At 68.3% G+C, this 55,571-nt stretch carries 56 protein-coding genes and 1 riboswitch (2 of these 57 only partly in view); of the genes, 10 read left to right on the top strand and 46 right to left on the bottom strand.

What is annotated here, in order from left to right; translation table 11 throughout:
• On the bottom strand, positions 1-975 hold the 5' portion of the coding sequence (locus ACFFGN_RS14920; protein ID WP_380047711.1) for a metallophosphoesterase family protein. The gene continues 156 nt to the left of window position 1, outside the view; only the first 975 of its 1,131 coding nucleotides appear in the window; the start codon lies at positions 973-975; its stop codon lies off the left edge, out of view.
• A gap of 128 nt (positions 976-1,103) precedes the next feature.
• On the opposite strand from ACFFGN_RS14920, the gene ACFFGN_RS14915 reads away from it, so the two are divergent.
• Positions 1,104-1,664 carry a GNAT family N-acetyltransferase gene (locus ACFFGN_RS14915; protein ID WP_380047709.1) on the top strand — a complete coding sequence of 187 codons (561 nt, stop codon included), beginning with the start codon at positions 1,104-1,106 and terminating at the stop codon, positions 1,662-1,664.
• Between the two features lie 175 nt (positions 1,665-1,839).
• On the opposite strand, the gene ACFFGN_RS14910 is transcribed toward ACFFGN_RS14915, so the two are convergent.
• Positions 1,840-2,322, bottom strand: a complete 483-nt coding sequence (locus ACFFGN_RS14910) for an NUDIX hydrolase (RefSeq protein WP_380047707.1) — start codon at positions 2,320-2,322, stop codon at positions 1,840-1,842.
• Positions 2,323-2,430: 108 nt separating this feature from the next.
• On the opposite strand from ACFFGN_RS14910, the gene ACFFGN_RS14905 reads away from it, so the two are divergent.
• Positions 2,431-2,931 carry an HAD family acid phosphatase gene (locus tag ACFFGN_RS14905; protein ID WP_380047705.1) on the top strand — a complete coding sequence of 167 codons (501 nt, stop codon included), beginning with the start codon at positions 2,431-2,433 and terminating at the stop codon, positions 2,929-2,931.
• Between the two features lie 44 nt (positions 2,932-2,975).
• Here the strand turns inward: ACFFGN_RS14905 and ACFFGN_RS14900 are convergent, their stop codons facing one another.
• The 4 genes from ACFFGN_RS14900 to ACFFGN_RS14885 form a co-directional block, all read right to left on the bottom strand.
• Complete coding sequence (locus tag ACFFGN_RS14900) at positions 2,976-3,647, bottom strand: hypothetical protein (RefSeq protein ID WP_380047703.1); 672 nt, start codon at positions 3,645-3,647, stop codon at positions 2,976-2,978.
• 244 nt (positions 3,648-3,891) lie between these two features.
• Complete coding sequence (locus tag ACFFGN_RS14895; RefSeq protein WP_380047701.1) at positions 3,892-4,362, bottom strand: NUDIX hydrolase; 471 nt, start codon at positions 4,360-4,362, stop codon at positions 3,892-3,894.
• 21 nt (positions 4,363-4,383) lie between these two features.
• Positions 4,384-5,085 (bottom strand): hypothetical protein, encoded by a 702-nt coding sequence (locus ACFFGN_RS14890; RefSeq protein WP_380047699.1) that lies wholly within the window; start codon positions 5,083-5,085, stop codon positions 4,384-4,386.
• Positions 5,063-5,626, bottom strand: a complete 564-nt coding sequence (locus ACFFGN_RS14885; RefSeq protein ID WP_380047697.1) for an RNA polymerase sigma factor — start codon at positions 5,624-5,626, stop codon at positions 5,063-5,065. Before ACFFGN_RS14885 ends, ACFFGN_RS14890 begins: the two co-directional genes overlap by 23 nt.
• Positions 5,627-5,769: 143 nt before the next feature.
• Between ACFFGN_RS14885 and ACFFGN_RS14880 the strand changes: the two genes are divergently transcribed.
• Both ACFFGN_RS14880 and ACFFGN_RS14875 read left to right on the top strand, forming a co-directional pair.
• Positions 5,770-7,287 carry a TldD/PmbA family protein gene (locus ACFFGN_RS14880; protein WP_380047695.1) on the top strand — a complete coding sequence of 506 codons (1,518 nt, stop codon included), beginning with the start codon at positions 5,770-5,772 and terminating at the stop codon, positions 7,285-7,287.
• Positions 7,284-8,687, top strand: a complete 1,404-nt coding sequence (locus ACFFGN_RS14875) for a metallopeptidase TldD-related protein (RefSeq protein WP_380047693.1) — start codon at positions 7,284-7,286, stop codon at positions 8,685-8,687. Before ACFFGN_RS14880 ends, ACFFGN_RS14875 begins: the two co-directional genes overlap by 4 nt.
• Before the next feature lie 49 nt (positions 8,688-8,736).
• On the opposite strand, the gene ACFFGN_RS14870 is transcribed toward ACFFGN_RS14875, so the two are convergent.
• Both ACFFGN_RS14870 and ACFFGN_RS14865 read right to left on the bottom strand, forming a co-directional pair.
• On the bottom strand, positions 8,737-11,061 hold the full coding sequence (locus ACFFGN_RS14870) for a carbohydrate-binding protein (protein ID WP_380047691.1): 2,325 nt from the start codon (positions 11,059-11,061) through the stop codon (positions 8,737-8,739).
• Between the two features lie 881 nt (positions 11,062-11,942).
• Positions 11,943-12,440, bottom strand: coding sequence for a MarR family winged helix-turn-helix transcriptional regulator (locus ACFFGN_RS14865; protein WP_380047689.1), 498 nt, complete (start codon positions 12,438-12,440; stop codon positions 11,943-11,945).
• A gap of 156 nt (positions 12,441-12,596) precedes the next feature.
• Between ACFFGN_RS14865 and ACFFGN_RS14860 the strand changes: the two genes are divergently transcribed.
• Positions 12,597-13,454 carry an LLM class flavin-dependent oxidoreductase gene (locus ACFFGN_RS14860; protein WP_380047687.1) on the top strand — a complete coding sequence of 286 codons (858 nt, stop codon included), beginning with the start codon at positions 12,597-12,599 and terminating at the stop codon, positions 13,452-13,454.
• A gap of 223 nt (positions 13,455-13,677) precedes the next feature.
• Here the strand turns inward: ACFFGN_RS14860 and ACFFGN_RS14855 are convergent, their stop codons facing one another.
• The 7 genes from ACFFGN_RS14855 to ACFFGN_RS14825 form a co-directional block, all read right to left on the bottom strand.
• Entirely contained in the window at positions 13,678-14,100 is a 423-nt protein-coding gene (locus ACFFGN_RS14855) for a DUF805 domain-containing protein (RefSeq protein WP_380047685.1), read from the bottom strand.
• Between the two features lie 169 nt (positions 14,101-14,269).
• Positions 14,270-14,935 (bottom strand): class I SAM-dependent methyltransferase, encoded by a 666-nt coding sequence (locus ACFFGN_RS14850; protein WP_380047683.1) that lies wholly within the window; start codon positions 14,933-14,935, stop codon positions 14,270-14,272.
• 77 nt (positions 14,936-15,012) lie between these two features.
• The gene (locus tag ACFFGN_RS14845; RefSeq protein ID WP_380047681.1) at positions 15,013-16,812 is read right to left on the bottom strand and encodes an IucA/IucC family protein; all 1,800 of its coding nucleotides are present in this window, start codon (positions 16,810-16,812) and stop codon (positions 15,013-15,015) included.
• Complete coding sequence (locus ACFFGN_RS14840) at positions 16,809-18,113, bottom strand: lysine N(6)-hydroxylase/L-ornithine N(5)-oxygenase family protein (protein WP_380047679.1); 1,305 nt, start codon at positions 18,111-18,113, stop codon at positions 16,809-16,811. Before ACFFGN_RS14840 ends, ACFFGN_RS14845 begins: the two co-directional genes overlap by 4 nt.
• Positions 18,114-18,149: 36 nt before the next feature.
• Positions 18,150-18,698 (bottom strand): GNAT family N-acetyltransferase, encoded by a 549-nt coding sequence (locus ACFFGN_RS14835; protein WP_380047677.1) that lies wholly within the window; start codon positions 18,696-18,698, stop codon positions 18,150-18,152.
• Between the two features lie 2 nt (positions 18,699-18,700).
• Entirely contained in the window at positions 18,701-20,413 is a 1,713-nt protein-coding gene (locus ACFFGN_RS14830; protein ID WP_380047675.1) for an IucA/IucC family protein, read from the bottom strand.
• Positions 20,410-21,909 (bottom strand): pyridoxal phosphate-dependent decarboxylase family protein, encoded by a 1,500-nt coding sequence (locus ACFFGN_RS14825; protein ID WP_380047673.1) that lies wholly within the window; start codon positions 21,907-21,909, stop codon positions 20,410-20,412. The genes ACFFGN_RS14830 and ACFFGN_RS14825 overlap by 4 nt, the downstream gene beginning before the upstream one ends.
• 304 nt (positions 21,910-22,213) lie before the next feature.
• Between ACFFGN_RS14825 and ACFFGN_RS14820 the strand changes: the two genes are divergently transcribed.
• Positions 22,214-23,299: a hypothetical protein gene (locus ACFFGN_RS14820; RefSeq protein WP_380047671.1), complete on the top strand. Its 1,086-nt coding sequence runs from the start codon at positions 22,214-22,216 to the stop codon at positions 23,297-23,299.
• A 3-nt stretch (positions 23,300-23,302) separates the two neighbouring features.
• Here ACFFGN_RS14820 and ACFFGN_RS14815 read toward each other — a convergent pair whose 3' ends face one another.
• The 11 genes from ACFFGN_RS14815 to clsA form a co-directional block, all read right to left on the bottom strand.
• Positions 23,303-24,598 (bottom strand): serine hydrolase domain-containing protein, encoded by a 1,296-nt coding sequence (locus ACFFGN_RS14815; RefSeq protein WP_380047669.1) that lies wholly within the window; start codon positions 24,596-24,598, stop codon positions 23,303-23,305.
• Positions 24,595-27,444 carry an aminomethyl-transferring glycine dehydrogenase gene (gene gcvP, locus ACFFGN_RS14810; RefSeq protein ID WP_380047667.1) on the bottom strand — a complete coding sequence of 950 codons (2,850 nt, stop codon included), beginning with the start codon at positions 27,442-27,444 and terminating at the stop codon, positions 24,595-24,597. The genes ACFFGN_RS14815 and gcvP overlap by 4 nt, the downstream gene beginning before the upstream one ends.
• A 92-nt stretch (positions 27,445-27,536) precedes the next feature.
• Positions 27,537-27,633, bottom strand: a riboswitch (glycine riboswitch).
• A 120-nt stretch (positions 27,634-27,753) separates the two neighbouring features.
• Positions 27,754-28,377, bottom strand: a complete 624-nt coding sequence (locus ACFFGN_RS14805) for a MerR family transcriptional regulator (RefSeq protein WP_380047665.1) — start codon at positions 28,375-28,377, stop codon at positions 27,754-27,756.
• 736 nt (positions 28,378-29,113) lie between these two features.
• Positions 29,114-29,605, bottom strand: a complete 492-nt coding sequence (locus ACFFGN_RS14800; protein WP_380047663.1) for a bifunctional nuclease family protein — start codon at positions 29,603-29,605, stop codon at positions 29,114-29,116.
• A 172-nt stretch (positions 29,606-29,777) separates the two neighbouring features.
• Entirely contained in the window at positions 29,778-30,515 is a 738-nt protein-coding gene (ftsR, locus tag ACFFGN_RS14795) for a transcriptional regulator FtsR (protein ID WP_380047661.1), read from the bottom strand.
• 1 nt (position 30,516) lies between these two features.
• Entirely contained in the window at positions 30,517-31,035 is a 519-nt protein-coding gene (locus tag ACFFGN_RS14790; RefSeq protein WP_380047659.1) for a zinc-ribbon and FHA domain-containing protein, read from the bottom strand.
• Positions 31,036-31,159: 124 nt separating this feature from the next.
• Positions 31,160-31,540, bottom strand: coding sequence for a glycine cleavage system protein GcvH (gene gcvH, locus ACFFGN_RS14785; protein ID WP_380047657.1), 381 nt, complete (start codon positions 31,538-31,540; stop codon positions 31,160-31,162).
• A 77-nt stretch (positions 31,541-31,617) separates the two neighbouring features.
• Positions 31,618-32,769 carry a DUF881 domain-containing protein gene (locus ACFFGN_RS14780; protein ID WP_380047655.1) on the bottom strand — a complete coding sequence of 384 codons (1,152 nt, stop codon included), beginning with the start codon at positions 32,767-32,769 and terminating at the stop codon, positions 31,618-31,620.
• A 13-nt stretch (positions 32,770-32,782) separates the two neighbouring features.
• Complete coding sequence (locus ACFFGN_RS14775) at positions 32,783-33,115, bottom strand: small basic family protein (RefSeq protein ID WP_328994590.1); 333 nt, start codon at positions 33,113-33,115, stop codon at positions 32,783-32,785.
• The gene (locus tag ACFFGN_RS14770) at positions 33,112-33,978 is read right to left on the bottom strand and encodes a DUF881 domain-containing protein (RefSeq protein WP_380047652.1); all 867 of its coding nucleotides are present in this window, start codon (positions 33,976-33,978) and stop codon (positions 33,112-33,114) included. Before ACFFGN_RS14770 ends, ACFFGN_RS14775 begins: the two co-directional genes overlap by 4 nt.
• Before the next feature lie 35 nt (positions 33,979-34,013).
• Complete coding sequence (gene clsA, locus ACFFGN_RS14765) at positions 34,014-34,628, bottom strand: cardiolipin synthase ClsA (protein WP_380047650.1); 615 nt, start codon at positions 34,626-34,628, stop codon at positions 34,014-34,016.
• A gap of 265 nt (positions 34,629-34,893) precedes the next feature.
• Between clsA and ACFFGN_RS14760 the strand changes: the two genes are divergently transcribed.
• Complete coding sequence (locus ACFFGN_RS14760; protein ID WP_380047648.1) at positions 34,894-35,121, top strand: hypothetical protein; 228 nt, start codon at positions 34,894-34,896, stop codon at positions 35,119-35,121.
• Between the two features lie 36 nt (positions 35,122-35,157).
• On the opposite strand, the gene ACFFGN_RS14755 is transcribed toward ACFFGN_RS14760, so the two are convergent.
• The 3 genes from ACFFGN_RS14755 to ACFFGN_RS14745 form a co-directional block, all read right to left on the bottom strand.
• Complete coding sequence (locus tag ACFFGN_RS14755) at positions 35,158-35,766, bottom strand: NADPH-dependent FMN reductase (RefSeq protein WP_380047646.1); 609 nt, start codon at positions 35,764-35,766, stop codon at positions 35,158-35,160.
• 86 nt (positions 35,767-35,852) lie between these two features.
• Positions 35,853-36,506 (bottom strand): methyltransferase, encoded by a 654-nt coding sequence (locus ACFFGN_RS14750; RefSeq protein WP_380047644.1) that lies wholly within the window; start codon positions 36,504-36,506, stop codon positions 35,853-35,855.
• Positions 36,503-37,630 carry a carboxylate-amine ligase gene (locus tag ACFFGN_RS14745; RefSeq protein ID WP_380047642.1) on the bottom strand — a complete coding sequence of 376 codons (1,128 nt, stop codon included), beginning with the start codon at positions 37,628-37,630 and terminating at the stop codon, positions 36,503-36,505. Before ACFFGN_RS14745 ends, ACFFGN_RS14750 begins: the two co-directional genes overlap by 4 nt.
• A gap of 176 nt (positions 37,631-37,806) precedes the next feature.
• On the opposite strand from ACFFGN_RS14745, the gene ACFFGN_RS14740 reads away from it, so the two are divergent.
• Both ACFFGN_RS14740 and ACFFGN_RS14735 read left to right on the top strand, forming a co-directional pair.
• Complete coding sequence (locus ACFFGN_RS14740; RefSeq protein ID WP_380047640.1) at positions 37,807-38,412, top strand: TetR/AcrR family transcriptional regulator; 606 nt, start codon at positions 37,807-37,809, stop codon at positions 38,410-38,412.
• 337 nt (positions 38,413-38,749) lie between these two features.
• Positions 38,750-39,499: a TNT domain-containing protein gene (locus ACFFGN_RS14735; protein WP_380047638.1), complete on the top strand. Its 750-nt coding sequence runs from the start codon at positions 38,750-38,752 to the stop codon at positions 39,497-39,499.
• A gap of 88 nt (positions 39,500-39,587) precedes the next feature.
• On the opposite strand, the gene ACFFGN_RS14730 is transcribed toward ACFFGN_RS14735, so the two are convergent.
• From ACFFGN_RS14730 to ACFFGN_RS14720, 3 genes are all read right to left on the bottom strand, one after another.
• Positions 39,588-40,037: a hypothetical protein gene (locus ACFFGN_RS14730; RefSeq protein WP_380047636.1), complete on the bottom strand. Its 450-nt coding sequence runs from the start codon at positions 40,035-40,037 to the stop codon at positions 39,588-39,590.
• A 106-nt stretch (positions 40,038-40,143) separates the two neighbouring features.
• Positions 40,144-40,392: a hypothetical protein gene (locus ACFFGN_RS14725; RefSeq protein WP_380047634.1), complete on the bottom strand. Its 249-nt coding sequence runs from the start codon at positions 40,390-40,392 to the stop codon at positions 40,144-40,146.
• Between the two features lie 24 nt (positions 40,393-40,416).
• Positions 40,417-40,557 (bottom strand): hypothetical protein, encoded by a 141-nt coding sequence (locus ACFFGN_RS14720; protein ID WP_380047632.1) that lies wholly within the window; start codon positions 40,555-40,557, stop codon positions 40,417-40,419.
• A 208-nt stretch (positions 40,558-40,765) separates the two neighbouring features.
• Between ACFFGN_RS14720 and ACFFGN_RS14715 the strand changes: the two genes are divergently transcribed.
• On the top strand, positions 40,766-41,659 hold the full coding sequence (locus ACFFGN_RS14715; protein WP_380047630.1) for a hypothetical protein: 894 nt from the start codon (positions 40,766-40,768) through the stop codon (positions 41,657-41,659).
• Positions 41,660-41,948: 289 nt separating this feature from the next.
• Here ACFFGN_RS14715 and ACFFGN_RS14710 read toward each other — a convergent pair whose 3' ends face one another.
• The 14 genes from ACFFGN_RS14710 to ACFFGN_RS14645 form a co-directional block, all read right to left on the bottom strand.
• Positions 41,949-42,452, bottom strand: a complete 504-nt coding sequence (locus ACFFGN_RS14710; protein WP_380047628.1) for a peptidase inhibitor family I36 protein — start codon at positions 42,450-42,452, stop codon at positions 41,949-41,951.
• A gap of 410 nt (positions 42,453-42,862) precedes the next feature.
• A complete protein-coding gene (locus ACFFGN_RS14705) occupies positions 42,863-44,449 on the bottom strand; it encodes a DNA polymerase Y family protein (RefSeq protein ID WP_380047626.1) in 1,587 nt (528 codons plus the stop codon).
• Positions 44,446-45,366, bottom strand: a complete 921-nt coding sequence (gene imuA', locus ACFFGN_RS14700; RefSeq protein ID WP_380047624.1) for a DnaE2-dependent mutagenesis accessory factor ImuA' — start codon at positions 45,364-45,366, stop codon at positions 44,446-44,448. Before imuA' ends, ACFFGN_RS14705 begins: the two co-directional genes overlap by 4 nt.
• 51 nt (positions 45,367-45,417) lie before the next feature.
• Entirely contained in the window at positions 45,418-48,441 is a 3,024-nt protein-coding gene (locus ACFFGN_RS14695; RefSeq protein WP_380047622.1) for a hypothetical protein, read from the bottom strand.
• Between the two features lie 24 nt (positions 48,442-48,465).
• Positions 48,466-49,389: a hypothetical protein gene (locus tag ACFFGN_RS14690; RefSeq protein ID WP_380047620.1), complete on the bottom strand. Its 924-nt coding sequence runs from the start codon at positions 49,387-49,389 to the stop codon at positions 48,466-48,468.
• An 87-nt stretch (positions 49,390-49,476) separates the two neighbouring features.
• On the bottom strand, positions 49,477-50,133 hold the full coding sequence (locus ACFFGN_RS14685) for a hypothetical protein (RefSeq protein WP_380047618.1): 657 nt from the start codon (positions 50,131-50,133) through the stop codon (positions 49,477-49,479).
• 153 nt (positions 50,134-50,286) lie between these two features.
• Positions 50,287-50,973 (bottom strand): pilus assembly protein TadG-related protein, encoded by a 687-nt coding sequence (locus ACFFGN_RS14680; RefSeq protein ID WP_380047616.1) that lies wholly within the window; start codon positions 50,971-50,973, stop codon positions 50,287-50,289.
• On the bottom strand, positions 50,966-51,466 hold the full coding sequence (locus ACFFGN_RS14675) for a TadE/TadG family type IV pilus assembly protein (RefSeq protein ID WP_380047614.1): 501 nt from the start codon (positions 51,464-51,466) through the stop codon (positions 50,966-50,968). The genes ACFFGN_RS14680 and ACFFGN_RS14675 overlap by 8 nt, the downstream gene beginning before the upstream one ends.
• Complete coding sequence (locus ACFFGN_RS14670) at positions 51,466-51,879, bottom strand: TadE/TadG family type IV pilus assembly protein (RefSeq protein ID WP_380047612.1); 414 nt, start codon at positions 51,877-51,879, stop codon at positions 51,466-51,468. Before ACFFGN_RS14670 ends, ACFFGN_RS14675 begins: the two co-directional genes overlap by 1 nt.
• A 6-nt stretch (positions 51,880-51,885) precedes the next feature.
• Entirely contained in the window at positions 51,886-52,095 is a 210-nt protein-coding gene (locus tag ACFFGN_RS14665) for a hypothetical protein (RefSeq protein WP_380047610.1), read from the bottom strand.
• Positions 52,096-52,187: 92 nt separating this feature from the next.
• Positions 52,188-53,111 carry a type II secretion system F family protein gene (locus ACFFGN_RS14660; protein WP_380047607.1) on the bottom strand — a complete coding sequence of 308 codons (924 nt, stop codon included), beginning with the start codon at positions 53,109-53,111 and terminating at the stop codon, positions 52,188-52,190.
• Positions 53,108-54,007 (bottom strand): type II secretion system F family protein, encoded by a 900-nt coding sequence (locus ACFFGN_RS14655; protein WP_380047605.1) that lies wholly within the window; start codon positions 54,005-54,007, stop codon positions 53,108-53,110. The genes ACFFGN_RS14660 and ACFFGN_RS14655 overlap by 4 nt, the downstream gene beginning before the upstream one ends.
• 1 nt (position 54,008) lies before the next feature.
• Positions 54,009-55,316 (bottom strand): TadA family conjugal transfer-associated ATPase, encoded by a 1,308-nt coding sequence (locus tag ACFFGN_RS14650; protein WP_380047603.1) that lies wholly within the window; start codon positions 55,314-55,316, stop codon positions 54,009-54,011.
• Positions 55,313-55,571: the final stretch of a CpaE/TadZ family protein gene (locus tag ACFFGN_RS14645; RefSeq protein WP_380047601.1), read on the bottom strand. Its footprint extends 563 nt past the window's final position; only the last 259 of its 822 coding nucleotides appear in the window; its start codon lies beyond the right edge, outside the window; the stop codon is at positions 55,313-55,315. The genes ACFFGN_RS14650 and ACFFGN_RS14645 overlap by 4 nt, the downstream gene beginning before the upstream one ends.

Below are 55,571 nucleotides of genomic sequence, written 5' to 3'. Positions count from 1 at the left end.
CACGGTCCAGAACTTGACCCAGCGCTCGACACTGGCGAAAACCTCACCTTGGGCGTCGATCATCGCGTCGAGCCGGCTCAGCAGCGGCAGTGGCAACGATCCGCGCGCGGCGAGCCGTACATAGGTCCGTTCCTTGTCGGGCAGTTCGGCGAACCAGTCCTCCAGCGCCGTGAGCGAGTCCTCGTCGTCCAGCTCGGCGTGGTGCTCGACCATGTGCCAGGCACCGACGCGAATCGGCTCGACCGCGATGGTGTCGTTCGCCGGGTCCAGTGTCACCGCCAGCACGTTGCCTGGTTCGAGCTCTTCGGGTGCGGTGACCTCCTGCGTGCCCGAGTACCAGATTCGGTCGGTGACGCGAATCATCGAGTGGCGGTCGCCCAAGCCGACGTACCGCACCTTGCCCTCGGCGACCGCGGCCTCCAGCGCCGCCTGATTGATCGTCGGTACGTCGGACAGGCCGCCGCTGAGGCTGGCCAGCTGCCCGTGCGCCAGCAGGATGCGGGTCTTGCCGTCGGCGGCCAGCTCCTCGTAGCCCGGCGCGGCCGGATCGCTCACCGGGCGGCGCGAACGCCAGGGCGCTCCGACGATCTCGACCCCGGGTAGCACCTCGAACGGTTCCGTACCGGTCAGGACCGTGACGTGGTCCGGGGCGTGCCCGGTCCACTGCGCCGAAGTCCACAGCGAGCCAGGCTCGAGGGCGTCGTGATTGCCCGGCAGGAGGATCACCGGGACCTCGATCCGCTTCAGCGCCTCGCAGGCCCGCAGGATCGTCTGCCGCTCGACCTGGTTGTGCTCGAACACGTCTCCGGTGACCACCACAAAGGCCGCGCCAGTGGTTTTCGCCACCTCGCCGATCCGGACGATGGCGTCCAGGCGCGCCTGAGCGAACCGGGCCTGCCCGTCCGGGCCCAGGAACCGGCGCATCATGCCGAGCTGCCAGTCGGAGCTGTGCAGGAAGGTGATCGAGTCGTTCATCGCGGGACAGACGCTAACCCGAGCCACCGACAGAACCCGAGTTGGCACGCCCGGTAGCACCGGATCGACCGCACTCCGTACACAAAAACCCCTTGCCGGGCCGTCCGCGGACCCCGAGCATCAACCTCATGGAGTGGTACATGAAGACCGAACGCCTCGCGTTGCGCCAGTTCACCAGCGCCGACGTGGACCTGCTGGTGGACCTGGACTCCGACGTCGAGGTGATGCGATACCTGACGGGTAAGCCGACGCCGCGCGAGACCATCGCCGAAACGGTGCTGCCCACGCTGCTCGCCACGTACGACCGCCATCCGGGTCTCGGTACCTGGGCCGCGCACGAACGGGCCACCGGCCGGTTCGTCGGCTGGTTCGCCCTGGAGCCGGGCAAACCGGACGAAGCCGAGCTCGGCTACCGCCTGCGCCGCGACGCGTGGGGTCGCGGGTACGCCACCGAGGGCGCGCGGGCCTTGGTCGACAAGGGTTTGACCGACCTCGGCCTGACCCGGATCAACGCCATCACCATGGCGGTCAACGCCGGTTCCCGTCAGGTGATGCGCAACGCCGGGCTGCGTTTCGTCCGGCTGTGGCACGAGCACTTCGACGACCCCCTGCCCGGTACCGAACACGGCGAGGTCGAATACGCCATCACCCGGGCGGACGCTCTTGGGGAGGCCGACCGGTCAGGGTAGGCGTCAGCCGGAATCTGGTCGGCCTCCGATCAGCACGCGCGGCACGACGGAGTTCGTGCGCCTTCACTGGCCGATCGTGACGCGACTGCCCGCGAGTCCCGGCGTGTCCCCGCGAGCAGGGGGCAACCGCAGTTGTCATTCAGGTCGATTGCGGAGCTGCCCACCTCATCACTGCTCAGTCGAGCAGGGCGCGCCAGGTATGCAGGGCGGCGTGCAGCACGTCCGGGGTCTCCTCGCCGAGCCACGCCGGGTCCACCTCGTCGGCGGTGAAGAACGTCGCCTCGGGACCGACCTTGGCCGGATCCACCGCGCCCAGGTAGAGCACGGCGTACGACTCGTCGACCTTCGTACCGCGGATCGGCTTGGTCCGCCGGAACGCGAAGGCCAACGGCGAGACCAGCTCCGCGCCGGTGCCTTCGCGCACACCACGGACGGCTCGCTCGATCGCCGTCTCCCGCTTGCCCTTCGAGCCACCCGGAAGCTGCCAGGTCTCACCCGGCCCGCTGATCAGGACCAGCCGGGAGTCCCGGTCGAGCCCGAACGCGAACGCCTCGACAACCCTTTCCGCCAAGGGCATCTCGTCCGACACCACCGTCTCGATCTCGAACGAGGCCTTACCCGAGTCCCGGGTCTTCCGCTCCACGACAAGCTCAACCATGGCGCAGATTATGGAGTACGCCGAACACGCGGCGTAACCCGGCCATGACGGCATTGCCGTGGACACCCGGACCAGGGCGGCTCGGCGTGGGCGTGGCACGATTGGGCCGTGCCCGAAAGCGATGAGAAGCCGTTCGCCGTACTCGACATCGACGCGACGTTGTCGGATACCCGGCACCGGCTGCACTTCATCAAGCAGCGGCCGAAGGACTGGGACGGCTTCTTCGCCGCCGGTAAGAACGACGAGGTCCTGCCGGAGGGTCACGCCGTCGCCACTTCGCTGGCTCGCGGCCACGACATCATCTACCTGACCGGGCGGCCGGAGCGCATCCGCAAGGACACGCTCGACTGGCTGAAGAAGAACGGATTCCCGCCCGGCCGGTTGCTCATGCGCGGCAACGTCGACCGCCGTCCGTCAGTGGTGATGAAGCTGGAAAAGCTCGCCAGACTCGCCGCCGAGCGCAAGATCGCCGTACTGGTGGACGACGACGTGGCGGTCGTGCGCGGCGCGGAGAAGGCGGGTTACACCGTTCTGCACGCCGACTGGGCGCTCGACGAGGAAGTCCAGCCCACGCTGTTCGAGGCCCAGGAGACCGAAGGCCGCACCTGACCGGCTGGTCCCTTGGACCACGCCGACCAGGTGCCGGGAGTGAGTCAGTCCGCGTCGATCAGCTGAACCCGGTCTGCACGGGGGCGGCCTTCGCGTGAGCGGGTCAGGAGGTAGACGGCGCCGGCCGCGAGCAACGCGCCGACGAAGAAGCCGGGAATCCCCCAGCGCCAGCCGCTTCCTTGCTCGGCGGGCGACGCCACGGCCGCGGTCGGCTCGTCCTCAACCGCGGGCACCACGTCCTGCTCGGCCGGCGAATCCTCCACCACCCCACCGGGCGGCGCCACCGGACGCTCGAAGATGCCGAGGGATTTCAGCGCGTTGATCAACCCCTGGCCGCCGCCTTTATGCCAGCGAGCCGTCTCGGCCAACTCACCGGAGCTGTCCGTCTTGCGGGTCGCGACCCACGGGCCGCCGGGCGCGTCCGGATAGATCTCGTCGACCCGCCAGGCGTGCACATCGTGCAGGTACCAGACCACGCGGATCACCTCGCCGTGCTCATGCGAGGACTGCGGCCCGGACTGCGGAGCCGACTCGTACAACGCCTTCTCCAGATTGGTGTACGCGGGATCGGAATTAACGATCGCCGCCGCCGTTCCCCGATCATGAGCGACCACCATCACGCTCGTCGGCCCGCCCGCCACGGCCGGACTCGCGCCGAACACCACCACCGCCCCCAGCACCACCAGCCCCGCCACCACACGACGCAACACGGACATCAGGAACTCCCTCTCCCTCGACATACCCCCCATACACCGCCAACGCCCGAGGCGTTCCGCTTCGTCGAACAGAAGGAGCTAGTGTCCTGAGTCGGAAGTTCGTGCTTCAGCTCCGGTGTCCAGGTGCGTGCATCGCAAGGCGGAGAAGCGGTCGCGATGCTCTCTAGCATCGTGGCCGTTTCTCCAACGCCGCGAGGTGCGTGCCTGGGCGCCGGAGATGTGCACGAACTTCCGACTCAGGACACTAGTGCTGGATCAGCCCACCGACCGGCACCGAAGCGACGTGGCCGGTCGGCGGAAGCGTCTGCGCCAGTGTCAGACCGACGTCCACCAGGGCGGACCTGCGCAGGCGGGCTACCTCGGGAATGGGAATCCAAGCGGCCTCGGCGGTTTCGCCGTTCGGTTCCGGACGGAGTTCGCCGCCGGTGATTCGTACCTGGTAAAAGACACCGACGTTCTGGTGGTCCGCCCCTCCCAGCAATCGTTCTGCCGCTGGGATCAGGCGCGAGTCCACCCCCAGGAGACGTTCGACCACCGCGTCATGACCGGTCTCCTCGGCGACCTCCCGGATCACCGCGTCGAACGGATCTTCCCCATGGTCGACTCCCCCGCCTGGCAACGTCCAGGTCCGCTCGCCCTTCGGTGGTACGTACCGGGCGAGCAGTACCCGCGCGTCCACGATGCACACGGCGTACGCCGCCAGCCGGAAACTCATGCCCGTACCGTAGGGCCTCACTCAGCGGGTGGTGTCGGCGATGGTCAGGGCCTGGTTCTTGGTGAGGGCGCCTTCGAGGCGGAGGGTTCGGCCTGGAACGGTCCAGACCAGCGTGCGGCCCGCCGTACGGGCCGCCTCCGAGTGGGCCGAGCCGGACTCGTCGATGACGCGCAACTCGTGCGGCTGCTCGAACCAGAAGCCCTTGCGGGTCAGTTCGAACGTCCCGCCGAACTGCTTCTCGTAGTACGGGATGAGCCGGTCCTCCAGCTGGTCAAGGCGAATCGTGCCCGCGCCACTCCCCCAGCTCAGCGAGATCACGCGCCGGTCAGCCGACACCTCGACACCATCCGGAACTCCCAGCGCCGATGGCATGAGCGGCCTGAAACCGGCCAGCCGGGTCGCCTCCGCCACGGTGAGATTCGCCGCGGCCGTCGGTGGCGGCGGTGCTTCGGACGGGCCTGGACCCGGCAACGGGCGTACGACGACTCCCCCGATGCCGAACCACTCGGCCACCGTCGCACGCACAGGCGGAGCCGCCAGCAGCCCGGCCAGTACGACGAGCACGGCCGCCACCATCCGGCGCCGGTCCCGCCGCAACCCACGGCTCGGCTTTTCCTCGGCGACCCGGTTCATCACCGCGGCGGTCAGATCGGGCGCCGCGGCCGGGGTAGGAAGCGATCGCCCGAGCGCGCGTAGTTCCTCAGCCAGCAGGTCGTCGGCCATCGCGCACCTCCTTCCCAGCATCGACCACAGCATCGTCACCGAGGTGGTCCCGTAGTTTCGTCAGCGCGCGGGACAGCCGGGACTTCACCGTTCCCCGCGGCCAACCGAGCACCTCGGCGGTCTCCTGTTCATCCAGGTCGAGCAGATAGCGGCAGGTCACCACCAGCCGATGTGGTTCGGACAACCTCCGCAGTGCGACGAGCAGTTCGGCCCGCCGTTCCGCGGACAATGCGTGTACGGACGGATCCAGCTGATCCGGATCTGCCTCGGGCCAAGCGGCCTCGCGCCGGGTTCGCCGTACCCGGGAACGGTGCAGGTTCTTCGTCTCGTTCGCGACGATCCGCAGCAGCCAGGGCCGGAAGGCCGCGTCCGCGCGGAATCCGTCGAGCCCGCGATACGCCTTCACGAAGGCTTCTTGCACCACGTCGTCCGCGTCCGCGCCGGCGCCCAGCAGGAACGCCGTTCGCTTGGCGATCGGGGCATGCCGGCGGACCAGCTCCGCATACGCGCCGGTCTCCCCGGCTCGTACCCGTGCCAGCACCCCGCCTTCGTGCTCGACGGCCTCGATCCCACACCTCCTCGATCCAGCTCTCCCCCTCCTTACACCACGGGTCGCCGGAGGGTTCCCCTGAAATGCGGAAAACCTCAGTTGATTGCGTCGGCCGATGCCTTAGGGTCGGCCGTGTGCCTGAAGTCGATGCTTCCTTCCTAGCCCTGCCCCGTCGCGACCTCGCCGATGCCGCGCTGCATCGGGCCCGCGATCTCGGCGCAAGTTACGCCGAGTTCCGGCTCGAGCGGATCCGCACCGAGTCGATCGCCTTGCGCGACGGCGTGCTGGAGGGCGCCCGCGACGACGAGGATCTCGGCATCGCCGTCCGGGTGATTCACGACGGCACCTGGGGTTTCGCCGCCGGCGTCGCGCTGACGAACGACGAGGCCGTCCGGCTGGCCGAGGAAGCGGTGAACATCGCGCAGGTCTCGCGCGCGATCAACACCGAGCCGATCGAGCTCGCCGACGAACCGGTGTACGACGACGTCCAGTGGACCTCCGCCTACGAGATCGACCCGCTCACGCTGCCCCGGGCGGAGAAGATCGCGCTGCTCACGGACTACGGCAAGCGGCTGCTCGACGCGCCCGGCGTGACCCACGTCGACGCCCGTCTCACCTCGGTCAGCGAGTGCAAGTACTTCGCCAATTCCGAAGGCACTTCCACCACCCAGCAACGAGTCCGCGTCGGCCCGCAGTTCGAGGCGTTCGCGATCGACGCCGAGGCCGGGCGATTCGACTCGATGCGGACCTGCGCGCCGCCCGCCGGCCGCGGCTGGGAGTACCTCACCGGCACCGGCTGGAACTGGGACGAGGAGCTGGCGAACCTGCCCGGCTGGCTCGCCGAGAAGATGGCCGCGCCCTCGGTCGAGCCCGGGGACTATGACCTGGTCATCGATCCCACCAACCTGTGGCTCACCATCCACGAGTCGATCGGGCACGCCACCGAGCTCGATCGCGCCCTCGGCTACGAGGCCAACTACGCGGGCACGAGCTTCGCCACTCTCGACAAGCTCGGCACCTTGAAGTACGGCTCCCCGATCATGCACGTGACCGGCGACCGCACCGCCGAGCACGGCCTCGCCACCATTGGATACGACGATGAGGGTGTCGCCGGGCAGCAGTGGGACCTGGTTCGCGACGGCGTTCTCGTCGGCTACCAGGTCGATCGCCGAATGGCGAAGGTGAACGCCGGCAAGCTCGGCACGGACCGCTCCAACGGCTGCGCCTTCGCCGACTCGGCCGGGCACATCCCGATCCAGCGCATGGCCAACGTTTCGCTGCAGCCGGCGCCGGACGGCCCGACCACCGAGGAACTGATCAGCCGGGTGAAGAACGGCATCTACATCGTCGGCGACAAATCCTGGTCGATCGACATGCAGCGCTACAACTTCCAGTTCACCGGTCAGCGCTTCTTCAAGATCACCGACGGCAAGCTGGACGGCCAGGTCCGCGATGTCGCCTACCAGGCCACCACGACGGACTTCTGGGGTTCGATGGAGGCCGTCGGCGGTCCCGGTACCTATCTGCTCGCCGGAGCGCTCAACTGTGGCAAGGCCCAGCCCGGACAGGTCGGAGCGGTGAGCCACGGCGCGCCCTCGGCGTTGTTCCGCGGCGTCCGCATTCTCAACACCACGCAGGAGGCCGGCCGATGAGCGCCGCGCAGCTGACCCCGCAGGACACCGTCGACAACGTTCTCGCGCTCGCCGCGCAGGCCGGCGCCGACGGCTGCGTCGTACTGGTCGACGAAACCTCCAGCGCCAACCTGCGCTGGGCCAACAACACCCTGACCACGAACGGCGCCATGCGTGGTTCGCGCATCACCGTGATCGCCACCGTCGGCGCCGGCGAGGGTACGGCGGCGGGCGTCGTCGGCCGTTCCTCCACCACGGGCGACTCGCTGCCCGAGGTGGTCGCGGCAGCCGTCGCCGCGGCCCGCGAATCAAGCCCCGCGGAGGATGCCCGCCCGCTGGTCGACGGTTCGGTCGGCCCAGGCTGGGAGCAGGAGCCGGGCGAAACCTCGGTCCGGGTGTACGAATCGTTTGCCCCGGCCCTCGGCGAAGCCCTGGTGAAAGCCGGCAAGGAGAACCGCTGGCTCTACGGCTTCGCCGATCACGAGGTCACCACCACGTATGTCGGATCGTCCACCGGCCTCCGCCTTCGCCACGAACAACCCAGCGGATATGTATCCGTCACCGGTAAGTCCGGCGATCTCAGCCAGTCGGCCTGGGTCGGTTCGGCCACGCGCGACTTCGCCGACATCGACGCCACCGCCCTCGACGCCGAGCTGACCCGCCGCCTCGGCTGGGCCACCCGCACCGTCGCGGTCGAAGCCGGCCGCCACAACACGGTGCTACCGCCCGCCGCGGTCGCCGACCTCACGACGTACCTCTACTGGCAGATGGAGGGCCGCGACGCGCACGAGGGTCGCAACGTCTACTCCAACCCGTCGGGTGGTTCCCGCATCGGCGAGCAGCTCAGCCCGCACCCGGTGAACCTCCGCTCGCTGCCGCACTACGCCGGACTGGAGTGCTCGCCGTTCGTGACGGCTCGTTCGTCCGGCGGTTCGCAAAGCGTGTTCGACAACGGGCTCACGCTGTCCGCGACCGACTGGATCCGCGGCGGCAAGCTCCAGCACCTGATGCAGAACCGGTTCTCCGCCGACCTCACCGGCAACCCGGTCACCCCGATGATCGGCAACTACGTGCTCGAGGTGGAAGGCGCCACGGGATCCGTCGACGACCTTGTCGCAGGCGTGGACCACGGTCTCCTGCTGACCTGCCTGTGGTACATCCGCACCGTCGACGAGCAGACCCTGCTGCTCACCGGCCTCACCCGCGACGGCGTCTACCTGATCGAGAACGGCGAGGTCACCGGCGCGGTCAACAACTTCCGCTTCAACGAAAGCCCTGTTGACCTGCTCTCCCGCTTCACCGCGGCCGGCGAAACCGTGCCCTCCTTCTCCCGCGAATGGGGCGACTACTTCCCCCGCACCGCCACCCCACCGCTGCTGGTCCCCGACTTCAACATGTCCAGCACCAGCCAAGCCAGCTAACGCCGTCGAACGGACGTGTGGGCCGACCGTCCCGGCCGGCCCACACGTTTTATCTGGCGCTCAGCTTCAGGTAGTCGAGGTTGAAACCGCCGGTTTCGCAGAAGACGGTGACCACTTGTTCCCCGGCCGGCAGCGTTACCTGGGTGTGGACTGACTGGTACGTGGCCCAGCCGCCGGTGTCCGGTACCGAAACCTTCGCCAGTACGGCGCCCGCGGAGTCGCGCAACGATACGGCGTCCGGCGCAACCGCACCCGTGCCGTTCGCAACGCGGAACTCCAGGTCATACGTACCGGCCTGCGCGACGTCCAGGCGGTACTGCAGCCATTTACCGGGCGCCGTCCAACCGATGTTCTTGCCGCCGCTCGCCGCCGGGTTGTTCTCGACGAAGTCCGCGCCGCCGTCGGTCCAACCGCTCTGCGCGACGTACGACTCGGCCTCGGCCTTCTCCCCCACCGGCGTGCCCTGGGGCCGGACGGTCACCTGAACGGCGATCTCGTCGTTCGCCGCGCCATCCGTGACCCGGAATTTCAGCTTCAGCTCACCGGCAACGGTTGGCTTCAACGTCACCGCGCCGGTACGCGCGTCGAGGCTGACGCCCGCCGGAAGGTCGGTGGCGTAGTACGCGAGCCGGTCGCGGTCCCGATCGGTCGCGGTCAGCTTCAGCTGAGTGGTCGAGTACTGGTCAACCGCGACATCCGGAACGCCGCCCAGCACCGGCGCGTGGTTGCCGCGCGCCGACGGAACGTCACCCTTCCAGCGGTACGTCGCGAAGGAGTTCGCGGGCACGGTTGTCTTGAACGACTCACCGCCGAGCACCACACGCACGGTCGTCGGCGTCGCGTTGGAGTTGGCGAGGATCGCGACGAAGCGGTCGCCACGGTCCTTGAAGATCACGTTGCTGACGCCGTTGACGGTGGCGCTCGACTCGACGCGCACGTGCTCCGGGCCGACGTACTTCGCGAACTGGCCCATCGCGTACAGCTCGTCCCGGACCGTGAAGGTCTGCGTGGTGGTGTTGACCTTGACGAGGCGGTTCGGCCACTTCATCGTGCGACCGACTTCGGCCCAGTCGATGTTGTTGTCCTTCGACGGCGTCCAGTGCAGCGTGCCGCCGTCCTGGTCGGTCGCCTGCGCCCACATCACGTACGACGAGGCGTCCAGCCGGAAATACTCCAGAATCGTCGCGGGCGACAAGATGTTGGTCTCGGTCATGTGCACCGGCTTACCGGTCTGCTCGTACGCGTCGCGCATCACCTTCGGATCACCCCAGTACGGGTGAAACGCGATCGCGTCCGCTGCCCGGCGCGTCTGCGGATCGTCGAAGATGCGGTGATAGTTCTTCGTCTGCGTGCTGTTCGGGTCGCGCCAGTCGTAGAAGTTGAAGTCGTGCACGTAGAGCTCGGTGCGCAGCCCGGCACGCTCGACCGCACGCTTGATCGCGACCGCGAGCTTCTTCTGCTGGTCGATGCTGATGTCCATCGCCGGGTAGACGACGTCGATCCCGGGTTCGTTCAACAGAGTCAGCGCGTCGACCTTCACACCGAGCTTCGCGTACGCCTGCAGGAACTTGACGTAGTACCGCGCGAAGACGTCGATGCAGTCGTCCCGCAACTTGCCGACCTGGTAGTAGGCCGTCGTGCTGCCGGGGAGAAGGGCGACCTCGCCGGTGAAACGGTTGTTGGTCTTCATCCAGGCCGGCGCGCTCCACGCCGAGGCGAGGAACGTCGCGCGCGGGTTGTACCGCTGGATCAGCTTGACGGTGTCGATGATGTGCGCGTCGACGTCCCGCTCGATCGAGAAGTACTTCAACCCGAAGTCCTCGGTCACGCCCGCGGGCAGTTCGTCGTACGACCAGAACGGCAGGTGCTCGATCAGGTCAGGGCTGCCGATGGTCAAGCGGAACCGCTCGAACCCGGCTCCCGTTTTCGGGTCGACCAGCAGCCGGATCGCCCGGTCACGTTCGGCAGGCGTGAGCTTCCAGAGGTTGGAGACACTGGTCTCGTCGAGGGAGAACCCGATTCCGGTGTAACGCTGGCGAAGCGCGCTCGGATCGATCACCACCGTCGCGTCTACACCGCCCGCGCCGTCGCTGGTGCCGTCGGTGACGTAAGTCGTAGGCAACGGCTGCCACGCCTGCGCCGGACCACTGGAGTAGGTGCCGGTGACGGCGGCCCTCCGTCCCGATTGGTCGCCAACCACCGCTGGCCCCGCTGCGGCCTGGAGGTCATTCCCGGCCAGCGGCCGACCGGCGCTCGCGCGCTGGGCGTCATTTCCGGCCATCAGCCGGCCGGCGCTCGCGGGCTGGCCGACGGCGGCCAGAACCAGGCCGGCCGCAGCGGTCATCACCGCCGCCGCAGTGAAGGTTCGCCTCACGAATATCTCCTCGCTCGAAGGAAACCGCTTGCATCGAGCAGCGACTGTAACCCTTCAACCGCCCTTCGTCCACGTCTTGAACTAAGCTCGGACCTTGCCCTTGCCTATCAGATCGAGCGGCATGATGGCGCTCCTCCTCCGGTTGTTCTCAACGGTTCGGCGGGTTCACCGACCACCGACCGATCCGTACGCCTGCCGCAGCAAGCGCGACGCCCACCCACCACCGCGAGCCGTGACGCGTGCACACCCGATATCGCGAGCCGTCACGAATGCACACCCGGTACCGCGAGTCGTCGCATGTGCACGCGTCCACTCGGGGAGGTGCGGACCTCGGCGCGGCAGGTCGGGAGCGGCGGCGTACGGGATCCCGGCCGGAGCGTCAGGTGGGTTCGCTGGGCTGGCGCGCCTCAGCAGCCGCACTGGGGACACTTCGTGGAACCGAGCACCTCAAACGGTGTCCATGCAGGGGTTATTACTCCTGCACCGACCCGGCTCCCCCTGCTAAGACCCCGTTTCCCCGCTAGGACCGCCGCCTCGAAGCGCAGCCCGCCATGCACCACGACCCACCTCCACCCGCGGGCCTCGTATGCACATCGTTAGGAGTCTGCTGGACAAAATTCCGCTGCAGAAATGTCCAGCAGACTCCTAAAGAAGGGCTAGGCGCAAAGGTGAAGCGGCGAAGCACGAGGTGACGACGCGGCGATCGGCAGTACGAAAGGTCGCCGACCGACGACGAACGGACGACGCCGACGCGGACGCGGGACGGACCCCACGCCGACGCCGGACGCACCCCAACACGAACGCGCGACGGAACCGACACCGACGCCGACGCCGACGGCGACGCGGGACGGACGCGGGCGGGGGTGCGGGGCGTTCTTGCGTCAGCGGTGTTGGCGGGTGGCGCGGGGTGGGGTTGGTGGGGTGGCGATGGTCAGGTGGGCGACGAGTTTTTCGGTGATGGTGGCGAAGGATTTGAGCTCGGCCGGGGTCAGGAGGTCGACGAAGTTCTCGCGGACGGACTCGACGTGATGGACAGCGGCGGCTTGGAGGGTTGTCCAGCCTTCGTCCGTGAGCGCGACCGTGAAACCCCGACCGTCGTCGGCACTGCTCTCACGGCTGACCAGACCGCGCTGCTCCATCCGGCTGACGTGGTGGGACAACCGGCTGACGGACCACGCCATATGTGCCGCCAACTCCCCAACCCGCATCCGCCGGCCGTCCGCATCCGAAACCGTCGAGAGCACGTCGTAGTCGGCGTCCGACAGCCCCGAGTCTGCGGCCAGATCGCGCGTGATCTGCAGATCGAGCAGGGTCCGCAAGCGCCGATATCCCAGCCAGGCACGCATTTCGGCCGGCGTCAGCCATCGCGGTCCACTCATGTCGTCGATCCCGGTGCGCTCATGGCGCCAGCGTAGCCTCTCTGTTTGACATGTCAAACAGAGAGGAACTAGCTTGCTTGATATGTCAAACACATCGCCACCGCTAGCCACATCAGGCCGGTCACCCATGTACGGCGATTCCCCGAAAGCCCGTTCATGATCACCTTCGGGCTGGACGTGCCGGCCACTTCCTTCGGACCCGGGCCGATGGTGGATCCGGTTCGTGCCGCGCAGCGGGCGGAGGCGCTCGGGTTCGACTTCGTCTCGGCTTCCGATCATCCGAGCGGGACCGCGCCGAGCTTCGAGAACTGGACGATGCTGACCTGGATGGCCGCGCACACCAGCCGGTTGACGGTGATGTCACGTGTGCTCGGCGTACCGTTCCGCAATCCGGGCCTGGTCGCGAAGATGGCCGAGTCCCTGTCCCGGCTGTCCGGCGGGCGATTCGCGCTGGGGCTCGGCGCCGGTGCCGCTGATGGCGAACTGCGCGCATTCGGCCTGCCGGTCCCCTCGGCGCGAGACAAGGTCGACGGACTCGCGGAGGCGATCGAGATCACCCGGGGACTGTGGACCGAGCCGGCCTTGTCGTACGACGGACGCGTCTTCCGTACCGCGGCGGCACCGCTCGAGCCCAAGCCGACGTACCCGATTCCCATCTGGGTCGGCACGTTCGGCCCGCGAGCTCTCGCCTTGACCGGCCGGCTCGCCGACGGCTGGATCCCGTCGCTCGGCCATGCCCCACCGGACGCCATTCCGGCCATGCGTTCGCGGATCGCGGCCGCCGCCGAATCCGCCGGGCGCGATATCAGCCAGATCGAACTCGGTTATCTGCTGGACGTACGGCTGGGCAAGAGCGATGCGGAGCACGTGGTCAGCGGTACGGCCGAGCAGATCGCGGAACGCCTCATCGAGTTCACGCGCCTCGGCTTCACCACCTTCAACCTCAAGGTCCGCGACGACGAGGCCGATCGTGTGGCCGCAGACGTCATCCCCTTGGTCCGCGAAGCCGCCTAGCTCCCGCACGTTCACACCGAGGTGCCGTCAAAACCACTCGCGAGCCAATGCCGTCACAACACCACCACTCGCGGGCTGGCGGCGGACAACAACCTACTGACGGTCGGACGCGGGAAACGGCAACGCCCGCCGCGAAGACCGTCCGCGGCGGGCGTTCCGATCGAGCGACCGTGGTGTGGTCAGCCCGGAGTCGTGCGTTGGTGCGGGATCAGTTGGTGCAGGATCAAACGGTCGGGTAACCCGGCTCGCCGCCGGGGAAGGGCTGGTTGCCGCGCTCGGCGGCCTTGGGGTCCGGGCCGTACTGGTTGGCGCCCGCGTCGCCTTCCTTGACGTTGAAGATGATCCAGAAGACGAAACCGACGCACGGGATCAGGTAGATCAGGAACCACAGGCCAGGCTTGTTGATGTCGTGCAGCCGGCGAATGCTGACTGCGATCGACGGGACCAGCACGGCCAGGCCGTACAGCGTGGTGAGGATGCCGTACTCGTAAGGCGCCGTACCGTAGGTCAGCCCGGCGAACCTGTCGATGATCGACAGCACGATCGAGATGATGAAGCTGATCAGCGCGAACATCCAGAATTCCTTGCGGCGGGCCCGGCCGCTGAAGTCCGCGTACTTCTTGAGGACCCCGGTGTACCACTCCATGTGTTGTGCTCCTGCTCGTTTTGGGCGATGTGGTATGCACAGACAACGTGTCGCCTCCTAGGTGTCACCGCAACAAAACACGCCGAACACCCAGGCAGCGAATAGGTATCATCCGCTGGGGTCGCCGAAGCAAGTTCAGCCAGTCACCAGCGCAAGCACGGCTAGGCCGTTAGGCGGGCTTGGCCTGGGTGACTCGCCACAGCCGCCGTGGTTCGGGACCCTCGGTGCACGCGTCGGCCGCGCCGAACTCCCAGCCCTCGGCGAGTTCGTCCACCAGCTCGCGGTCGAAGTACCGAACCGCGAACCCGTTCTGCTCGAACAGATCGTCACCGTGGTCGATGCCGCAGGCAACCGAGGCGTCATCGGTTGACCACGCTGTGTAGACGAACAGGCCGCCCGGTCGCAGTACCCGCCGGATCTCCGCGACCAGCCCGCGCAGTTCGTCGCGCGACAACGCCATGCTGAGCAGCTGATTCGCGTACACCGAGTTGACCGTGCCGTCGGCCGGCGGCAGCGGATCGCGTACGTCGTGCAGCGCGGCGGTCACCCGGTCGTCGAGGCCTTCGCGCTGCGCGGCCAGCCGGAGCTGGTCGAGCGCGGTCTCGCTGAAGTCGGTGGCATGCACGCTGAATCCCTGCCGGGCGAAGTACAGCGCGTCACGACCTTGGCCGGCGCCGAGTTCCAGTACGTCGTCGATGCCCGCGGCCGCGAACAGGCGGGTCGTCCACCTGGCGGCCTGCGAGGGTTCGGCGCCATGCAGCCGGGGATCCGACGCATACGCCGCCTGCCATCGTTCTTGCTGAGCCCGTGCGAGCTCTACGTAACCAGTCTTCATCTTGCTCCCCGTGGTCGTCCCGCCGCGGTGATGCCGACGGGACCCGAGCAGCCTACGCGAAGATGGTTTCGCTGTCGTCAGCCGCGCAGCGGTTCGGCCGGTACGTCGTACATCGGATTCGGCATCCGACCGGTGACCGGGACGGGCGGCCGGGTGTCGAGATCGGCGTAGCCCAGGCTCAACCGGTAACCATTCAAGGGATATCGCGCGTACGTCTTGTCGAGCAGACCCGTCGCCGCGAGACGATCGGCGTACGCCGGATTGGCGGCGGCATACCGCTCGATCTCACCGCGAGTCAGACCCCACAGGCGTGCCGACGGCATCAACCCGGCGTCCTCGAGTACGTCGCCCATCGGTCCGAGCACGCCGAGGAACAACGCGTCCACGAGATACTGCCGCAGAACATGCCAGGGCTTTCGCGGTAACACCCGGTCATGGCCATCGGGTTCCATGCCGCGCGCGGCCACCGGTTCGGTCGAGAGGTTCACGTCGTCGACCAGGTCCTTGATCACGATCCGTGCGGGCAACCCCTCGGGACCGCAGACCACCATCAGATTCTCGCCGTGCGGGTTCACCGTGATGCCGTAGTGGTGCATCACGTGCAACAACGGCCGGAGCAACGCCGCGAGCAACGCGCCGATCCACGCGTCCGCGTCGCACCCGGCCCGGGCGATCAAGTCCGCCAGCAACGGCTTTCCGGCCGAGTCCACGTGCAGTACGGCGGCCAGCGGCCACGCGGTCTCCCCGGGCTGGAGGCGCGGGTCGAGCGGTTCACGCCAGATACAGCCGAGCGTCTCGACCCACTGATAGGGAACGCCCGGCGCGTTCGACAACTGCGGATGCCGAACCGTCACGGACGCCACCTCGCCGAGCAGTTCGGTGCCGAGTTTCGAGAGCACCTCGTCTCGTTGCCAAAGGCCCTTGAGCCATTGCGTCACCATCGGCGCGGCCAGGCTGCAGTGCTCGGGGATGCCGCGATAGACCGAGGTGTTGAGGATCTTCAGCGGCAGCTTGACCTGGTACCGGCCGAACGCCGACACGTTCACCATCGTGCGAATCGACTGTGTCGGCAGGTATTCGTCAGAACTCTTGCCGAGTACAACGATCTGCCCGGTCGCCAGCTCGCGGGCCCATTGCGTGCGAACGACATGATCCAGCTGCCACGGGTGACATGGCAACCAGACATAGGTATCCGGGTCATAACCCGCGTCGGACAACACCTGCCGGAATACCTCGACCGTGCCCGGATCCAGCTCCGCCGCAAGGACCGAATGCTCGGACAGATCCGGCGTACCGCGGAACTCGGCCAGCCCACGCCGTACGGCGAGCCAGGTCAAACGCAACCGGGTACGGGCCTCGGGCGGATAGCGGCGCGAGTCCTTCGCGGAGAACCCGAGGCGGCCCTTGTTCGCGACCAGCAACGGGTGTCCGGTGAGATGGCCTTCCAGCTCGCTGTGGTGCCGCCCGATCAGCTCGTCGTTCCGCACCGCGGTCGAGGCCATCGCGACATCGGCGGCGAGCGTGCTGCTGAGTTCGGCGATGTACCCGGCGACGGTCTGACCGCTGATCCGCAAAGCCGAGGCGGCATCAACGATGAACTGCGCCGGGTCGATGGCCGGTTCGCTCTCGTCGTTGCCGAGGATCCCCGTGACCGTACGGCGAATCGACGCCGGGTCGATCCGCCAACTGCCGAAGGCGCCGCGACGTGAGGTGAAGCTGTACGACGCTCCCCCGAGGTCGAGCCGGTCATCCATCGGCGTGAGCAGTTCCTCCGCGCACAACTGGCCGATCAGCTTGGCCAGCAGCGCCGCGGAGGCCCGCTCCCAATCACCCGACGAGGCTGAGGAAGCTGCCCAGCTTGCGGAAGCTGAGGTCATTCGGCGCCCGGCACCGCGAAAGTGGTGAACGCCGTCTGCTTGGGCAGGCGGAAGCACTCGCGCCCGGCGATCGCGTTGAGAATGCCCGCGTTGCGCACGGCCCCGATTCCGAGGTCGGGTGCGGCAACACCATGGCTGTGCAGGTCGGCGTTCGCCACGAAGAGCCGTCCGGCCAGATCACCCTCGGCCGCCACGCTGTGGTCCCGGTTGATCGTCCAGCGGCCGGCCGCGTCCAGCTTCACCCGGTCGACCAGCTCACCCAGGAACGGCAGCGGGCGGTTCCGATAACCTGTCGCGGCGATCACGACATCCGTCTGGTGCTTGAAGGTGCGCCCGCTGTCCGTGTGCCGCAACGTCAGCTCGACACCGTCCTCACCGGCAACGGCCGACTCCACCGCGACACCGCACTGCAGCTCAACCGGCGCGACCGGTTCGGCACCGAGGTCGCGCTGGTACAGGACGTCGTGAATGTCGTCCAGCGTGTCGGACGAGATGCCCTTGTAGTGGCGCCACTGCTCCTTGACCAGCCGATCCCGCGAGGCCTCGGCCAATTCGTGGAAGTAGTCAACGTACGACGGTGTGGTCATCTCGAGCACGAGCTTGGAGTAGTCCAGCGGCGCGAACGACGGCGTCCGGGTCAGCCAGTTGACCGCCGGACCGCCGTCCGAGTTCGCCCGGAGCAGGTCGAGCGCGCACTCGGCGCCGGACTGACCCGAGCCGACCACTGTTACGCGACCGGCCTTCAGCAAGTCGTCGCGCCGGTAAAGGTAGTCGGCTGAGTGCAGGAACTTCTCCGCGGGAAGGCCTTGCAGCGCAGGCGGAACCGACGGCTCCGTACCGACGCCGAGCACGAGGTGCCGGGCGGCCAGCTCGGCCTTCTCGTTGCCACGGGCAACCGTCAGCTGGAAGTCGTCGCCGTTCCAGCGGACGTGCTCGACCTGGTGCCCGAAGTGCAGCGAGTCGAGCTGCGCGGCGGCCCAGCGCAGATAGGCCTCGTACTCACGGCGGGTCGGGTGGAACTTCTCCCGGACGTAGAACTGGTACAGCCGGTCGTTGTCCCGCAGGTAGGACAGGAAGGACAGCGGGTGCGCCGGCTCGACCAGGCTGACCAGGTCGGCCAGGAAGGAGACCTGCAGCATCGCGTCACCGAACATCAGACCGCGGTGCCAGGTCAGCTCCGGTCGTCCGTCCAGCACGGCGAGGTTCACGTCGTCCAGCCCGCTGGCCAGTGCGGCCAGACCGAGGTTGAACGGCCCGCAACCGATCGCGATCGCGTCGTAGGCGGGGTGGGCGGTGCTCATCTGGAACCTTCCTTGTTTCTCAACAGTTGCCTCACTTCAGGTACTACGCGGCCGCATCATCAGCACGGCCTTCTTCTCCGGCAGGTCGATCTCACCGACGGTCTCGAACCCGGCCGCGGCGAACGCGCGCACCGAGCCCACGTTGGTCACGTCGGGCTCGGCGACAACCCGCGGGCAGCGGGGATCGGCCCGCAGCACGGCAGCGGCCACCGCGGCCAGCAACCGCCGGCCGATCCCCTGACCGGTCCGGGCGGGCTCCCCGATCGCGACGTGAACACCCCAGTCGTGCACGTCGTACTCGTAGTAGTCCGCGATCCGGTCGTGCCGCACCCGGTACAGCTCGACGTATCCCAACTGCTCGGAGTCGAGCGACACCACGCACGGCAGCGAATGCTCTCCCGCCGACTGCTCGGCGATCTGCTGCGCCCAGCGTTCGACGGACCAGTCCTGCCGCCACCACCGCTGCACGTGCGGACGGCTCATCCACAAGGCGATGGTGGGCGCGTCACCTGCAACAGCGGGACGCAGGTCGAGCCCGTCGTCCAGGTGCAACGACCCGCACGAGCCTTCCGCCAGGGCCGTCACGGTCAGACCACCGCCAGCGGGTTCGGCACGTCGACGTACACGGACTGGTTGTCCAGCGGCGCGACCACCTCGTCGATGCCCTTCAGCCGGGTGGCGATATTCGCTTTGCAGGGCAGGGTTTCCGCCGTCAGCCAGCGCCGGGCCAACCGATCACCGTCCGGCCCGGCCGCCTTCAGCCCGGGCAGCGCCGCGTCCAGCCGATCCCGTACGACGGCCAGCAGGTCGTTCTCGTCCGCGAGGCCGTCCATGGCGAGACAGCCGACCGGAGCGAGGGCCTGGTTGTGCAGCAGGTAGTACGTCAGCCGATCGTCCACGATCGGGTCTTCGACTACCGCGAGGGTGGAGTCGCTCTCGCCGCTGACCTTCAGCAGACCGTCCAGGTACGACGACGCCAGGTAGTAGCCCTGGTTGTCGCGATAGGCGCCACCGGCGACTCGGCCCGCAACATCGGTCTTGACCAGGGTGTTCTGCTGATGCGCCTCCAGGCCGATCCCGGTGGCAGCGTAGAGGTGCAGCATCGGCACCAGAACCTCATCGATGTACGTCGCCACCCAGGTCTGCGCGGCGTCAGGCCCTTGCGACGCGACGGCCTCGCCCAGCCGGCTCAGGCCGCCCGGGCGCGGCGCGACCAGTCCGGCCAGGCAGGCGTACGAGTCGATCCCGGGTGGCACCTCGCGAACCGCGACATCCAGGCCGGTCAGGGCCGGGCCGCCCTGGGCCTGGGGTTCGTCGAGGGCCACCCAGGCCGGATCGCGCACGATCGCGAACCGGGGATGAGCCTGCTTCGTTTCGCCGGCGTATCCGGCGTCGAGCAGACGGTTGATCTCCAGACCACGCCGCAACTCGGTGCGGGTGGACTCACGCCGGGAGTTGGTGATGCGCAGGCCGAGAGAGAGTTTGAGCATCACCGGCAGGTCCGGGTGATAGACCGTGCGCAGACTGGAGGTCGGGTACCACTGGGCACCCAGCGGGCCGAGAGCCTTCAGCCGTCCGCTGGCCAGCAGCGCGGCGACCCGCGGCCGTCGTACGGCGTCGGCGGCCTGCCACGGGTGAGCCGGCACCAGCACGGTGCCCGGCTCGGGAGTGGTGCCGGCCAGCGCGGCCATCAGCTGCAGAGCGTCCAGTCCCTGCAGTGATGGCGCGCCGGCCACCTGGTCCGCGGACACCAGATCGGCGTCCGCCGCGAACCAGTGCACCTGGAAGGCGCCGCCCAGTTCTGGCGAGTACGTCGCCAGTTCCACACCTTCCAGACCGTCACGGCTCTTCGGTGCCGGGTGATTCAGGTGGCCGAGCAGCAAGGCCTGCTCGGCATCCAGGAACCGCCCCATCGGACTGCGAGCCGAACCACTCGCGCCCACGAAGGTCGTGACGTTGCGAACGGACTCGGCGGTACGCGACACCAGGTCGGCCACCTCGCCCGGTTCCGATCGGATCTCCTCGGCGAGGAGTCGCACCAGTTCGGCCGGGTCGGCGGGGACCACGCCACCTGAAGCGGTCCTCACCTGAACCCGGCTGAACTGGTGCAGGCCGGTCCGCGAGGCATGGCTGACCTCAGCGGTGATCGTGATCGCGCTGATCGGTAGCTCGATCGACAGCCGGCCCGGCTGCACCGCGATCCCGGTCTCCCGGGTCCAGCAGCGCAGCACGGCATTAAGGTGCGCCTCGACGGAGATGTGCTCCGCCTCGGTCGGACCAGTGTTGGCTGGATGGGTCACGCCGCGCCCTCTCCGTTCGCCTCCCGGCGGCCGGCCAGCACCTCGTGCCCTGTAGCCACGACGAGGTCCAGCAGACCCTCGATGTCCGTCGGGGTGGCATTGGGGTTCAGCAGCGTCAGCTTCAACGCCACCACGGCGGGCCGGTTACCTCGGGCCGGCACCTTGGTCCGGCCGATCAGCGCGCGACCCGACGTCAGCAACCGCCGCCGGACCTCACCCTGGACGGCGTCCAGGCCGGCCGCGTCCAGGTCCTGACCCGCGACCCGGAACAGCACGGTCGTCAGGGTCACCGGTGCGAGCAGCTCCAGGGAGCTGTCCGCGACGACCCGGGCGGCGGCCGCGTGCGCGAGCTCGTGACAGGTGTCGAGCATTGTGCCCAGTCCGGACCGCCCGTAAGCCGTCAACGTGGTCGCGACCTTCACCGCGTCCGGACGGCGGGTGGTCTGCAGGCTGCGCCCGAGCAGTCCGTCCAGCCCCGAGTCGATGTCGTCGGCCGGGTTCAGGTAGTCCACCGACCGGTCGAACGAGGTGAACCGGCTCCGGTCGGCCACCAGCAACATGCTGGTCGCGGCCGGCTGCCAGCCGATCTTGTGCAGGTCCAGCGTGACCGAGTCGGCCAGCGGCAGGTCCGCGAGCAACGGCGCGAGCCGGTCCGAGAACAGCGCGCCGAATCCGTAGGCCGCGTCCACGTGCACCCACGCGCCGTACCGGCGGCCGAGCTCCGCGATCTCCGCGATCGGATCGATCGAGCCGTAGTCGGTGGTACCGGCGGTCGCGATCACCGCGAGCGGCGTACGGCCCTGGTGACGGAGTTCCAGCTCCAGCAGGTCGGTCCGCATCCGGAACTGGTCGTCGCTGGGGATCGTGATGGCCGCGTCTTCGCCGAGGCCGAGCGCCGCGCAGGCCCGCTGCACCGAGAAGTGCGCCAGCTCCGAGCAGAACACCACCGGGCGGTGCAGACCCTGCAGCCCGTTGCGCCGTACGTCGATGCCGACCGCGGCGGCGGCGCTGTCGCGGGCCAGCAGCACGGCCAGCAGGTTCGAGATCGAACCACCCGGCGTCAGTACGCCGTCGGCCTGCGGGCCGAACCCGGCCAGCTCGGCGAGCGCCTGAACCACCCACTTCTCGACCGCGAGCGTGGCCGGACCGGAGTCGTAGGTGTCCATCGAGGCGTTGCTCGCGGAGGCCATCATGTCGGCGTCGACCGCGACCTGGAGCACCGGCGGCTGCAGGTGCGCGGCGGCGAACGGGTGGCTCAGGTCGATGCCGTTGTCGTCCAGCAGATCGCTCATCAGGGCCAGCGCGGTCGACTCGCCGACACCAGTGGCGGGAACGCGGGCCTCACCGAGTAACTCGGTCGTACGACCCAGCACGGCGGCGGGCGAACCGGCCGGCATGGGGCCACGGTCGCGGTCGGAGACGGTGGTCGCCAGCGGCCACTTCTCCGGTCGGGTCGGAACAGAGCTCAGCACGGTCAGACGCGCCTGATGCGGCATCCAGATCTCCAGAAGAGTTTGTTAGGTAAGCCTTAGTAAGGCAGGCCTAACCTATGTCTCCGGGGCTGGTCCCTGTCAACTCAGCCGCGCGCCGTCCAGATCCCGGTCACCCGGTCGGTACCGGCATTTTCCACCACCTGCAGACACCAGCACACCACGCAACGTGGCGATCCTCACGCTCGCCGTTCCAGCCGTGGGCGGCCAGGTTGGTGACGGCGTTGGCTCCTTCGACCTCGATACTCTTACGGCCGCCAGAGCACCTTCAATCTGACAGCATCGTCGGACACCAATCAGCGGGAGAGCGATGCGAACCCTGGACATCCACGATGACGACGGCATCCTCGCGCTGGTCGACCTCGCCAGCTATCAGCAGGAGGTCGATTGGGTTCTGCTCGACCCCGATCTCATCGACCATTTCGAGCGTGAACTGCAGGCGGGACACGCGATCGTCTGGCAAACGAGTCCCCTCGGCGGCGGCGAGTTCGAGATCACGTTCGTCGACGAGGCTTCGGATGCCCCGTCCCACCGGGAACTGACCGGGCAGATCGACGTGACCGACAACAAGCTGTACCTGGTGAACTACACCGATCTGACCTCGGCCGCCGACGGCCTCGGGCGCCTCCCCGGCCCGATGGCGACCGACTGGTTCGTCGAGGTGCCGAACGGCTCGTACGCCGTCACCATCCGGCAACTGTTCGACCCGGCTTCCGCCTTGCAAGCCGATGACGGACCGTCGTTCGAGATCGTGATCGCCGCGGGTGCGACCGCAACGGCCACCGGCACGGACGACCTGTTCTGGCGCGCCGCCGAAGCCGTCGCACCATCGGCAGACCCGTCGGTTTCCCCCGGCATGTCGGCATTGCTGGAGCGGGTCCGAACGATCAGGGCCGCGGAAGCAACCGCCGACGGCGAGCTCACTGTCTTCCTCGATCTGCTCGGCCGGGACATCGGTGACGAGTCGGTCGCGCGTGCGATCGCGGCCTCCGGCGAGCCGACCTCCTGGGAGAGCGAGATGCTTCCCGACGACAGGAGTCCCGGCTTCGAGCTCGTACGCGTCGCGCCGGCCGGCCTGCGGATCGACTTCCAGGACGGCACGGTGACGGAGCTGTCCCTGCGCATGGTGGACTCGTCGTACAACGAAGACGAAAAGGCGCATCCGCGCTCGGCCTCGTTGTTCCCCGGCGGCGCGACAACGTGCGCCGGCTTCCGGGCGCTCTACCCGGACTGGGCCCGTCACTCCGCCAACCAGGACACCGTTCGGATCGACGGAGCCGCGATCAGAGTCATGTACTCCGTACAGGCCAAAGGCTTTTCGGCCCCTGCGGCCGATGACGACCCGATCTCCCTCGTCACCCTGACCCACCGTCCGAGCGGCCCGCGGAGAGCCTGACCGTCAGCCGGCGTAAGGCGTGCGGGTGAGGATGAAGGTGGCGAGGTTGAGGTGGGTGGAGTGGGCCTGGAGGCGTTCGCCGGCGAAATAGCCGTCGAGGCCTTCGTAGAGGTCCTTGCCGATGACGCGGAACCGGGTGACCCGGCTGCCGTCGGGATTGGCCAGGACGAGAATGCCGCCCTCGATCGTCATCAGGTACGGCGTATTTCCCCAATGCCAAGGCCCGAGCAGTTCCTCACCCACGGGCAGTTCCGGCTCGGGCACCCACTCGGGTGGCAGCGGCGGTTCCAGCGCGCCCACCTTCCGGACCAGCTCCAGCGCGAGGCTCGGGGCCTTTCCGCTGGTGGCGTTCGCGAGCGTGACGGCCCCGATCCGGCGGCCCCGGTCCACGAACAGCCCGGCCAGGAATCCCGGCATCGAGCCGGTATGACCCGTCAGCACGTGCGGGTCGTCCGCATGCAACCGAAGGCCGAGTCCGTAGCTCGCAGTCAATCCCTCGTTCGGGTCGTTCGCCATCGGCGCGGCCATCTCATCGACCGTCGCCGGGGCGAGTACCTCCGAAACCGGGTCGATCCAGAACGACGCGTAGCGCGCGAGGTCCTCCAGCGTGCTCCACAACTGCCCCGCCGGCGCCATCGCCCCCGAGTCGTACGCCGGCTCGTCGTCGAGGCGATGCGTCCACGGATGGATGGAGAACCCCTGCGCGGCCGGAGCCTGCGGCAGGTACGTCGTACGGCGCATCCCGAGTGGATCCAGTACGCGCGCCTGGGCCAGCTCCATCCACGGCTTGTCCCGCAGGCGCGTGACCAACTCGCCAAGCAGGCCGAAGCCGAGATTCGAGTAGTGGAACCGGCGATCCGGCACACCCGCGGCGATCGACTCGTCCAACGCGGCCGCGAGTTGCTCGAACGACACCCCCGGGTTGCGCTCCCACCAGTCCCCGACCGGCTCGGCGTTCATACCGCCGGAGTGCGCGAGCAGGTTCCGTACCGTCAGATGGCCGTACCCGATACCGGGCAGGTGTTTGCCGATCGGGTCCGACAGCGCGAGCAGGCCGTCGTCCCGGCACTGCATCACCAGGATCGCCGTGAGCGTCTTCGTGATCGACCCGATCCGGTACTGCGTGTCCGGGCCGGGCAACGCACCACCGCGATCCGCGAACCGGCCGCGAGCGGCCGACCAGACCAGCTCTCCGTCGCGGACCACGCCCGCGACCAGCGACGGCAAGCGGGACGCAGACTGAACCGCCGCCACCTCCCGAAGGAGAGCGGCGGCGGTATCAGGACGGACAGAGGTCACTCGAAATCCTCCGGCGGCGGGCAGCTGCAGATCAGATTGCGGTCACCGTGCGCGCCGTCGATGCGGCGAACCGGCGGCCAGTACTTCGCGGTCCGGTCGACCGACTGCGGGAACGCGGCCTCTTCGCGGGTGTACGCGTGCTCCCACTTGTCGTTGATCACGGCCGACGCGGTGTGCGGCGCGTTGACCAGCGGGTTGTCGTCGGCCGGCCACTCCCCCGCCACCACGCGGTCGATCTCGTGCCGGATCGCGATCATCGCGTCGCAGAAGCGGTCCAGCTCGCCCAAGTCCTCGGACTCGGTCGGCTCGACCATCAGCGTGCCCGCGACCGGGAACGACATCGTCGGCGCGTGGAAGCCGTAGTCGATCAGGCGCTTCGCGACGTCGTCGACGGTGATTCCCGTCTCCTTCGTCATCGGGCGCAGGTCGAGAATGCACTCGTGCGCGACCAGGCCGTTCTCGCCGGTGTACAGCACCGGGAACGCGCCCTCGAGCCGCTTCGCCACGTAGTTGGCCGTCAGTACGGCGGCCTTCGTCGCGGCGGTCAGGCCCTCGGCACCCATCATCCGGATGTACGCCCAGGAGATGGCGAGCACACCGGCCGAGCCGAACGGCGCCGCGCTGATCGGGCCGACGCCGGACTCGGGACCGGCCTGCTCCAGCAGCGGGTGGTTCGGCAGGTACGGCGCGAGGTGCTCCGCCACGGCGACCGGGCCCACGCCGGGACCGCCGCCACCGTGCGGGATGCAGAACGTCTTGTGCAGGTTGAGATGGCTGACGTCGCCGCCGAACTGGCCGGGCTTGGCCAGACCGAGCAGGGCGTTCAGGTTGGCGCCGTCGACGTACACCTGGCCGCCATGTTCATGCACAGTCGTGCACACCTCTTTGACGCTCTCCTCGTACACGCCGTGGGTGGACGGGTACGTGATCATGATCGCGGCGAGGCGCTCCTGGTGCTGCTCGGCCTTGGCCCGCAGGTCGTCCAGGTCGATCGTGCCGTCGTCGTTGCCCTTGACAACCACAACCTTCATACCGGCCATCACCGCGGAGGCGGCGTTGGTGCCGTGCGCGCTGGCGGGGATCAGGCAGACATCGCGGTCACCGTTGCCCAGGGCTTGGTGGTACGAGCGAATGGCCAGCAGGCCGGCGAGTTCGCCCTGGCTACCGGCGTTCGGCTGGATCGATACCTTCGCGTAGCCGGTGACCTCGGCCAGCCAGCGCTCCAGCTGCGAGATCAGCTTCACGTAGCCGGCGGCGTCCTCGATCGGCGCGAACGGGTGCAGATCCGCGAACTCCGGCCAGGTGACCGCCTCCATCTCGGTGGTGGCGTTCAGCTTCATCGTGCAGGAACCGAGCGGGATCATGCCGCGGTCCAGCGCGTAGTCGTAGTCCGACAGCTTGCGCAGGTAGCGCAGCATGGCCGTCTCGGACCGGTGCGTGTTGAAGACCGGGTGGGTCAGGTACTCGCTGGTGCGAGTGACCTCGGCCGGCAGCGCGGAACCCGTGAGTGACCCGTCGAAGGTGACGCCGAAGGCGCGGCAAACCCGGCCGAGCGCGGTGGCGTCGGTCTTCTCGTCACAGGAGATGCCGACGTGATCCGCGTCGACGAGGCGCAGCCAGATACCGGTCTGCCGGGCGTTGTCGACGACATCCGCCGCACGGCCCGGAACCCGCGCGAGCACGGTGTCGAAGAAGTTGTCATGGACGACCTCGACGCCACCCGCGCGAAGCGACGCGGCCAGGCTATCGGCGTGCTCGTGGACGCGCGTCGCGATCGCCTTCAGGCCGTCGGGCCCGTGGTAGACCGCGTACATCGAGGCGACAACGGCGAGCAGCACCTGCGCCGTACAGATGTTGGAGGTCGCCTTCTCACGGCGGATGTGCTGCTCGCGCGTCTGCAGCGCCAGCCGGTACGCCGGCGCGCCGTCGACATCCCGCGAGACACCAACGAGGCGACCGGGCAACGAACGCTCGAGGCCGGCACGAACCGCCATGAAGCCCGCGTGCGGACCGCCGTAGAACAGCGGTACGCCGAAGCGCTGGGACGAGCCGATCGCGATATCGGCACCGGCCTCGCCCGGCGAAGTCAGCAGCGTGAGCGCCAGCAGATCCGTCGCCACCGCGACCAGCGCGCCGGACTCGTGCGCCGCGTCAACGAGCGGCTTGAGGTCCCGCACGACGCCACCCGAGCCCGGGTACTGCACGAGCACGCCGAAGAAGTCGCCCTCCGGCAGGCCGTCGGTCGTATCGGCGACCACCACGTCCAGGCCGAGGGCCTCGGCGCGGGTCTGTACGACGGCGATGGTCTGGGCGAAGCAGTCGGCGTCGACCAGGAACCGGTTCGACTTGGACTTCTTGTTCGACCGGTGGGCCAGGGTCATCGCTTCGGCGGCGGCCGTGCCCTCGTCGAGCAGGGAGGCGTTCGCGGTCGGCAGGCCGGTCAGGTCGGAAACGACCGTCTGGAAGTTCAGGAGTGCCTCGAGGCGGCCCTGGGAGATCTCGGGCTGGTACGGCGTGTAGGCCGTGTACCAGGCGGGGTTCTCGACGAGACGGCGGACGATCACCGAGGGGGTGAACGTGCCGTAGTAGCCCTGGCCGATCATCGAGGTTGCGACGTTGTTGCGCGCGGCAAGGCCCCGCAACTCGGTCAGGGCGTCGACCTCGGAGGCCGGTTCCGGCAGCCGAAGCGGCTCGGTGGACCGGATCGAGGCGGGTACGGCGGCGTCGACGAGGGCGTCGACATCGGCGTAACCCAGGGTCTGCACCATGCGCGCGACCTCGTCCGGGCGGGGCCCGATGTGCCGGTCGGCGAACACGGCGGAGGTCTGCGGGTGGGATTCAGTCATCGAGAAGGCTCCGTTGCTGCTGACAAGGATGTCGGTGCTGCAGGTCGCCCTCCCCCTCTGTCACGGGCAGACCGCACCCACTTCAGAGTCGCCTGTGGCACCCGGTCCATGGGCCTGAGAGGTTCCGGGGAGGAATTGCCCCTTCGGCGCCCAGGCGATAACGGCCTGGGACTCTCCCGAGTGCTGTGCACGGCGGTAGTTCAACTACTCCCCGAGCGTACCAGCGTGGTACCCCCGGTCCAGCATCGAGCCTGCGGTAGTCGTACCACCGCAGGCTCGTCGTACTTGCTGACAGCTTTTGTTGCCGGGTCAGCCGGTCATGCGGGCACGGCGGCGGGCGGCGAGCTCGTCGTTCGCGTGACCGCTGTCGCCGTCGCTGCTGACGCGCTCGGTCGGCAGCTCGGACAGTGAGCCCTCGACCTCACGCCAGACGCCACCGAGCGCGATACCGAACACGCCCTGGCCACCGGCGAGTAAATCGATGACCTCGTCCGGCGAGGTGCACATGTAAACGCTCGCGCCGTCGCTCATCAGCGTGATCTGGGTCAGATCGTCCATGCCCTGCTCACGCAGGTGGGCGATCGCCGTACGGATCTGCTGCAGCGAGATTCCCGCGTCGAGCAGGCGCTTGATCACCTTGAGCAGGAGAACGTCGCGGAAGCCGTACAACCGCTGCGTGCCCGAACCCGTCGCCGGGCGCACGGTCGGAGCCACCAGACCCGTCCGGGCCCAGTAGTCCAGCTGGCGGTAGGTGATACCGGCGGCGGCACACGCGGTCGGACCGCGGAAGCCGACATCGTCCGGCATCGGTGACAGGTCGTCGTCGAACAGCAGACCCTGCACACCCGCGGTCGCGGCGGCCTCGGCGTGCGCTTCCGACCTCTCTTGTGCGACGGTCTGCGCCGTCACATCGGTGTCGCCGGTGCGTGTCACGCCAGAGCCTCCCTAGTAAAACCGTGCTGATGCCTGAAAGGAGCGGATCACATCCGTGGAGTTACAAACCCCACAACTCCTTCACGGTAGGCCGCGGGACAGGGCCGGTCAACGACGTGGGCATCGAGCGAAGTGCGTGTCGCATCAACCAGCCTCAATCGTTACCTGAGGTCGAGACTCCCCCACCCTGGTGAACACCACAACCACGGTCGGACCCGAAATACGGCCCCCTGTGGATACCGCCGCCACGGTCGGACCCGAAAAACGGCCACCTGTGCACAACGCTTGCCACGGTCGGACCCGAAATACGGTCACCCTGTGGATACCTCTGTGACGGTCGGACCCGAAATGCGCGCCGGGGAACGCTCGCATGGTCCTCGGACCCCGCTGAACGCTCCACGGGCGCATTTTGCGTCCGACCGTCGCAGCGGTATCCACAGCTCCCCGGTCGCGTCGCGGTTGTTAAGGGAGACCGGGCACCCGCATTTTGCGTCCGACCGTCGCAGCGGTATCCACAGCTCCCCGGTCGCGCCTGTTAGGGCGAGACCAGGCGGCCGCATTTTGCGTCCGACCGTGGCGTGGATATCCACAGGACTCCGGTCATCCTCGGTAAAGGGCGACTGGGCGACCGCATAGTGGGTCCGACCGTGGCGGGGGTATCCACAGGTACGCGCTGCCGGCGGGGCCGCGGTAGCAGAGGGCGGGGCGGACCGGCGGAGGCGTGGAGGGGGCTGGGTCAGCTTTTGTCGAAGTCTTCGGGTGAGACGTGGTCGAGGAACTCGCGGAAGCGCTCGACCTCTTCCTCTTCCTCGACCTCGTCGTCGGCGGAGTCCAGCTCGGGCACCGGGATACCGGCCTCGGCGAGGATCTCGTCCGCGCAGAACACGGGCGTGCCGGTCCGCAGCGCCAGGGCGATCGAGTCCGACGGACGCGCCGAGATCTCGGTCTTGTCGTCGAATACCAGGACCGCCTCGAACACACCCTCGTTCAGATTCACGATCCGGACCTGGGTGAGCCGGTGACCGAGCAACTCGATCACCGAGGCGAACAGATCGTGGGTCAGCGGTCTCGGTGGTTCCATGCCCTGCTGGGCGAACGCGATCGCACTCGCCTCCGCTGCCCCGATCCAGATCGGCAGGTAGCGCTCGCCACCGACCTCCCTCAACAGGACGATCGGCTGGCTCGAGGGCATTTCAACCCGTACTCCGACTACGTCGACTTCGCGCACATCTTCAGCCTACTCTGCGGCCGGGAAGGCCCGGGCCGACCAGGCGCGCCCCGGGCGATTCGCCCAACCACCCAGCCCCGCCGTACGACGCACCCGGCGTCGGCGTACTGCGCACCCGGCGTCGGTGTACGGCGTGCTGACGAAGGCGCGTACGGCGTACTCGCGGAAGTGGTCAGCGTTTGGCGCCGCGGGGGCGTTTGAGGCCGGAGCGGACCAGGGCGGCGTGGAGGCGGACCGAGAGCGCGGCCAGTTCCTTGACGGTGTCGTCGGCCTTGCGGGCGGCTTCGGAACCACGCTGACGCGCGAGCGGGCTCACCACTTGCTCGATCAGGCCGATCTCGCGGTCGGCGGCGGTACGGAACGGGCGGAGGTGGCGCGGTTCCACGCCGTACGACGCCAGTTCGTGCGCGGTCTTCGCGATCAGCAGGGCCTCGCCGTCGTAGTGCCCGTCTCGCGCGATGACCAGGCCGTAGTTCTCCAGTTGGCCGAGGACCTCGTCGGTGATGCCGGCGGCGGTGAGCAGCTCCGCCCGGGTCAACCGCAGATCGGTCGACGGCGGGCTGAAGTCGTGCGCGGTGGGCAGATCGGCGGGCTCGGCCAGATCCGAGGGCGGTTCCGGGTTCGCGGTGGCGATCGCCGGCGGGCGCAGACCGCGGTCCATCGCGGACAGGTGTTCCTTGATCACCTTCAGCGGCAGGTAGTGGTCGCGCTGGGCCGACAGCACATACCGCAGCCGGGCCACGTCCTGCTCGGTGAACCGGCGGTAGCCCGACGAAGTACGGGCCGGCTCGACCAGCCCTTCCGCCTCCAGGAAGCGGATCTTCGAGATCGAGATCTCCTCGAAGTCGGGACGGAGCCGGGCCAGCACCTCACCGATGCTGAAACCCGGCTGCGGACTGCCGCTGGTCACCTCACTGGCCGCTGGCGTAGTAGACCAGGCGGTACTTGCCGATCTGGACCTCATCCCCGTTCGCCAGGGAGAGCTCGTCGATCCGGTCGCGGTTCACGTAGGTGCCGTTGAGGCTGCCCACGTCGCGCACCTTCACGCCGTTGCCTTCACGCCGGAACTCGGCATGCCGGCGGGAGACGGTGACATCGTCCAGGAAGATGTCGCTGTCGGGGTGCCGACCGGCGGTCACCACGTCGGTGTCGAGCAGGAAGCGGCTGCCCGCGTTCGGTCCACGCTGCACGATCAGCAAAGCGGATCCGGCCGGCAGCGCGCTGACGGCGGCCTCGTCCTCGTCGGACAACTGCTCGCCGGAGTCGAAGCGCTCGGTCTCCGGTTCGGCGCCAATGGCGGTCAGCATCGCGGTGTCGCTGACGCCGGGCGGCGTCACCGGGCGGTCAGCGCCAGGGAGCATCGATCCGCACTGCGAGCAGAACCGGCTGCCCTCGGAGTTCTCGTGCCCGCACTGGTTGCAGAACGGCATACTGTCATCCTCCAGATCGCCGGAAAGCGGTGTTTCGCCCGGATATATAAGAACTGCCCTACCGGAATGCCGATGGTATTCCGGACCTCAACCCTCAACCAGCGGTTGAGGTCCGGTTAACCTATCAGTTCTGTTCGAGCTGTCCCTGGTAGGTCTCCGCGTCCATCAGCGCCTCGACCTCTTCGGGGTCCTCGACGTCGATGTCCAGCAGCCAGCCCTCGCCGTACGGGTCGCTGTTCACCAGGTCGGGCTGGTCCGCGAGGGCCTCGTTCACGGCGATGATCGTGCCGTTGACGGGGGCGTACAGATCGCTGACGCTCTTGGTGGATTCCAGCTCGCCACACGAGTCGCCGGCGCGCACCTTGGCACCGACCTCGGGCAGCTGGACGTACACGATGTCACCGAGTGCGTCCTGCGCGAAGTCGGTGATACCGACCCGGGTCGGCCCCTCGCCCGTCTTCACCCACTCGTGCTCGGCCGTGTACTTCAGGTCTTCGGGGTACACCGTTGTCCTCTTTCGCTCAATGGAACTGGCACAGCTTGATCTGGCTCAGGAAAACTGACAGCTCAGGCGATTGGAGATCACCTGGTCGGGCTGGGCGCCGGGCGAGCGTAGCGATGCTCGTCCGGCCTGTGCAAGGCGGTGATCTGGATGCTGCGCAACTCGGTCACCTCGGCGGTGCCACCGACCTGCGGGCCCTCGATCTCGCTGATCAAACCGCCGGGGAAATTGGCCGCCTCGGCGAGGTTGTGCGAATCGCCGATCGCCTCGATCACGTACGGCGAACCGACCTTCTCCCCGTCGATTCGCACCCCCGGGGAATCGTCGACCAGGTCCGTACTCGCGACTACCCGGACCGAACCGTTGATCTGGATCGCCTCGGCGCCGGCGTCGCGCAATTCCTGGATCGCGTCGATCAGATTGCTCGAGGTGACCTTGTCCTCGGGGTCGTTCAGGGTGATGCGCACGCCAGGACCTTGGGCTTTCGCCGTACCCGCGAGAATGCCGAGCACCTTGACCTGCTCCTCGGCCTGCTGGCGGGCGGTCGCGGTTTTGTCCGCACTCGACGACAGGGACTCCTTGCGGGCCTGGAGTTCGACGATCTCGCTCTCCAGCCGGCGGGTGGAGTTGCCCAGGCCGTCCAGGATCGCGATCAGGTCCTCGCGTCGCGCGTTGGCGTATCCGTCGTCGGCCCGGTTCACCCTGACCTGTACGACGGCCATGAACGCGACCAGGCCGAGTACGACGGCGACGATGGCCTGGCCGCGGGACGGTTTGAAGCCCGCGCGGATCCGGCGCCAGGCCGGGTTCGGCGGTTTGGGTCCGGGCATCGGCGTCGGTTTCGCCGGGTGCTCTACCGCGTCGCCGGAGGGCTTGGTGTCGGCCACTCGCACGAGGTGTTGCGTTCGCTCGGCCTCTTCGAGCGCCAGGGCCGCCGCGGTCGTGAGCTCGGTTGGCGTCTCGTCCGGACCAGCCGCACCTCGCTCCCCTGCCCCAAGCTGCTCGGCCGCGCCGGGGCGCGCCCCTGCCCCAGGCTGCTCGGACGCGACGGGTCGCTCCGGCGTACCGAGCCTGGCGGGCTGCTCCGGCGAGGCGGCTTGGTTGGGCGTGACGGATTTCTCAGTGGTACCGGGCACCTCGGGCGTGGCGGGCTGCTCCGGCGTGGTCGGTTGCTGCGCCGGAGTGGTGGGTTGCTCGTCCCTCGGGGCGTTGTCGTTGTTCGTATCGCTCATCGCTTCGTCCCTGTCAGGCCCGGAAGATGTGGCGCCGGATCGCGGCCATGTTGGTGAAGATGCGGATACCGAGCACGACCACCACCCCGGTCGACAATTGGGAGCCGACGCCGAGCTGGTCGCCGAGATAAACGATCAGCGCCGCGATCAGCACGTTGGAGATGAAGGAGACAACGAACACCTTGTCGTCGAAGATCCCGTCCAGGAAGGCCCGTAGCGCGCCGAACACCGCGTCGAGCGCCGCGACCACGGCGATCGGCAGATAAGGCTGCGCCCATTCCGGTACGTCGGGCGCGACCAGCAGGCCGATCACCACGCCGAGCACCAGACCGAGTACGGCGATCATCGTGGCATCGCCTCCGCGTATCGCAGCGCGATGGTGGCATCGCCGGGCACCAGCAAGGAGTCCTCCGTCGTGATCGTCATCCGGACATCGAAGTTCGTGACCAGATACTGCATCCACTGTCCGCCGGAACTCTGCGCGAATCGCGCGGGCATGGTGGCCCGGTCACCGATCGCGTGCACCGTGTACGGCGGAGTCAGGGAACTGTAGTCGACCGTGATCGCGCTACCGGCGCCACGGATTGCGGTCAGGGTGGTGAGGCGATGGCCGTTCACCGAGATCGCCTCGGCGCCCGCGGTCCACAGCCCGTTGACCAGCTGTTGCAGATCGACGTCGAGCAGCCGGCCTTGTTTGTTCGTGGCGTCCTTCGCGTCGTCGACCACGGCCTTCAGACCCGGGCCGGTGACCGGCACGGAACCGGTCTCCAGCTCCAGTTGGTCGAGCTCCTTCTGCAGCCGCGTGCCTTCCGCGTCATTGCCGAGGCCGCTCGCCTGCAGGCCGCGCACCTCGCCCGCCAGTCGGGACTGCTCGCCGCGCAGTTCGTTCAGCCGGACGTCGGCGTCCTCGATCCGGGTGATCAGCTGGTTGCGCTGCTTCTCCGCCTCGGGCGCGCTGCGGTAGTTCTGCGCGGCCGCGATGGCCAGCAGCAGTCCAACCGCCGCCATCGCGATGACACCGAGAATTCGTTGCCCTAGGCCACGCTGCTTCTCCGGGTCACGGCTGCGCGACCGGGCGGCATCGGCATACCCCTCGTCGAGTGGGTGGGCCATCAGGTTGTTCAGCAGCGACATCGAGGCGTCGGGCCGCCGCTGGCCGGCCGGGGTCTGCCCTGGCGGCGCGGAGCGGGGTGGAGACTGCTGAGTCACTGGTTCATCCTTGCACGCGGTGCGGTCGCCAAAGCTCAGCTTCGCCCAGGGCTGTCGACCGCGACCTTCGACAGTGGTGGCACCGTCTCCACCAGGTGTTTCAGCTGGGCGAAGTACAGCGCGCCGGCCCAGTAGTACAAGGCCGTGCCCCAGATCGCGAAGGCCCAGCCGAAGACGCGGGCCAGCAGGTTCAACGTGCCGTCGCCGTCACCCAGCAACAGCAGGGGGAACGCGTACAACAAGTTGAAGGTCGCCGCCTTACCCAGGAAGTGCACGGGCAACGCGTTGAAACCGCGCCGGTGCAGCACCGGCAACGTGAACGTCAGCAGCAGATCGCGCAGCGGCAGCGCGATCGCGAGCCACCACGGAATGATGTCGCGCAAAGCCAGACCGAGCACGGTCGCGAAGATGTACAGCCGGTCCGCGACCGGATCGAGCATCTGACCGAGCCGGGTGGTCTGATTCATCCGGCGGGCGATCTGCCCGTCGGCCCAGTCGGTGAAGCCGGAGATCATCAGTACGACGATCGCCCAGCCGTCCTCCTGCGGCCCGAGGATCAGCCAGAGGAACACCGGCACGCCCAGAAGCCGCAGCACGCTGAGCGCATTCGGGATCGTCAGCACCCGGTCGGACACTTCCAGTTCCGCCACGAGACCCTCCCGATCCACCCGCTGCCCCAATGCGTAACAAGTACGCCCCTGTCCCGATCCGTACTGTACTTCGGCCCACCGACAGTCCCGGCACAGGCACGTCTCCGGCCCCACCCTGCCCGGCCTGCCGCCCGATTCCCACCACGGCCCCGGCGTTTCCAGCGAGGGTGACCCGATCGAGACCTTCGCCGTACACCGCGACAGCCGGGCGATTTCGCCGGTGCGCGAGAATGGAGACCGACAGCCGGATTCTCAGGAGGATGCAATGGCCCGGGCGAACCTTGATCGGCAAGCCGCGAAGAAGCTCGGTGGCGCCGGCGACCGGCTCACCGCGATCATCAACGGCATCGCCGAGACCCACGCGGACAAGCCGGTCGAGGAGATCGAGGCCGAACTGATCCGCCAGATGGGTCTGGTCGGCGTGACCGGCAACTGGCGCAACACCGCCGAGGCCATCGCGGCCGGCGAAACCGTCGAACTTCGCGTCCCCTAGTTCCGTACCGCCGACTGTCCGCCCACAGCGCCGGGCTTAGGCGGGAGTGCGCAGGGACGCCAGTGCGCGGGACCAGTGGATCAGCCCGTCGAGCATCTCGGTCAACGCCTCACGCTGATGCGGCCGCGGCGTGAACTCCCCCGGCTCGCGCGGATCCACGATCGCGAAGTCGTCGTACACCGACAGCGCCACCTGATCAGCGACGCCCGCCACCTTGAGCTCGGCCAGCGTGAGCCGGAGGTGCTCGACCGCCCGCGCGCCCCCTTGGTTGCCGTAGCCAACGAATCCCGCCGCTTTGTCGGCCCACTCCGCGTAGAGATAGTCGAGCGCGTTCTTCAACGCCGCCGGCATCGAGTGGTTGTACTCGGGCGTGACGAACACGAACCCGTCGTACGCCGCGATCGTTTCGGCCCACGCCTGGGTGTGAGCGTGGCGGTACTCGCCGAACCTCGCGGGCAACGGCTCGTCCAGCAAGGGCAATCCGAAGTCGGCCAGGTCCACCAGGTCGACCCGCGCCCGCCCGGCCTCCACGGCCGGATGCGTGCGAGCCGTCTCCATCACCCAACGGGCCACGGCCGCGCCCCGGCGCCCCGGGCGGGTGCTGCCGACGATGACGGCCAGACGGATCTCTTCAGTCCACGACATGTTCTGCCTCCTGTGTGCGATGTAGAGACAAAGTACAACGCTCGCGGCACTTTTTACAACGAGCGTTGTACTTCAAGGTAGTCACGTCAGTCCGCAGGCGGGCTGACCGCGCGGATTACCGCCACGTCTTCCTCGTCAACATCGGCGGGGATCGTTCCGGCGGCCTGCTGCGCGCGCATCAGCGGACCCAGCGGCCCCCGGCGGCACTCGCGTACCTCGACGTCGATCAGCCCCGCCCAGCGCAACCGCTCCATGGTGGTATCGATGCCGATAAGGGACGAGTGCACCAGCAGCAGAGCGCCACCCGGACGCAGATGGGAGGGCGCTTCGTCACACAGAGCGTCGAGGATGATCCGCCCGTCATGGCCGGCCTCCCACGCCCGGCGCGCGCCGTACCGAGGCAGGTCAGGACGCGGCGACGGGACGTACGGCGGATTGCTCGCGATGAGGTCGAACCGCTCGCCGGCGACCGGCCCGAACGTCCGGCCCCGCAGCGTGCGCACGCGGAGCCCGGACCGGAACGCGTTGAGCCGTACGGTGAGCAACGCCCGCCTGGATACGTCGATGGCTGTCGCGGCCGCACCGCATTCCGCCGCAGTGAGCGCCAGCACCCCGCTCCCGGTGCAGACGTCGAGCGCCTTCGAACCCGGGCCGAGCTCCTCCTGACGGATCGCGTCGGCCAGCATCCACGAGTCGGAGATGGGCGCGAATACGCCCGGAAGGGTCAGCAGTTGCTTCATACGGTGAACACCTCCGCTAGCCACGGAACTACGTGGTCAGGCCCGAGCGCTCGAAGTTGCTCCACGGGCGGATCGGCCACCAGCGCCCGTGCGTCGTCCAGGCCGCTCGGCGCGTACGGCTCGGCGGCATCGATCAGGGCGTGAAGGCGATCGCGGGTGGATCGCGCCTCGCCGGTACGGAGATCGAGGAGCCGGCCTGCCACGCCGTCGCGCAGCGCGGACCAGCGGTTCTCCGCGATTCGCCAGGTCGGGGCGGGTGGCTGGAGTTCGCCGAGGTGGTGCAGTTCGGCGAGCCTGGCCGCCAACGCGTGCACGAAACCCGCGATCGCGCTGGTTCGATCCACTGTGGCTTGTACGTCGAGGACGCGCAGCTCGAGTGTTCCGTAGCGGAGGTGTGGCCGGAGCTCCCACCACCACTCGGACGCGTCGGCCGCGGTGCTGCCACGGATCATCCACGCGAGGTCGTCGGCGAACTGCTCCCACGAATCGATGATCGGAGGTACGCCTTGGCGAGGCAGCTGCGAGGCGACCACCGGACGCACCGAGCACAAGCCGGTGTCCCGTCCAGCGGCGAAAGGAGCTGCACCCGCTAGTGCGGCTAGTTCCGGCAACAGGTCTCGCAGGGCGTGGTAGACGCCTAGCGTGCAGTCTGCGTCACCGAAGGCCAGGTGGACCTGCAACGACGAGACCAACTGGCGGCCGACGACCTCGCGGTAGCGCGCTCCAAGGCTTGCGGCCCGTTCAGTCGGCGACAGCTCGGTTGGCCCGTTTAGCAGGGGGTGAACCGGCGCGGCGATCGGAACTACGTTCGGGTCGCAGGAGGCGGCCACTAGCGCTCGGCACGCGCGTAGTTCGTCAACCGCGCCTGCCACGTCCTTGTGTACTGAGGTCGCGATTTCGAGTTGGCACGCCGGCAGCTCGGGCTTCACCCTTGGGTCGCCAATAGCCGTCACGACGGCGGCGGCGCCTGCGGGCAGCCAGCTGTCCCGGTGCACCAGCAGGAGTTCTTCCTCGAACCCGACCGTTCCGGCGACCGTACTCGAGAACAGTGCCCGGAGCCCTTCGCCATCAAGGGAGGCGCCAGGCGCTGCTGCGGGGGCGTGGAGGGACTTGGCGTCGGTCACGGAAACCTCTCATCCGTGCCGGGCGCAACGCGCCGGCGTTCCAAAGGCTCCCCTCTGAACCCCGCCATCCCCGTACCCGCCTCCCCCGTCGGCCAACCCGGCCGCGATCGCTTGGCGAAAGTACAACGATCGTGGCACTATCTACAACGAGCGTTGTACGAGCCGAGGAGGCAGCTATGGCCAGAGTGGACAAGCGGGCGGCACTGTTGGCCGGGGCAACAACGGTGTTCGCGCGCGACGGCTACACACGGGCGAGTATTGACGCCATCGCCGCCGCCGCACAGGTGTCCAGCCGGACGATCTACAACCACTTCGGCGACAAGGCTCAGCTCTTCCAGGCGGTGATCCAGGAGAGCGCCGGGCAGGTCGCGGGCGCGCAGATCGCGCTGATCGAGCGCTACCTGCACAAGGTGACCGACCTCGAGGCGGACCTCTTCGAGTTCGGTGTCGCCTGGCTGACGCCGATCCCGGGTTTCGCCGACCACTCGGCGTTGGTGCGTCAGATCAACGCCGAACTGGAGCACATTCCGCAGGCCGCGATCGACAGCTGGCAAGAGACCGGGCCGCTGCGGGTCCGGCGCGCGCTGGCCGAGCGATTCGCCCAGCTCGGCGCGGACGGCCTGCTCCGGATCGACGACCCGGAACGGGCCGCCCTGCACTTCGGCGTACTGATCTATCCCGACGGTCCACTGCGGCGACGCACCACCCGCACGGAGGCCGAGATCGTCGGCTCCGTGCGCGCCGGCGTGCGGACTTTTCTGCACGGACATCTCAACCAGTGAGGACCTCCTGATGTGATACCGCCTGCTCGGCCGGACCGGCCTGCGCGTTTCCGAACTGTTCCTGGGCATCTCGGCGGTAGCGAGATCGTGACCGGACAGGCGATCGAGGGCCGGCGCGGTGCTGTCCGTCGGTATCAGCGACGCGCCTGCCTGGGTAGTTGCCCGGGGCAACACCTTGGCCGAGTGGCGTGGGTGGACGCCCTCGACGTACAACTCCCGCCTGAGGCTGTCGCCCGGCTCGGGCAGGCCACCGGGTTCGTGCGGCCTGGTCAGGGTCTCGGCGAACCGGCGGGATATCTCTTGCCGGTGCTGGCGATTGCGATTACGTTACGTGATCGTGCTTATTCCGTCCGCACGCAAACGCGTCCTGTCCACCCTCGTGGCCGGTGTCTTCGCCGGTACCGCGCTCCTCCTGCCGGCCGGTTCGGCCTCCGCCCAATCGGCGGCCCCGACTTCGGCTCAGTCGTCGGCGCAGACTCCGGCGAACGAATGCTCGGCCACCTTCCACCTGGGCGACCGGCGGTTCGGTCCGGAGATCCTGCCGAAGCGCGGAGTCGTCGCCGCGGGCCTGATCGGCTATCGCCGGACCGGCTCGCTGTCGCCGCAGCAGTTCCTCGACAAGTACTGGGATTCGGCTGCCGCCTGGTGGAAGTACCCGCCGCTCGACGGCTACCTGCTCGATCGCCAGGGCAAGCCGATCATCGTGCCGTCGAAGCTGCGGCCGGGCCAGTTGGTCGACCGCTACGGCAGTGAGTTCGGCCAGTTCCTCGCCCCGATCGGCACGCCGTACACAGCCCGCGCGATCCCGCCGCAGAGCCTGGTCAGCACGCCCGCCGGGTACTGCAACTACCGCGCCTACAAGGTGCTGAAGCCCTTTACCGTGGACTCCGGCCCCATCGCGCCGTGGTTCGAGCAAACCGGCTACGGCTGGCAGTACGTCCTGAAGAGCAGCAACATCCCCGGCGCCCCGTCTCCCCTGACGATCAAGTGGCTCCTCGAAAACGGCTACCTCCAGCGCGTAATCGGCCCACCTCAGACCTTTGCCGAATCCCTCGTCCCACCCCTAGACCGCGCCCCCGTCTCCTAAACCCTTCCCTCCTACGAGGCCAGGCTCCCCACCGGGGCGCCTGGCCTCTTTATCGTCCGTGACGGCGCGACGTCGGGATGGGTTCGTCTCAGCGGACGTGACGGCGGTGACGTAGCAGGCGGCCGATCGGTATGCCGACGGCTAGCAAGCAAGCGGCGATGCCTACCCCCATCCATAGCCGAACGCCGGAACCGTCCAGCCCAAGGCCGGATTCGCGGGCATAGATGTCGGCGCCCTGAACTCGGTATTGCACCTCGATCCGAGCACCCTTCTTGGGCCGCGGGTTGTCGTAGAAGTCTTTCAGCGTGGTCCGTACGGTTCGCCGATCGGGCAGCACGAACTCGACCTCGATGTACGCCGAGCCCTTCACTTGGGACAGGTTGGTATCAGTGACGGTCGCGATCGCCACGGGAGCACCGTTCAGCAGGCGATTCTCGGCGTTTTCCAGGTAGGCAGCGGTGAACCCGAGCAACCCAACGAGCAGCGCCCCGATGGCGATCGGATCGACGAGCACCTTCCAGCCCGACCTTGGCTTCATAAAGACAGTCTGCTGGCTGTGGAGGTCCCGGACTCCGGATGACCCTCCGCGCTCTCGTACCCGGCGAAGGCCGATGGCGAGTCGAACAACGAGCTAAGCAGTCAGATCACCGGTCGGGGTTGATCCAGCCGTCGCGTTGAACGTCTCGCGAGACTGGGTTGCGCGGTACGTCGCGTGGCTGGCCGTCGTCTTGGCGAGCCTCGCCAGGCAGTTCCTGCTGCCGGTCTTCGTCGTGGTCAACGACCTCTTCGACCGCGGCGCTACCGGCCTTGCCCACGCCCACGAGGGTGAAGATCAGCCAGACGACGCCCAGCAACACCAGCACCCATATCGCGATCAGCAGTGGCACACCCATCTCGATCACCTCCGGAGCAGAGACCTACAGGTGCCCTTTCCACCGCCGGCCATGCATCTCCGGATCGCGCTCAGCCGCGAGCAGGGCGGAGGTGATGCGATCCGCATGCCGTTCGAGCCAGCCCTGGCGGCGCTGGATCTTGTCCCCGACCCCTTCGTCCCACATCCGTTGCCAGCCGTCGCCCACTATCCCGACCAAGCCAAGCCGCCGCACGGATCCGGTGGCGCTTTGCGAATGGGCGCATTGCGGGCGCGGGTGCCGTCGCATGCCGGTCAGGCGGTACGGGTGGAGTGCGGGCAGGGGGGTGCCATGACGGCGGCCCAGAATCCACTTTGCGTCTGGACTTGCTCTTCCTATGGAGGTTCTTTCTCTTATGCGTAAATCCCTCGTGGCCACCGCGACCGCGCTGAGCATGGCCGCGGCCGGGCTCGTTGCGACCGGAGTCGTGATCGCCCGTCCCGCGACCGCGGCCATCGACGACGTACCGGCGGACTGCTTTGTCGCGGCGGCGGCGTACCGCTCGGACGGACAAGCGCTCAGCTACCGGTACTCCGCCAAGAAACCCAGCACTCAGGCGATCTCCGGCGACAAGCTCGGCTGGGTACCGACCGGGCTCGTGACCTTCCTCGAGTCCGGTGATGACAACGGGTACCGCAATCGCAGCTTGGTCACCCACCCGACCAACGGATACATCTACGCGGTGGACCGCGTAGTCGAGCGGGTCGACGGCGGCTGGAAGGCCACGAAGCACACCGTCACGCGGGTCAAGGCGGGGTTCGGCGGCACCCGGCTCCTCACGATGGCCTACCCGTATCTGTACCGCGTAGCAGGCACCTCGCTCTATCGCTACAAGTTGTCGTTCTCGAACGGCGTGCCCACGTTGTCTGCACCGCTGCAGCTGAGCAGTAGCGGCTGGGATGTGGTCAACACCTTGGCGTACGAGCGCACCGCGGGCGTCGGCAGCGCAGCTGTGGACACCCTGATCGGCGCGACATCCACCGGGCACCTCAAGGAGTGGCGGATCAACTACGCCACCCCGGCAAAGATCACGGGGAAGAGCCTGCGGGCGTCTGGCTGGGGATCCTTCACCAGCGTCAACACGGGATTCTGCAACTCCCACCCCAACGGCCGCGCCCTGCTCGGGATCACCGCCGACGGCAGAGCTTCCGTGCACTTCGACGCGAACCGCACCGACGGTGTCGGAACCGACATCAAGGGCGGCTCCCTCGGTTCGCTCGGCTGGACGGCGAAGAGCTACAACCACTAAGTTCGTGCTTCAGCTCCGGTGTCCAGGTGCGTGCATCGCAAGGCGGAGAAGCGGTCGCGATGCTCTAGCATCGTGGCCGTTTCTCCAACGCCGCGAGGTGCGTGCCTGGGCGCCGGAGATGTGCACGAACTTCCGACTCAGGACACTAGCGACGACAACCCGGCCGGTCGGAGTACGGCGGTTCCGCGCACTGCCGAAGTGGTTCGGGAATGAGGCGCGAAACGCTCGGCCGGAAGTTCACGGTCGAGCGTTTCGCGGTAATCGTCAGCTGAATTGATGGGCGATCACTTCAGGCGGGCCCGATGCCGCACGTACCGCTTTCCCAGTTGTGCGAACGGAGGAGGCGGGACGTTTGCAGGTTCCCTCTGGCGCCGCGCGGAATGCAACCGACCGTATTCCGGTAGGCAGTGCTGATGTAGTAGCGAATACCGGTGAATGCGGTATTGGTGATGTTGTTCCGGACCGATTCGGCGCTGTCGGTTCTGGCCCAGGGGCAGGTGACGGTACCAGCCAGCCAGTCATCATCAGCGCCCGTCCAGCTGCACACCCGGCCGGTTCCATCCGTACCGGAGAAGAAGCAGATCTCGCCGATCGAGCAGGTCCAGGCGGCGACGAGTTCCTGCTTCCGCTCGTCCCAGGCCAGCCCGGCGCCTTCGGCGACCTGTCCCATGTCCACCACGGTCGGCGCGGCGGCAAGTTCCGGGGAGGTGCTGGCCTGAGCCGGCGCGGACACCGCGAACATCATCGCGAATACACCCAGGATGGCTAATAGCGATTTCTTGGGAAATTCCATTCGTACTCCACTCTAATCCTCAGACTGCTCGGCACGTGCTGGCAACTCAGGGGATTGGTTCGCGTGGAACGCTAATGCAGCCGTCTGGCCGGCGCAAGCGCCTGATGTTGTCTATTCAGTACGGGCGAAGTACGGGCAGCGCACCGCCATCGGCAATGCGTAAAATGCGCCCCACCGCCCCGAATTGACGCCATCAAAAAGAATTCGGACCTGATAAATACTGAGGTGAGGGCACGTTCGGACCCGATGAATACTGAGGCGAGGGCACGCTCCGACCGATGAACGCAGAGGTAAGGCAGGTTCGGACCGACGAACGGAGTGGCGAGGCGGAGGTGGAGGTGGAGGTGGCGACGCTGAGGTGGCGGGGTGGCTGACGGTGGGATGGCCGGAGATGGGGTGGGTGTGGTGGGTCAGTCGTAGGTGGCTTGGGTCCACCAGTGGCCGTTTCGTACGGCTAGGAGCCAGGCTCGGCCGTCGGGGCCTACCAGCTGGAAGCGGGCTAGGCGGTTTTCGGCTTCGGCGTCCCACCAGCGTTCGTCGACGGGCCAGGGGCCGGCCCAGGCGGTGACGGGCTGGAGGTCGGTGTCGAGGTCTGGGCTGAAGTGGGCCGGGTTGTCCGAGAGGACCCCGCGCGCGCTGACCGAAACCGAGCGACCGTCCGGACCAAGGACCCGGGCCGGCCGAGGTTCGGGATAAACCGTCGCGGGTGCCGGAGCGGGCAGACCACCGGGCCAGGGCAGTTCGGGCGCCAGCTTCGATACAGGCCGATCACCCCAGGGCACCAGGTTCTGCCGCTCGGCCGGACCTCGACCGCCACCGATCACCACGGAGGCGACCGCGCCGTGGCCGAGCATGCTCTGGACCCGGGACAGCGCGCGGTGGATGCGTTCGTCCGGGCCGCCGCCCCACAGGCCGTCGGCGTGCGCCCCGACCGGATCCACGCCGGCCGGGATGAGCCGCACCCGGCTGACGGGCGACGTCAGCTCACTGGTCGCCGTACCGCTGCCCTGGAGTTGCCAGCGCACGCGGTCCACCACATCCGCGGCGCTGAACCAGCGCGGGTGCAGCCACTCGCGGTCGTGGATCCGGCCCGAGTCGGTGCCGATCTCAACGTGCAGAGTGGTGCAGACCAGGCCCAGCGCGGCCAGACCGGTGATGAACTCGTCCGCCAGGCCCCGGATCGAGAAGGCCACCTGGTCCACCCGGTCCACGGGTGGTTCCAGCTCGACCGTGCGGGTGAGTTCGGGTGGCGCCTGCCGCGGTACCACCGGACGGTCGTCGTCACCCCGGGCCAGTCGGTGGGCGAAGGCGCCGTCGCCACCGAACCGGGTCAGCACCTCGGTCGCGGGCAACGCGGCGAAGGCGCCGAGCGAACGCAGTCCCAGCCGGCGGAGCAGGTCGGTGAGCGCGGGTTGTGCCAGCACGTCCACGCTGAACGGCGCGAGGAACTCGGCCGAACCGCCCACCGGCACCACCTGGACCCGGCTCTCGGGCGAACTCGTCCGGGCGGCCTGCTCGGCGGCGAACGGCCCGTCGGCGATACCGATCCGCCCGCCTGGTACGTCGTACGTCTCGAGGCGGTCGAGCAGTTTGAACGCGGCGGCCAGTTCGCTGCCGTAGAAGCGGCTCGGGCCACGGGCGCGCAGCGCGCACATGCCCGGGCGGATGACCTGCACCCCCGGCGTGAGCGCCTCCAGGCACGCCACCACCGGGTCGAACGCGCGGGTGTCGATCACCGGGTCGTACTTCAGCACGACCAGGTCCGGGCAACGGGACTGCGCGTCCCGCGTGCGCAGCCCACGCCGGACGCCGCTGGCGCGTGCGGTCGCGGAACTGGCCAGCACCTTGCCCTTCTCCAGTACGGCGACGGGGGCGTCCGGGGGTAGTCCCGCGGCGGTCGCGGCGGCGGTGACGGGCCAGTCGGGGCACCAGATCACCATCGTGCGGGTCAACTCGGCACGCGATCGCCCTGGCAGCGTCTCCGGAGAGGTCGTCATCCCGCCGCCTCCTGCTGCCAGACCGGCCCAGCCACAGCGCCAGCCAGCTCGGCCACCGCCCCATCAACAGGAGCAGTGGCAGAACCCACCACCGGATCCACCGCCTGGACCGAGCCATCCTCCGCGGGCAGCCAAAGCAGATGCCGATGCGGGCGGACCGCCGAACCGCGACCGGTCACGGCGATCGTGGCCTGCCGGGCGAGCAACCGGCCATGACCGAGCTCCAGCCCGGTCCAGCGCGCGCCTTGCACCTCGAACCGGGCGTCACTTCCCGGCCAGGCGCCCACCGAGATCAGCACCGCGCCACGGGACCGCAGCCGCGCGGACAGCCGGGACGCCTCCCCCGGTGTCACCACGCCGGGCGGCCGGACCACCACCACGGTCAGCGCGTCGACGAGAGCGGCGACAACGCTGAGCCAGTCCTGCTCGGGCTCGGGCACCAGGACCAGCCGGTCGAGATCGACGCCGAGCCCGCGCGCCGCCTCCGCCCCGAACGTCGGCAGGCCCACCACGCCACACCAGGCGCCCTCGGCCGACGGACCAGCCATCATCGCCATCACCAGCGAGGTCGAACCGCGAACCGAATAGGCCGCGCCACCACGCAGGGAACCGCCGAGCAGCAGTTCCGAGACGGCCGGCAGGGTCGGCAACGTACGATCCTGGGCGGCCGTGTCCAGCGCCTGCTGCACCCGGGTCTCGGTCGTTCGCGGCGCCGGCACATTGCGCGGCACCATTACCCCACCCGGCACCACGGCCACCTGCTGCCCACCACCGCCCGAAGCGCTCGAAGCGGCAGCAGTAACAGCGTCCGAAGCAGCGGCGGCAAGGCGGGCGGCCTTCTGCTCCCGGGCTCTGGCCAGCAGAGCCCGGGCCTGGTCCATCGGGGCATGCCCGTACTGCGATCCCCGTGCCGTCACTCACCCATGTTCGAACACCTGTTCGAGCATGTCAACTAACGCGGAGGGCAATCAGGCAACCACCGCGTGCGGCCGCCGGAAGCCCGGCAACAGCTCGTCCACCAGGGCGTCGGTCTCCGGCTCAGCGCCTCGCGGACCGCCGTGCTTGGCCAGCGTCGAGTACATCTGGGCCGCCACCGTGCTGACGTCCTCGCGGCCACCGAAGTGGTCCGCGAGCCGCAGCGTCGCACGCCACAGCTCCTCCGAGGCCGGGTCGAACTTCAGCCCGGTCTGCAACGCCGTACGAGCCAGGTTGCCGTCGCTGGCGCGCAGTGAGGCCTCGGCCAGCTTGAGCGCGGCATCCACCACGGCCTCGGCCATCCGGCGCTCGATGCCCGACGTGGCCAGCCAGGAATAGCGCCCGGCGGGCAGCTTCGACCAGGCCGGGCCATGCACGAGTCCAAGGGCCGTCGAGAGCGGACCACGCGGATCGTCCATCAGCGAGGCCTGCTTGGTCAGCGTGCGGAAGACGTCCCAGTCGACTCGAACCACGGTCCGGTTGAGCATCCACCGGCCACTCTCATCGGCGTACATCGCGTCCGGGCCGAGCCAGCGCCGGGTGTGCTCCAGCGCCGCGTCGCGCAGCTCGTCGCTGATACCGCGCGGCCAGATCGCGCCGACCAGCACGTTCGGGTGAACGCCGTAGTCCTGGCTGGCAAGGAACGCCGCGATCTCCGTGGCCAGCTCCACCCGGCCTTCTTCCAGCGGACCGCGGGCGTCGACCTCGACCGGTCCGAGCAGGTCGATCTCGACCGGCGCGGCCTGGCTGAGGTCGCTTGCGGAGTACTCGTAGGCGGGCATGTCCTGCTCGGCCCGCACCTTGTCCCGGGCGTCGGCCTCGGCCGCGTCGAACAGCGCGACCAGATCGGCGAACTGCTCGGGAGCGATCCGGTGCGCGTCCACCTCGAGCCCGAGCAGGCGGCAGACCAGGCTGTCCTTCTCGTCCACCACGAATCGCCACGGCGCGGTCATCACGTCACCGACGACCAGTACGCCGACAGCGCGCCGCGGGTCGGCCGCGAGCTGGTTGAGCTGGTAGGCCTCCTCCGGCGACGGCGGTGCCGACAGTACGACGATCTCCGGTCCCCACAGATCCGCGTCCGGGTGAGCCACCCGGGCCCGGGTGACCGAGTCGATGCCGTACCGCTCGCAGGCCTCGGCTTGAGCGTTGGTCCGGCGAAGTACGTCGGTCAGGGCCTCGCTCAGCGAACCGCGGTACCGCAACCGGCTCGGCGCCAGCGCGGACAGGTCGTCGCCGAACCCGACCATCGAGACGCGAGCGCCTTCGGACCACAGGTTGGTGGCCAGCTCGACCGCGAGCGAACCCACCACGTCCCGGGCCGCGCCGACGACACCACCGAAGCTGGCGATACCGTGCGCCTGGCTGAGGTCGACCAGCACGATCGCGTGATCGGCGTTCCGCCCGACCGTCACCAGCGCGGGGTACGGCGAGGGGGCGGTGATCTCGGCCTCGGGGGCATACGCCCGGCGCAGCACCCACCGGCGCCCATCGGCGATGACCTGCCACGGGGGCGGCGGGGGCACCGGGTTCTCCCCTGGGGCCAGCACCAGCGTGAGCGCCTTGTCCGTTACCAGCGCGGCGACAACCGCCGGCAGCGGCTGGTGCTGCTGCTTCAGGGCCGCGCCGAGGTGGCGCAGCGCGCTGTCGACGAACTGCGCGGTCGGTACGTCGGAGGCCAGTCGCAGATCCACCTCGGTCTGACGGTGGCTAGCGGACTTCGGGCCCGGGCCGAGCGCCCAGCCGCGACGGCGCTTCAATGCGAGCGCGAGGCCCGCCGCGAGCAGCGAGGCGCCGAATCCGTACAGACCGGCCTCAACCGGGTCGAACCCGCCATCCTGCGGAGCTACCGGCGCGGGCGCGTCGTACACCCTGGTGCCGCCGGCGCCCGCGTCGGCGCCGTCCGCGCCGGGCACGTGCGGGGCGACCTTGTCCGGCTTGACCGCTCCGGGCTTGGCGTCCTTGGCCTTGGGGTCCTTCGAGGCGTCGCCGATCTCGACCGTCGAGGGCTTCTCCACCTCGGTGATGCCGCCGTCGCCGGTGCGGCTCACTCCGGTCCGCCCGTCCTTGTCCTTGGAGGGCTGCAGCCGGTGGTCGCCGGAATTCTTCTCGCCGGCCTTGTCGGTCGCTTTGTCGGTCGCCTTGTCCGTGGCCTTGTCGGTGGACCGGTCGACCGCGTGGTCGATGACCTTGTCCTCGACGTTCACCTTGACGGTGTGCACCCCCGGGCCCTTGGCGTCCGCAGGCAGCCGGACCTGCCAGCCCGGCATGATCAGGTCGGGGTTGGTCAGCCGGCGGCCGTCGGGCTGCAGCTTGTTCTTGTTGAGGTCGTAGATCTCCTTGTAGCGACGGCCGTCGCCCAGGTGCCGTTCGGCGATATCCCACAGGCAGTCGTAGTTACGGCCTTCAGGCGGCTTGACCTCGGTGTACTTGACGACCTTGCCGGTCTGGTCGTTGTTCGTGCGGACCCCGGTCACGCCGCCGAGGTCCACCTGGCTCGGCTTCTCGGTTTCGAGGTACGAACTGCGCGAGTCACCGCCGGAAGTGGAGGTGATCGAGCTCTGCGGGCCAACGGTGGACACCGTCGCGGCCGAGGCCACCGGCAGGGTCACGCTGGCGGCACCCACCAGCAGCACCACACCGGAGATCAGCCGTCGCGCCAGCGTCTGCGAACCGCCACCGAGCGGGACGCGCGGGGACAACCCGTGCCCTCTGCGCTCGGCGATCGCCTCGGCCACCAGGCAGACCAGGAAGTGCGCCCAGGCCACCCAGATGAAAAACGCGATGATGCTCAGCACCGACTCGGCCGTGAGCTCGCTGAACAACACGTCGCGGCTCGGCATCTGCTCCGGCCAGGGCGGACCGAAGAAGGTCAGCAGCACATACGGCACACCGCCGACGATCGCGAGGATCGCCAGCAGCGACGCCAGGCCCTTGAACCGGTCTGCCGCGCTCGTGGGCGGTCGCTGCGGCAACCTGGCAGCGGTTCGCTGCGGCGTACCCGTCGTCCTCACCATCGTGCTTCCTCCATCGCCATGGCGTCAGCCACCGATCGCCTGTACTTCCTGAACCGGAAGCCGCTGTACTGCCTTCACCTCGAAGCGCCCCAGATCCGACCACGAGTTCTGGTCGGTGCGCCACAGGGCGACATCCCAGAACACGCTGATGTTCACCGTGTACATGCCGTCCTTCTCCGCGGCGCTGGAGCGCTTGTAGACCACCTTGCACGGATTGGTCTGGTGGAACGGGTCCTGATTCTCGTCGTAGCCGTCGGACTCCAACGGCAGCAGACCGAGCTCACAGCTCACCGGCTTCTGCCCGTCGCCCGGGTCGATCACGATCTTGCCGACGATCGCCCGCATCCGGACCAGGCAGGTCGAGCAACCACCGCGGAAGCCGATCATCGGCTGCAGGTGCTCGTCCAGGAACACGGCCGAGCTGTCCGGCGTTAGCTTGAAGTAGGCCGGCACGTTGACGCGGGGCGTGTACGTCGGGTGGATCTGCAGGATCGGCGTCGGATAGGTCGTTCCGAAGCGCTCCCAGAACGGGTCCATGTAGTCGAGCCTGCGGCACTGATTCCGCTCGGACTCGGACAACGCAACAATCTCCCGCTCGAGGTGAACGTTCGGGCCGCCGTAGACCTGGTTCAGGTCGTAGTCGACGATGTGCACCCGCATGCGCCATTCCTTGCCCTCCGGCGGCGCTGGCAACCGGATGCCGGGAGGCACGTCGTAGTCACGGCAAGGCACGAACACCCGCCCATCGAGCCGATCGGCCCAGGTCCGCGCGCGCCGCTGGTCGAAACCGCCGCCGCAGTAGCCGCCGAAGCCGCGCGAGTTCGCGTAGTAGGTACAGCCCTGGTCCGGGTAGCTGCCGGTCACCTGAGCGGTCGCGGGTTGCACGACGGCCAGCGTGGCCAGCACAAGGCAGAAGGCCAACAGGCCACGGCCTAGTCGGTTGCGCATGCTGACTCCTGTAACTGGTCTCATCGGAGCGTATCGCCCGGCAGGGGCATTTTGCCTGTTAGCGCACGGCGAAGAAAGTCCTCCCGCTCACGCTGGGTAGGGAATGCCCGCGCAGGTGAAGCCCGCATTGCGCGAACCCAGCCAGCGGTACATCACGAACGTTCCGTTGAGCGGTGCCATCACGATTACGTCGGGTGTTCCCTTGGGTGCGCTGCGTACCCACTTCTTGGCAACGGGATCGAAGTACTCGGTCCGTTGCGACCGGCAACTGCCGATCCGGAACTTGCCGTCCGGCAGCTTGTCCACCTTGCGCAGCACGATGCTGCCCGGCGGCCGCATCACCCAGCCGGCCCTTTTCGCCACCGCGATCTGCGCCTCGACATCGGCATGGAAGTACGACGGGAAGGTGCTGCGCAGCACGGCGTCGTCCCGATCGACCAGAGCCTTGAAATAGACCGGGTACGCCGAGGCGAAGGCCTGCACCACCGGCTGGTTCTTGAAGATGTGCGTCACCACGATGATCTGGCGAGCCGGGCCGGCGGGGGTGGTCGCCGTACTGGCCGGCGTGGTCGGCTTGTCCGTGGGCGTGCTGGCCGAGGCGGACGGCGTTTCACTCGTCTCCCCACCCGCGCCGGGATCGATCGGCGTCGGCGCGCCACCCGTCGGCTCGTTGCCACCGCAGCCCACGGTCAGCAACAGCACCGCGGACACCACCGCGGCGCCCATGCGGGTATGACCAGCCATTCTTCGCTTCCTCCAGCCATCTGCGTTCATCGGTCCGAATCTGCCCGTTCCCGCCGCTCACCAGTACCCGTCGGTGCTGCCTCAGCGGGCAGATTCGGACCGATGAACGCAAAGCACAGGGGGCAACTGCCGCCAGGCTCAGGGCATCCGGGGTTACGGGGGTTCCGTCGGGTCGGTCGGGTCCGTGGGATCGGTGGATTCAGTCGGGGTCGGCGTTGGGGTGGGGGTGATGCTCGGGGTGCAGCTGGCCGGCATCGGGAACGGGTCGAGCGTCCAGGTCGGCGTCGGCGCACCGATGGTCCAGTTCGGCGGGCACGGAATGTCCAGCGTGGGCGGTTGCGCGGTCGGATTGACCGTCACGTCCGGGTCCTCGTTGGTCGGGATCACCGTCAGCGGCGGTACCGTCGGCGAGTCGTCCGCCTTGAGAATGCCCTGTTCCGCATGGGCTTCACCCGCGCCCTTGGCGGTCAGGTCGGTATAGCCCACCACCGCGAGGAACGCCGTCTTGCTGCTCAGCTGGACCTCGACCCGGACCTGTTCGTCGTTCAGCACCGTCGGCTCGCATCCGGTCACCGCGGTGTCGTTCGCCATCACCTCACGACAGAACTCGCCGATCGCGTCACCGGCCTTGGCGACGTCGATCTTCGCCTCGTCACTGTTCAGGTCGATGGCGGCGGCACCGGCCCGGGCCGCTTCCTGCGCATAACCTGCCGCGCGGGAACGCGCGCCGAGCTGTCGGCCACCGTCGAGCACCAGTCCGGCCAGCAGGAACACCATCGCGATCAGGATCACGATGGCCGGGCTCAGCGAACCCCGCTCGGTACGCGACCGCCTAGCCATCGGAACCGTCCCGCACGCCTCGGTACGGATCGACCGACGAGCTGAACGTTCGCGACACCACGGTGTCACCGCTCAGCCCGAGCAGGCCGAGATCCCGGTAGTCGATCGTGCAGGTCACCTCGACCGACAACGTCTCCCCCGGCGCGAATCCGCTCGTGATGGACCCACTCGCCGTGTCCGCGCATGACCGGAACGCCTGGCCCGCCGCACGGTCCACCGCATCGTTGAGCCGGACCTCCGCGTCCTCGACCGACCGGGCCTGGCTGGCCGCGCGAGCGCCTTCGCGGGCGGCGTTCTCCAGCAGCGAGGCGGTTTGGTAGTACCGCCCGCAGGCCATCAAGAACATGAACAACATCAGCATGATCGGCGCGAGAATCGCCAACTCCAGCGCCATCGTGCCCCGCTCGCCCTGCATACCGCCGCGGTCGTCGCGTCGCTTGTCGCGTTGCTCGCAGCGTCGTACCGCCGCGCGCCTGCTGATCGGGCCGCGCATCAGTTGTCCGCCTCGAACTGCTCGATCGGGCCGGTCGCGGTCCGGGTAACAGTCAACGTCACCCCGGGAATCAGGGAAACCGTGTCACCCGCCACGGTCACCGATACCTGGCCCGCCACGTCGTCGTACGTCAGGTCCGGCACTCTGGTGTTGCGCAGGGCCGTTCCGCCGAGACGGGCGGCATAGGCCTGGGTCTCGGCACGAACCTGCTCGCCGAGACCGTCGTTGTACACCGGCGGCTGGATCAGCCGGAGCTGCGAGACACCTTCCTGCGCCGCGTTCAGCGCGACGGACCGGCCGTAGAGCCAGAGTGCGGCCTGCACGGACATGAAGATCAGGCCGAGCAGCATGGGGGCGATGATCGAGAGTTCGAGCGCGCTCGCCCCTCGCTCGTCGCGCTTTCTGCCCGGCACCGGTCCTTAGCCCTGGTCGATCTCGGCGGTGCGCTCGGTGATGACCCGACGCACTACCAGGCCGATCGCCAGCGCGGCGCCGACCAGGATCGCGGAGATGATCGCCCATTCCAGCGCCGAGGCGCCGATCTGGCCGCGTCCGCGAGCCCGCTGGTTGTGGGCTCGCGCCAAGGCGTAGCCGACCATCGCGCGCACGAACTGCACTTCGCCGTTCATCCGGTTCCTCTCACACTTCTGGGTCCGCGTAACGACCCTGATTGGGGCTCAGTATGCCTTGTACCCCGGTCCTTCGATGTCACCCGCCGGTCTCAGTTCGCGAGGATGGCGGCGGCGGCAGGGTAGGCCAGGAAGAGCAGGAATGCCGCGCACATCACCAGCTGCGCGACGAGCATGGACTGGGAACGTTCCCCGGCCTTGCCCTCGACGTCGGCCAGCTCCTTGCGGCGCAGGCTGGCCGCGCGCGACAGCAGCGAGGCGCGGATCTTGGCGCCTTCGTCACCGGCCAGGGCCAGTGCCGAGGCCAGGTCGCGCAGTTCGTCCACGCCGAGGTCCTCGCCGAGCCGGGCCATCGCGTCCCACGGAGTGATACCGATCAGCCGGGCGTTGGCCAGCGCCTGCCGGATCCGGGCCATCGCCCAGTGATCGCCGATCGTCGAGGCCGTCATCAGCGCCTCGGGCAGACCACGGCCACCGGCCAGGTTCATCGCGACCAGGTCCAGGAAGCTACCGACCACGTGCCGGAAGTCCCGGCGCCGGATCTCGGCCTGCTGCCGCAGGGCTAGATCCGGCAGGAAGAACGCGAATGCCGCGCCCGCGAGCGTCACCACGGCCGGGGCGATTCCCGGTGCATAGGCGCCCAGCACCAGCCCGAACAGCCCGAGCACGAACGGAATTGCGATCAGCGCGCCGAGCGCGAAGAAGACCTTGGTGGCCATCATCGAGGCGAACGGCTGGTTCATTACCGCGAGGTCGCGCCGCAGCCGGCCGAAGTTCCAGCCGCGGGCGATCGCCTCGGCCTCCAAGCGGCGGCCGAGCGTGTCCTTGGCCCGGTCCACGCCACCGAGTACGCGCTCTCCGGCCGCGCTGGCCGTCGCCGCGCTGGTGTATCCGGTACGGGCCGCGTCGATCCGCGCGATGGTGGATCGCACGTTCGCCCGCGGACGGACGAAGATCTTGACCAGTAGGTAGATCCCCGTGCCGAAAATCGCACCGGTGAGCAGCGCCCAGGTCATCCCACCACCTCCATCCGGTCGTCGCCTCGTCGTGTCTGGGCCTGGCTGCCGCCGGACAGGAACCGCTCCGGCACCTCGATCTTCGCCAGCCGGCGCAACCAGACCAGGCCGATCGTGTAGAGCCCGATCACCAGCGCGAGCACGAACTGCCCGATGAACGTCGTGTACGGCGCGACGTAGTCCGGGTTGAACAGAATGAGCATCGCGGCGACGAGCAACGTCACGCCGACAACCACCTGGACGCTCCGGCGGGTACTACGTCGCTCCGAGGCCACCTTGCGTCGTACGTCGAGTTCCTCGCGGGCCGAGTCGGCCAGCGCGGTCAGCACCTCGCGAAGGCCCGGGCCGCGCAGACGCGCGTTCAGCACGAGGGCCGCCACGATCAGGTCGGCCGATGGATCGTCGAGGTCGTCGGCGAATCGCATCAGGGCCGTAGGCAACGGTTCGCGGATGCGGAGCCGGTCGACCAGCAGGTTGAGGCTCGGCTTGATCGCGGGCGCGGCGTTCACCGCGGTGGCGGGAATCGCCTGCTCGAGGCCGACTGCCCCGGCGATGGTGTCCCGCATCGCCTCGGTCCAGCCGGCCAGGGCCTCCAGCCGTTCGATCGCACGGCGTTCCTCACCGGCACCACCGAAGAAGCGATCGGCCAGACCGGCCAGGGCGCCGAGGGCCACCGCGAGAACCAGCCAGCGCGTCACCGCGAGCACCACCAGGCCGACCCCGATGCCGACGCCGAGCTTGATCAGTGCCTTGCGATTGGCCGGGTTGTTCGACCGGGAGAGCAGTGACGGCGTCGCTTCCTTCGGCTCGGTACCGCGCAGCGCGACGATCAGCAGCAGGATCGCGCCGCCGAAGACGGCTCCGCACAGCAGCGCGAGCAGCGTCCTGTCGTCCATGTCAGGCCCATCGTCCATGCACCAGCGGCTGGTAGCCGAAGTGCTCGAGTTCCTCGATACAGGCGATCGGGGCGTGCGGTGCCGCGCGGCCGTCGGCGCCCGGCGCGAAGATCTCGCCGGACAGCACCCGGCCGTCCCAGCCGGTCACCTCGCGAATGCTCTCGATGTACCGGCTGAGACCGCCACCGTGCTGGTAGTCGTTGAACTTGCGCACGAACACGACGAAGTCCAGCGCGCCCGAGATCAGCATCTGGGTCGCCTCCATCGGCAGCCGCTCCTGCGACTGGATGGCGTAGGTGCTGATCCGGTTGAACACCTCCATCGAGCTGTTCGAGTGGATCGTGGACAGCGAGCCGTCGTTACCCTGGCTCATCGCGTTCAGCATCGTCACGATCTCGTCACCGAGCACCTCACCGACGATGACCCGGCTCGGGTTCATTCGCAGCGACCGGCGGACCAGGTCCGCCATGCTCACCTGGCCGGCGCCTTCGGAGTTCGGCAGCCGTTCCTCGAAGGCGACCACGTTCGGGTGCAGGTCCTTGAACTCGCCCAGGCCCAGCTCCAGCGCCCGCTCGACCGTGATCAGGCGTTCGTGCGCCGGGATTTCGTTCGCGAGCGCCCGCAGCAGGGTGGTCTTACCCGAGTTCGTCGCGCCCGCGATCATGATGTTCTTGCGGGCCGCGACCGCCGCCTTGAGGAACGACGCGATATCGCTCGACATGGTGCCGTTGTTCACCAGGTCCGGCAGGAACACCTTTCCCAGCCGCGCGCGCCGGATCGAGATCGCCGGACGCGACGTCACGCCCATCACGGCGGACAACCGGGAACCGTCGGGCAGCCGCAGGTCGAGCTCGGGATTGGCCGAGTCGAACGGGCGGCTGGTCAGACCCGCGTGCGCCGCGAGCACCTGGATCAGCTCGACCAGTTCCTCGTCGCTGTCCGCCACCGGGCCCGGACGTTCTTCGCGGCCGTCGCCGTACTGCACGAAGACCTGGTCGTAACCGTTGATGTCGATGTTCTCGACCTCAGGGTCGTCGATCAGCGGCTGCAACCGCCCGACGCCGAACAGGGCCGAGTGAATCGCCTGCGCGATCTCGGCGTCGTCGTCGGGCGTGGGCGGCGTACGGCCCTCGGCGAGTTCGTAGCGCGCGTGGTCCTCGAGGACCTGCACGATCAGCGAGCGCGCGTACTCCCGTTCGTCCTCGGCGGACATCGGCGGTACGCCGTTCACCTGGTCGCGACGGCGCTGCTCGTTCAGCCGCTCGGCCACCTGCACGCGCAGCTTGCGTACCAGTTCCTGGTCGATCACTGGCGGTACTCCCCCGCGGTGCCGGTGTCAGCCGACGGGAACGCAGCCTCGGCCATGTCGAAGTCAGTGCTGGTCCGTGGCGCGACCGCTGCCGCCATCTCAGCCGCGATCACGCTGCCGGTACGGATCAGGCTGGTCCGATCCAGCCGCCCGACACCCCTGCCGTCGAAGAACGCCGCGCCCGCCGGGTCGTACGCCAGATGCCAGCGATGGTGGATCGGCGTAGTCATCTGGTCGAGCACCGACCAGACCTGC

The sequence above is a fragment of the Kribbella deserti genome (genome assembly GCF_042434725.1).
In the GTDB taxonomy this organism is placed as follows: domain Bacteria; phylum Actinomycetota; class Actinomycetes; order Propionibacteriales; family Kribbellaceae; genus Kribbella; species Kribbella deserti.
Note: the sequence above shows the minus strand (reverse complement) of the source record. Positions and strands in the feature narration are given on the sequence as shown.

What these genes read in the sequence shown, in the direction of transcription:
- ACFFGN_RS14915 (WP_380047709.1), top strand. Translation starts at nt 1,104, where the DNA reads ATGGAGTGGTACATGAAGACCGAACGCCTCGCGTTGCGCCAGTTCACC.
- ACFFGN_RS14910 (WP_380047707.1), bottom strand. Translation starts at nt 2,322, where the DNA reads ATGGTTGAGCTTGTCGTGGAGCGGAAGACCCGGGACTCGGGTAAGGCC.
- ACFFGN_RS14900 (WP_380047703.1), bottom strand. Translation starts at nt 3,647, where the DNA reads ATGTCCGTGTTGCGTCGTGTGGTGGCGGGGCTGGTGGTGCTGGGGGCG.
- ACFFGN_RS14895 (WP_380047701.1), bottom strand. Translation starts at nt 4,362, where the DNA reads ATGAGTTTCCGGCTGGCGGCGTACGCCGTGTGCATCGTGGACGCGCGG.
- ACFFGN_RS14890 (WP_380047699.1), bottom strand. Translation starts at nt 5,085, where the DNA reads ATGGCCGACGACCTGCTGGCTGAGGAACTACGCGCGCTCGGGCGATCG.
- ACFFGN_RS14875 (WP_380047693.1), top strand. Translation starts at nt 7,284, where the DNA reads ATGAGCGCCGCGCAGCTGACCCCGCAGGACACCGTCGACAACGTTCTC.
- ACFFGN_RS14865 (WP_380047689.1), bottom strand. Translation starts at nt 12,440, where the DNA reads ATGAGTGGACCGCGATGGCTGACGCCGGCCGAAATGCGTGCCTGGCTG.
- ACFFGN_RS14860 (WP_380047687.1), top strand. Translation starts at nt 12,597, where the DNA reads ATGATCACCTTCGGGCTGGACGTGCCGGCCACTTCCTTCGGACCCGGG.
- ACFFGN_RS14855 (WP_380047685.1), bottom strand. Translation starts at nt 14,100, where the DNA reads ATGGAGTGGTACACCGGGGTCCTCAAGAAGTACGCGGACTTCAGCGGC.
- ACFFGN_RS14850 (WP_380047683.1), bottom strand. Translation starts at nt 14,935, where the DNA reads ATGAAGACTGGTTACGTAGAGCTCGCACGGGCTCAGCAAGAACGATGG.
- ACFFGN_RS14845 (WP_380047681.1), bottom strand. Translation starts at nt 16,812, where the DNA reads ATGACCTCAGCTTCCGCAAGCTGGGCAGCTTCCTCAGCCTCGTCGGGT.
- ACFFGN_RS14840 (WP_380047679.1), bottom strand. Translation starts at nt 18,113, where the DNA reads ATGAGCACCGCCCACCCCGCCTACGACGCGATCGCGATCGGTTGCGGG.
- ACFFGN_RS14825 (WP_380047673.1), bottom strand. Translation starts at nt 21,909, where the DNA reads ATGCCGCATCAGGCGCGTCTGACCGTGCTGAGCTCTGTTCCGACCCGA.
- ACFFGN_RS14820 (WP_380047671.1), top strand. Translation starts at nt 22,214, where the DNA reads ATGCGAACCCTGGACATCCACGATGACGACGGCATCCTCGCGCTGGTC.
- gcvP (WP_380047667.1), bottom strand. Translation starts at nt 27,444, where the DNA reads ATGACTGAATCCCACCCGCAGACCTCCGCCGTGTTCGCCGACCGGCAC.
- ACFFGN_RS14790 (WP_380047659.1), bottom strand. Translation starts at nt 31,035, where the DNA reads ATGCCGTTCTGCAACCAGTGCGGGCACGAGAACTCCGAGGGCAGCCGG.
- ACFFGN_RS14780 (WP_380047655.1), bottom strand. Translation starts at nt 32,769, where the DNA reads ATGAGCGATACGAACAACGACAACGCCCCGAGGGACGAGCAACCCACC.
- ACFFGN_RS14775 (WP_328994590.1), bottom strand. Translation starts at nt 33,115, where the DNA reads ATGATCGCCGTACTCGGTCTGGTGCTCGGCGTGGTGATCGGCCTGCTG.
- ACFFGN_RS14760 (WP_380047648.1), top strand. Translation starts at nt 34,894, where the DNA reads ATGGCCCGGGCGAACCTTGATCGGCAAGCCGCGAAGAAGCTCGGTGGC.
- ACFFGN_RS14755 (WP_380047646.1), bottom strand. Translation starts at nt 35,766, where the DNA reads ATGTCGTGGACTGAAGAGATCCGTCTGGCCGTCATCGTCGGCAGCACC.
- ACFFGN_RS14750 (WP_380047644.1), bottom strand. Translation starts at nt 36,506, where the DNA reads ATGAAGCAACTGCTGACCCTTCCGGGCGTATTCGCGCCCATCTCCGAC.
- ACFFGN_RS14740 (WP_380047640.1), top strand. Translation starts at nt 37,807, where the DNA reads ATGGCCAGAGTGGACAAGCGGGCGGCACTGTTGGCCGGGGCAACAACG.
- ACFFGN_RS14730 (WP_380047636.1), bottom strand. Translation starts at nt 40,037, where the DNA reads ATGAAGCCAAGGTCGGGCTGGAAGGTGCTCGTCGATCCGATCGCCATC.
- ACFFGN_RS14725 (WP_380047634.1), bottom strand. Translation starts at nt 40,392, where the DNA reads ATGGGTGTGCCACTGCTGATCGCGATATGGGTGCTGGTGTTGCTGGGC.
- ACFFGN_RS14720 (WP_380047632.1), bottom strand. Translation starts at nt 40,557, where the DNA reads ATGTGGGACGAAGGGGTCGGGGACAAGATCCAGCGCCGCCAGGGCTGG.
- ACFFGN_RS14715 (WP_380047630.1), top strand. Translation starts at nt 40,766, where the DNA reads ATGCGTAAATCCCTCGTGGCCACCGCGACCGCGCTGAGCATGGCCGCG.
- ACFFGN_RS14710 (WP_380047628.1), bottom strand. Translation starts at nt 42,452, where the DNA reads ATGGAATTTCCCAAGAAATCGCTATTAGCCATCCTGGGTGTATTCGCG.
- ACFFGN_RS14705 (WP_380047626.1), bottom strand. Translation starts at nt 44,449, where the DNA reads ATGACGACCTCTCCGGAGACGCTGCCAGGGCGATCGCGTGCCGAGTTG.
- ACFFGN_RS14695 (WP_380047622.1), bottom strand. Translation starts at nt 48,441, where the DNA reads ATGGTGAGGACGACGGGTACGCCGCAGCGAACCGCTGCCAGGTTGCCG.
- ACFFGN_RS14690 (WP_380047620.1), bottom strand. Translation starts at nt 49,389, where the DNA reads ATGCGCAACCGACTAGGCCGTGGCCTGTTGGCCTTCTGCCTTGTGCTG.
- ACFFGN_RS14685 (WP_380047618.1), bottom strand. Translation starts at nt 50,133, where the DNA reads ATGGCTGGTCATACCCGCATGGGCGCCGCGGTGGTGTCCGCGGTGCTG.
- ACFFGN_RS14680 (WP_380047616.1), bottom strand. Translation starts at nt 50,973, where the DNA reads ATGGCTAGGCGGTCGCGTACCGAGCGGGGTTCGCTGAGCCCGGCCATC.
- ACFFGN_RS14675 (WP_380047614.1), bottom strand. Translation starts at nt 51,466, where the DNA reads ATGCGCGGCCCGATCAGCAGGCGCGCGGCGGTACGACGCTGCGAGCAA.
- ACFFGN_RS14665 (WP_380047610.1), bottom strand. Translation starts at nt 52,095, where the DNA reads ATGAACGGCGAAGTGCAGTTCGTGCGCGCGATGGTCGGCTACGCCTTG.
- ACFFGN_RS14660 (WP_380047607.1), bottom strand. Translation starts at nt 53,111, where the DNA reads ATGACCTGGGCGCTGCTCACCGGTGCGATTTTCGGCACGGGGATCTAC.
- ACFFGN_RS14655 (WP_380047605.1), bottom strand. Translation starts at nt 54,007, where the DNA reads ATGGACGACAGGACGCTGCTCGCGCTGCTGTGCGGAGCCGTCTTCGGC.